The sequence below is a fragment of the Xanthomonas sp. DAR 80977 genome, assembly GCF_041240605.1.
Classification (GTDB): Bacteria; Pseudomonadota; Gammaproteobacteria; order Xanthomonadales; family Xanthomonadaceae; genus Xanthomonas_A; species Xanthomonas_A bundabergensis.
In genome coordinates this window covers 2225695-2281237 of sequence record NZ_CP162487.1, presented here as the reverse complement: position 1 = coordinate 2281237, position 55543 = coordinate 2225695, and the positions used below count along the sequence as shown (strand labels likewise).

47 protein-coding genes (1 of these 47 cut by a window edge) are annotated in these 55543 nt (G+C 71.0%); 21 read left to right on the top strand and 26 right to left on the bottom strand.

Annotation, left to right across the window (positions count from 1 at the left end):
- Positions 1-112: 112 nt before the first annotated feature.
- Together AB3X10_RS09690 and AB3X10_RS09685 are read right to left on the bottom strand one after the other, a co-directional pair.
- Positions 113-604, bottom strand: coding sequence for a glutathione peroxidase (locus AB3X10_RS09690; protein ID WP_369981098.1), 492 nt, complete (start codon positions 602-604; stop codon positions 113-115).
- Entirely contained in the window at positions 605-2647 is a 2043-nt protein-coding gene (locus AB3X10_RS09685; protein WP_369981096.1) for an amidohydrolase family protein, read from the bottom strand. It abuts the gene before it with no gap.
- A 209-nt stretch (positions 2648-2856) separates the two neighbouring features.
- On the opposite strand from AB3X10_RS09685, the gene AB3X10_RS09680 reads away from it, so the two are divergent.
- Complete coding sequence (locus AB3X10_RS09680; protein WP_369981094.1) at positions 2857-5034, top strand: M3 family metallopeptidase; 2178 nt, start codon at positions 2857-2859, stop codon at positions 5032-5034.
- Positions 5035-5255: 221 nt separating this feature from the next.
- On the opposite strand, the gene AB3X10_RS09675 is transcribed toward AB3X10_RS09680, so the two are convergent.
- Entirely contained in the window at positions 5256-6014 is a 759-nt protein-coding gene (locus tag AB3X10_RS09675; protein WP_369981092.1) for a hypothetical protein, read from the bottom strand.
- A gap of 104 nt (positions 6015-6118) precedes the next feature.
- Positions 6119-7381 (bottom strand): S8 family serine peptidase, encoded by a 1263-nt coding sequence (locus tag AB3X10_RS09670; protein ID WP_369981090.1) that lies wholly within the window; start codon positions 7379-7381, stop codon positions 6119-6121.
- Between the two features lie 154 nt (positions 7382-7535).
- Between AB3X10_RS09670 and AB3X10_RS09665 the strand changes: the two genes are divergently transcribed.
- Together AB3X10_RS09665 and AB3X10_RS09660 are read left to right on the top strand one after the other, a co-directional pair.
- Positions 7536-8033 (top strand): RNA polymerase sigma factor, encoded by a 498-nt coding sequence (locus tag AB3X10_RS09665; RefSeq protein WP_369981753.1) that lies wholly within the window; start codon positions 7536-7538, stop codon positions 8031-8033.
- Complete coding sequence (locus AB3X10_RS09660; protein WP_369981088.1) at positions 8030-8806, top strand: anti-sigma factor family protein; 777 nt, start codon at positions 8030-8032, stop codon at positions 8804-8806. The genes AB3X10_RS09665 and AB3X10_RS09660 overlap by 4 nt, the downstream gene beginning before the upstream one ends.
- Before the next feature lie 98 nt (positions 8807-8904).
- Here AB3X10_RS09660 and AB3X10_RS09655 read toward each other — a convergent pair whose 3' ends face one another.
- The 4 genes from AB3X10_RS09655 to AB3X10_RS09640 form a co-directional block, all read right to left on the bottom strand.
- The gene (locus AB3X10_RS09655; RefSeq protein ID WP_369981086.1) at positions 8905-9402 is read right to left on the bottom strand and encodes a MarR family winged helix-turn-helix transcriptional regulator; all 498 of its coding nucleotides are present in this window, start codon (positions 9400-9402) and stop codon (positions 8905-8907) included.
- Between the two features lie 79 nt (positions 9403-9481).
- Positions 9482-10600, bottom strand: a complete 1119-nt coding sequence (gene cfa / locus AB3X10_RS09650) for a cyclopropane fatty acyl phospholipid synthase (protein ID WP_369981084.1) — start codon at positions 10598-10600, stop codon at positions 9482-9484.
- Positions 10601-10611: 11 nt separating this feature from the next.
- Positions 10612-11490 (bottom strand): DUF3298 and DUF4163 domain-containing protein, encoded by an 879-nt coding sequence (locus AB3X10_RS09645; RefSeq protein ID WP_369981082.1) that lies wholly within the window; start codon positions 11488-11490, stop codon positions 10612-10614.
- 48 nt (positions 11491-11538) lie between these two features.
- Entirely contained in the window at positions 11539-11826 is a 288-nt protein-coding gene (locus AB3X10_RS09640; RefSeq protein ID WP_369981080.1) for a GNAT family N-acetyltransferase, read from the bottom strand.
- Between the two features lie 301 nt (positions 11827-12127).
- Between AB3X10_RS09640 and AB3X10_RS09635 the strand changes: the two genes are divergently transcribed.
- On the top strand, positions 12128-12328 hold the full coding sequence (locus AB3X10_RS09635; protein ID WP_369981079.1) for a hypothetical protein: 201 nt from the start codon (positions 12128-12130) through the stop codon (positions 12326-12328).
- 199 nt (positions 12329-12527) lie between these two features.
- On the opposite strand, the gene AB3X10_RS09630 is transcribed toward AB3X10_RS09635, so the two are convergent.
- The gene (locus AB3X10_RS09630; protein WP_369981077.1) at positions 12528-13163 is read right to left on the bottom strand and encodes a rhomboid family intramembrane serine protease; all 636 of its coding nucleotides are present in this window, start codon (positions 13161-13163) and stop codon (positions 12528-12530) included.
- 9 nt (positions 13164-13172) lie between these two features.
- Complete coding sequence (locus AB3X10_RS09625; RefSeq protein ID WP_369981075.1) at positions 13173-14729, bottom strand: oligopeptide:H+ symporter; 1557 nt, start codon at positions 14727-14729, stop codon at positions 13173-13175.
- A 179-nt stretch (positions 14730-14908) separates the two neighbouring features.
- Here AB3X10_RS09625 and AB3X10_RS09620 point away from each other — a divergent pair, with 179 nt between their 5' ends.
- The 3 genes from AB3X10_RS09620 to AB3X10_RS09610 all read left to right on the top strand — a co-directional run bounded on the left by AB3X10_RS09620 (position 14909) and on the right by AB3X10_RS09610 (position 20719).
- Positions 14909-16681: a M14 family metallopeptidase gene (locus AB3X10_RS09620; RefSeq protein ID WP_369981073.1), complete on the top strand. Its 1773-nt coding sequence runs from the start codon at positions 14909-14911 to the stop codon at positions 16679-16681.
- A gap of 80 nt (positions 16682-16761) precedes the next feature.
- Positions 16762-19743 (top strand): glycoside hydrolase family 3 C-terminal domain-containing protein, encoded by a 2982-nt coding sequence (locus AB3X10_RS09615; protein ID WP_369981071.1) that lies wholly within the window; start codon positions 16762-16764, stop codon positions 19741-19743.
- A 64-nt stretch (positions 19744-19807) separates the two neighbouring features.
- Positions 19808-20719, top strand: a complete 912-nt coding sequence (locus AB3X10_RS09610; protein WP_369981069.1) for an endonuclease/exonuclease/phosphatase family protein — start codon at positions 19808-19810, stop codon at positions 20717-20719.
- A gap of 36 nt (positions 20720-20755) precedes the next feature.
- Here the strand turns inward: AB3X10_RS09610 and AB3X10_RS09605 are convergent, their stop codons facing one another.
- Both AB3X10_RS09605 and AB3X10_RS09600 read right to left on the bottom strand, forming a co-directional pair.
- Positions 20756-21322, bottom strand: a complete 567-nt coding sequence (locus tag AB3X10_RS09605) for a response regulator (RefSeq protein ID WP_369981751.1) — start codon at positions 21320-21322, stop codon at positions 20756-20758.
- Between the two features lie 84 nt (positions 21323-21406).
- Positions 21407-24421: a sensor histidine kinase gene (locus tag AB3X10_RS09600; RefSeq protein WP_369981067.1), complete on the bottom strand. Its 3015-nt coding sequence runs from the start codon at positions 24419-24421 to the stop codon at positions 21407-21409.
- Between the two features lie 168 nt (positions 24422-24589).
- On the opposite strand from AB3X10_RS09600, the gene AB3X10_RS09595 reads away from it, so the two are divergent.
- Both AB3X10_RS09595 and AB3X10_RS09590 read left to right on the top strand, forming a co-directional pair.
- Complete coding sequence (locus tag AB3X10_RS09595) at positions 24590-24988, top strand: hypothetical protein (protein ID WP_369981065.1); 399 nt, start codon at positions 24590-24592, stop codon at positions 24986-24988.
- 144 nt (positions 24989-25132) lie between these two features.
- Positions 25133-25630 (top strand): helix-turn-helix domain-containing protein, encoded by a 498-nt coding sequence (locus tag AB3X10_RS09590; protein WP_369981063.1) that lies wholly within the window; start codon positions 25133-25135, stop codon positions 25628-25630.
- 59 nt (positions 25631-25689) lie between these two features.
- Here the strand turns inward: AB3X10_RS09590 and AB3X10_RS09585 are convergent, their stop codons facing one another.
- The gene (locus AB3X10_RS09585; RefSeq protein WP_369981061.1) at positions 25690-26301 is read right to left on the bottom strand and encodes a superoxide dismutase; all 612 of its coding nucleotides are present in this window, start codon (positions 26299-26301) and stop codon (positions 25690-25692) included.
- A 327-nt stretch (positions 26302-26628) separates the two neighbouring features.
- Here AB3X10_RS09585 and AB3X10_RS09580 point away from each other — a divergent pair, with 327 nt between their 5' ends.
- Both AB3X10_RS09580 and AB3X10_RS09575 read left to right on the top strand, forming a co-directional pair.
- Positions 26629-27105: a ribonuclease domain-containing protein gene (locus AB3X10_RS09580; protein ID WP_369981059.1), complete on the top strand. Its 477-nt coding sequence runs from the start codon at positions 26629-26631 to the stop codon at positions 27103-27105.
- The gene (locus AB3X10_RS09575; RefSeq protein WP_369981057.1) at positions 27102-27605 is read left to right on the top strand and encodes a barstar family protein; all 504 of its coding nucleotides are present in this window, start codon (positions 27102-27104) and stop codon (positions 27603-27605) included. The genes AB3X10_RS09580 and AB3X10_RS09575 overlap by 4 nt, the downstream gene beginning before the upstream one ends.
- A 577-nt stretch (positions 27606-28182) precedes the next feature.
- Here AB3X10_RS09575 and AB3X10_RS09570 read toward each other — a convergent pair.
- Entirely contained in the window at positions 28183-30069 is a 1887-nt protein-coding gene (locus AB3X10_RS09570; RefSeq protein ID WP_369981055.1) for an ATP-binding cassette domain-containing protein, read from the bottom strand.
- A gap of 131 nt (positions 30070-30200) precedes the next feature.
- Between AB3X10_RS09570 and dbpA the strand changes: the two genes are divergently transcribed.
- Both dbpA and AB3X10_RS09560 read left to right on the top strand, forming a co-directional pair.
- Positions 30201-31577 (top strand): ATP-dependent RNA helicase DbpA, encoded by a 1377-nt coding sequence (gene dbpA / locus AB3X10_RS09565; RefSeq protein ID WP_369981053.1) that lies wholly within the window; start codon positions 30201-30203, stop codon positions 31575-31577.
- The gene (locus tag AB3X10_RS09560; RefSeq protein WP_369981051.1) at positions 31574-32092 is read left to right on the top strand and encodes a DUF6985 domain-containing protein; all 519 of its coding nucleotides are present in this window, start codon (positions 31574-31576) and stop codon (positions 32090-32092) included. The genes dbpA and AB3X10_RS09560 overlap by 4 nt, the downstream gene beginning before the upstream one ends.
- 149 nt (positions 32093-32241) lie before the next feature.
- Here the strand turns inward: AB3X10_RS09560 and AB3X10_RS09555 are convergent, their stop codons facing one another.
- From AB3X10_RS09555 to AB3X10_RS09540, 4 genes are all read right to left on the bottom strand, one after another.
- Positions 32242-32589 carry a hypothetical protein gene (locus AB3X10_RS09555; RefSeq protein WP_228318907.1) on the bottom strand — a complete coding sequence of 116 codons (348 nt, stop codon included), beginning with the start codon at positions 32587-32589 and terminating at the stop codon, positions 32242-32244.
- A gap of 216 nt (positions 32590-32805) precedes the next feature.
- Complete coding sequence (locus AB3X10_RS09550) at positions 32806-33363, bottom strand: adenine phosphoribosyltransferase (RefSeq protein WP_369981048.1); 558 nt, start codon at positions 33361-33363, stop codon at positions 32806-32808.
- A gap of 85 nt (positions 33364-33448) precedes the next feature.
- On the bottom strand, positions 33449-36571 hold the full coding sequence (locus tag AB3X10_RS09545; protein WP_369981046.1) for an efflux RND transporter permease subunit: 3123 nt from the start codon (positions 36569-36571) through the stop codon (positions 33449-33451).
- Positions 36572-36577: 6 nt separating this feature from the next.
- A complete protein-coding gene (locus AB3X10_RS09540) occupies positions 36578-37732 on the bottom strand; it encodes an efflux RND transporter periplasmic adaptor subunit (RefSeq protein WP_369981044.1) in 1155 nt (384 codons plus the stop codon).
- A 62-nt stretch (positions 37733-37794) separates the two neighbouring features.
- Here AB3X10_RS09540 and AB3X10_RS09535 point away from each other — a divergent pair, with 62 nt between their 5' ends.
- The gene (locus AB3X10_RS09535; protein ID WP_369981042.1) at positions 37795-38499 is read left to right on the top strand and encodes a TetR/AcrR family transcriptional regulator C-terminal domain-containing protein; all 705 of its coding nucleotides are present in this window, start codon (positions 37795-37797) and stop codon (positions 38497-38499) included.
- 140 nt (positions 38500-38639) lie between these two features.
- On the opposite strand, the gene AB3X10_RS09530 is transcribed toward AB3X10_RS09535, so the two are convergent.
- Positions 38640-40193: a protein adenylyltransferase SelO gene (locus AB3X10_RS09530; RefSeq protein ID WP_369981040.1), complete on the bottom strand. Its 1554-nt coding sequence runs from the start codon at positions 40191-40193 to the stop codon at positions 38640-38642.
- Between the two features lie 648 nt (positions 40194-40841).
- On the opposite strand from AB3X10_RS09530, the gene AB3X10_RS09525 reads away from it, so the two are divergent.
- Positions 40842-41738 (top strand): alpha/beta hydrolase, encoded by an 897-nt coding sequence (locus tag AB3X10_RS09525; protein ID WP_369981038.1) that lies wholly within the window; start codon positions 40842-40844, stop codon positions 41736-41738.
- Positions 41739-41775: 37 nt separating this feature from the next.
- On the opposite strand, the gene AB3X10_RS09520 is transcribed toward AB3X10_RS09525, so the two are convergent.
- From AB3X10_RS09520 to AB3X10_RS09510, 3 genes are all read right to left on the bottom strand, one after another.
- On the bottom strand, positions 41776-42471 hold the full coding sequence (locus tag AB3X10_RS09520; protein ID WP_369981036.1) for a glutathione S-transferase family protein: 696 nt from the start codon (positions 42469-42471) through the stop codon (positions 41776-41778).
- Positions 42472-42816: 345 nt separating this feature from the next.
- On the bottom strand, positions 42817-43026 hold the full coding sequence (locus AB3X10_RS09515) for a cold-shock protein (RefSeq protein WP_006451993.1): 210 nt from the start codon (positions 43024-43026) through the stop codon (positions 42817-42819).
- Positions 43027-43620: 594 nt separating this feature from the next.
- Positions 43621-44532: a pseudouridine synthase gene (locus tag AB3X10_RS09510; protein ID WP_369981033.1), complete on the bottom strand. Its 912-nt coding sequence runs from the start codon at positions 44530-44532 to the stop codon at positions 43621-43623.
- 42 nt (positions 44533-44574) lie between these two features.
- Here AB3X10_RS09510 and AB3X10_RS09505 point away from each other — a divergent pair, with 42 nt between their 5' ends.
- The 3 genes from AB3X10_RS09505 to AB3X10_RS09495 all read left to right on the top strand — a co-directional run bounded on the left by AB3X10_RS09505 (position 44575) and on the right by AB3X10_RS09495 (position 48582).
- Positions 44575-45120, top strand: a complete 546-nt coding sequence (locus AB3X10_RS09505) for a YaeQ family protein (protein ID WP_369981032.1) — start codon at positions 44575-44577, stop codon at positions 45118-45120.
- Positions 45117-46313 carry an NAD(P)/FAD-dependent oxidoreductase gene (locus tag AB3X10_RS09500; protein WP_369981030.1) on the top strand — a complete coding sequence of 399 codons (1197 nt, stop codon included), beginning with the start codon at positions 45117-45119 and terminating at the stop codon, positions 46311-46313. Before AB3X10_RS09505 ends, AB3X10_RS09500 begins: the two co-directional genes overlap by 4 nt.
- A gap of 196 nt (positions 46314-46509) precedes the next feature.
- Complete coding sequence (locus AB3X10_RS09495) at positions 46510-48582, top strand: EAL domain-containing protein (protein WP_369981028.1); 2073 nt, start codon at positions 46510-46512, stop codon at positions 48580-48582.
- 204 nt (positions 48583-48786) lie between these two features.
- Here AB3X10_RS09495 and htpX read toward each other — a convergent pair whose 3' ends face one another.
- Complete coding sequence (htpX, locus tag AB3X10_RS09490; RefSeq protein WP_369981026.1) at positions 48787-49671, bottom strand: protease HtpX; 885 nt, start codon at positions 49669-49671, stop codon at positions 48787-48789.
- A 101-nt stretch (positions 49672-49772) separates the two neighbouring features.
- On the opposite strand from htpX, the gene gluQRS reads away from it, so the two are divergent.
- The 3 genes from gluQRS to phaR all read left to right on the top strand — a co-directional run bounded on the left by gluQRS (position 49773) and on the right by phaR (position 52198).
- The gene (gene gluQRS / locus AB3X10_RS09485; RefSeq protein ID WP_369981025.1) at positions 49773-50681 is read left to right on the top strand and encodes a tRNA glutamyl-Q(34) synthetase GluQRS; all 909 of its coding nucleotides are present in this window, start codon (positions 49773-49775) and stop codon (positions 50679-50681) included.
- Positions 50682-50737: 56 nt separating this feature from the next.
- Positions 50738-51478 (top strand): acetoacetyl-CoA reductase, encoded by a 741-nt coding sequence (gene phbB, locus AB3X10_RS09480; RefSeq protein ID WP_369981023.1) that lies wholly within the window; start codon positions 50738-50740, stop codon positions 51476-51478.
- A 204-nt stretch (positions 51479-51682) separates the two neighbouring features.
- Complete coding sequence (gene phaR / locus AB3X10_RS09475) at positions 51683-52198, top strand: polyhydroxyalkanoate synthesis repressor PhaR (RefSeq protein ID WP_369981022.1); 516 nt, start codon at positions 51683-51685, stop codon at positions 52196-52198.
- 136 nt (positions 52199-52334) lie between these two features.
- Here phaR and AB3X10_RS09470 read toward each other — a convergent pair whose 3' ends face one another.
- The 3 genes in view from AB3X10_RS09470 to mutL are tightly spaced (at most 13 nt apart) and all read right to left on the bottom strand, a layout consistent with a single transcriptional unit that may run on beyond the window.
- Complete coding sequence (locus AB3X10_RS09470; protein WP_369981020.1) at positions 52335-53303, bottom strand: TraB/GumN family protein; 969 nt, start codon at positions 53301-53303, stop codon at positions 52335-52337.
- Between the two features lie 13 nt (positions 53304-53316).
- Positions 53317-54243 carry a DUF1684 domain-containing protein gene (locus AB3X10_RS09465; protein ID WP_369981019.1) on the bottom strand — a complete coding sequence of 309 codons (927 nt, stop codon included), beginning with the start codon at positions 54241-54243 and terminating at the stop codon, positions 53317-53319.
- Positions 54243-55543, bottom strand: partial view of a DNA mismatch repair endonuclease MutL gene (gene mutL, locus AB3X10_RS09460; RefSeq protein ID WP_369981017.1) — the 3' portion only. Its footprint extends 565 nt past the window's final position; only the last 1301 of its 1866 coding nucleotides appear in the window; its start codon lies off the right edge, out of view — the gene reads right to left on this strand; it ends in the stop codon at positions 54243-54245. The genes AB3X10_RS09465 and mutL overlap by 1 nt, the downstream gene beginning before the upstream one ends.

The window sequence follows — 55543 nt, the reverse complement described above, 5'->3', positions numbered from 1 at the left end:
GCGACGCGTCACTGCAGGAGCGGCTTCAGCCGCGACAGGCTCTACGGATAGCAGCTGTCGCGGCTGAAGCCGCTCCTGCAGAAAAGCGCGCCGCATCGCGCGCCGCTTCCGCTCAGCCCAGCGCGCGCTCGATGTCGGCGGCCAGCGCTTCCGGCTTGTCGGTCGGCGCATAGCGCGCCAGCACCCGGCCGTCGCGGCCGACCAGGAACTTGCTGAAGTTCCACTTGATCGCGGCGATGCCGAGCAACCCGGATTTCTGCTGCTTGAGCCATTGCCACAGCGGATGCGCGGCCTCGCCGTTGACCTGCACCTTGGCGAACATCGGGAAATCGACCTCGTAGGTCAGCGCGCAGAACCGCTTGATCTCGTCCGCATCGCCGGGTTCCTGGTGGCCGAACTGGTCGCAGGGGAAGCCGAGCACCACCAGCCCGCGCTCGCGGTACTGCCGCCACAGCGCCTGCAGCCCGGCGTACTGCGGGGTGAAGCCGCACTTGGAGGCGACGTTGACGATCAGCAGCACCTTGCCCGCGTAGTCGGCCAGCGGCTGCGGACGGCCGTCGATGTCGTCGGCGCTGAAGGCGTAGGCGGTGGTCGGGATGTCCATTCAATCCTCCATGGTGGCGATGCGCGCGGGCGCGGCGAACGGCGCGATGCCCAGCGCGGTGTAGACCTCGCTCGGGTAGTACGCGGTGCCCTGCTTGACCACCAGCGCGACCTTGCGCAGGTCGGCGATGTCGCGGGTCGGGTCGCCGTCGACCAGGATCAGGTCGGCGCGCTTGCCCGGGGTGATCGAGCCGCGGCTGTCCAGCGTGCGCGAATACTTGGCGCCGTTCCAGGTCGCCACCTGCAACGCCTGCGCCGGGGTCAGCCCGGCCTGCACGTACAGCTCGATCTCGCGCTGCAGGGTGAAGCCGGGGGTGGCGTCGGTGCCGGCCACCAGCGGCACGCCGGCCTGGTACAGGCGGCCGACGAAGGCCACCATCTTCTCGTAGGAACGTTCGTACAGCGCGGCGGTGGCGTCGTCGGGAATGTCGAACTCCGCGCTGCGCAGCCCGCGCTGCACGTCCGGCGGCAGGTGCTCGGCCACGGCGGCGTAGGCCTGCGACAGCTCGCCCGGGCGCTGGCGGATGAAGTCGAAGGTGGCCACGGTCGAGTCGATCGCGATCTGCCGCCTGGCCAGGTCCTGCACGAAGGCCTGCACCGGCGCCGAGTCGAAGTCCAGGTCGGCGGTGCGCTTGGCCGGCAGGTAGAAGCGTTCCAGCGTGCGCGTATCGGTGTCGTGGGTGGCGTAGAAATTCAGCAGCACCTGGTTGATGTGCTGGATCTCGTCGTAGCCCTGCTCCACCGCCTCGTGCGCGAGCATGTGCACCGGAATGTGCCCGCTGACGCGCAGGCCCTTGGCATGCGCGTAGGCGGCGGTGTCGCGCACCAGCGCCTGCGGGAACGAGTTGTAGATCTTGATGCCGACATAGCCGTGCGCCGCATACCAGTCCACCGCCTCGTTGGCCTGCGCCTGGGTGCTGACCACGAAGCCGTTGCGCGCCGACATCGGGCTCTCGCCCTCCAGGAACCCGCAGGCGACCAGGCTCGGCATCAGCAGCTGGCCGTCGCGTTCTTCCTGCATCACCTGCTGCAGCGTGGCATTGTCGTTGCCCATGTCGCGCACGGTGGTGACGCCGGCGGCCAGGTGCAGGCCGCCGTCCCAGCGGCCGACATGGCCATGCATGTCGAACAGGCCGGGCAGCAGCACCCGCCCCTGCGCATCGACCACCTGCTGCGCCGGTGCCGGCGCGCCGCCGGTGGCGTTCACCGAGACGATCTTGCCGTCGCGCAGCAGCACGTCGGACGCGGCGCCGAGGGTGGCGTGCTCGCTGTCGAACACGCGCGCGTTGCGGATCAGCGTGGTGCCGGGCAAGGGATGCGCCAGGCGCTGCTGCAGCTCGACCAGGGCGGTGACCTCGGCCTGTTTCTGCGCCGCTTCCAGCGCAGCGGCATCCTTTTCGTAGCCGGTCTCGATCAGCTGCATCCAGCCCGGTGCGATGAACGCGAACAGGCGCGGCGCGGCGCCGGTGGTGAGCCAGGCGAAGGTGGGGGTGAAGCCGACCCCGGTCAGCGCCACCAACTGCACCTCGCGCGCGCTGTTGCCCTGGCCGACCTGCGCCTGCTGCAGCTTGCGCAGGGTCAGCGTGCCGCTGGGGATCAGCGGCAACTTGCCGTCGGCGCGGCGGCTCAGCGCGGTCACCGCCGCCGAGGCCGCGGCCGGGGTGCCGCCGAGCGGCCAGTACTGGGCGCCGCCAGGCACGCGCCGCTCGCCCTGGTCGGACGTGGACTTCCACCGCACGCGATCGCCGTCGCGGCTGAAGCGCTCGTCCACCGGCGCGCCGAAGGTGGAGCTGCCCTGCACCTGGTAGGTCTTGAAGGTGCCGTCGGCGGCCAGCGTGTACTGCTCCTTCAGTTCCGGGCCGCGGCCGTTGTCCTTGAACACGTAGTCGACCCGGGTGACGCCGTCGTCGCCGACGCTGACGCTCTGCTGCCCGGCCTGCTTGCCGCCGTCCACCAGCACCACGTAGCGCAGCGTCTGCGCCGACCACGCCGGCGCCGCCCATGCCGCGCACGCGGCCACGCACAAGCCGAAGATCGCTTTCATCGGTTCTCCCTGCGGCCGTCGGCCGTCTTCACGCAATGGCAGTGGTCTGCATCGGTCAGGCGCTATATGACGCCGCGGCGGCAGCGAAGGCAAGCGCACCTGCAGCATGCTCCCGGCCCATCGCCGGGCGCCCATGGCTTTAGTCACGGGTCGCATGCGCCGCGCTGCGGTAGCCTGCATGGTCAGACCCGATCCATGGATACCGCTTGATGACCACCCGCCTCGCCCTCGCGCTCGCCGCCACGCTCGGACTCGCCATGCCTGCCTACGCCAACGCCGCCACGCCCGCCGCCACGCAAGCGGCCACGCAGGCCAACCCGTTCTTCGCCGAAAGCCCGCTGCCGCTGCACTACCCGCAGTTCGACCGGATCAAGGACAGCGATTTCGCGCCGGCCTTCGACGCCGGCATGGCGCAGCAGCTGAAGGAAGTGGAGGCGATCGCCAACCAGAAGGCCAAGCCGAGCTTCGACAACACCATCGTGGCGATGGAGAAGAGCGGCCAGGTGCTGGATCGCGCCACCACGGTGTTCTTCAACCTGGTCGGCGCCGACACCAACGACGCGCGCAAGCAGCTGCAGGCCGAGTACTCCGCCAAGTTCGCCGCGCACCGCGACACCATCTCGCTCAACCCCAAGCTGTTCGCGCGCATCCAGGCGCTGTACGCCACCCGCGACCAGCTCGGCCTGGACGCGCAGGGCGTGCGCCTGGTCGAGAAGTACTACAGCGATTTCGTGCGCGACGGCGCCAAGCTCGGCGATGCCGACAAGACCAGGCTCAAGGCGATGAACGCCGAGCTGGCCAAGCTGGGCACCCAGTTCAGCCAGAACGTGCTGGCCGAGGTGAATGCCGCGGCGGTGGTGGTGGACGACGTCAAGCAGCTCGACGGCCTGTCCGACGAACAGATCGCCTCGGCGGCCGAAGCGGCCAAGGCGCGCAAGCTCGACGGCAAGTACGTGATCGCGCTGCTCAACACCACCGGCCAGCCGCCGCTGACCCAGCTCAAGGACCGCGCGTTGCGCGAGAGGATCTACCAGGCCTCGGTGTCGCGCGGCAGCCACGGCGGCCAGTACGACAACACCGCGCTGGTGTCGCGGATCATGAGCCTGCGCGCCGAGCGCGCCAAGCTGCTGGGCTACCCGAACCACGCCGCCTATTCGCTGGAAGACCAGACCGCCAAGACCCCCGAAGCGGTCAACGCGATGCTCGGCAAGCTGGCCCCGGCCGCGGTCGCCAACGCCAAGCGCGAGGCCGCCGACCTGCAGGTGATGATCGACAAGGAACAGAAGGCCGCCGGCAAGCCGAGCTTCAAGCTGGAGGCCTGGGACTGGGCCTACTACACCGAGAAGGTGCGCCAGGCCAAGTACGACTTCGACGAGGCCCAGCTCAAGCCCTACTTCGAACTGAAGAACGTGCTGGAGAACGGCGTGTTCTACGCCGCCAACCAGGAGTACGGGCTGACCTTCAAGCAGCGCACCGACCTGCCGACCTACCGCGGCGACCTGCTGGTCTACGACGTGTTCGACGCCGACGGCAAGCAGTTGGCGATCTTCATCGCCGACATGTACGCGCGCGAATCCAAGCGCGGCGGCGCCTGGATGAACTCCTACGTGTCGCAGTCGGCGCTGACCGGCTACAAGCCGGTGGTCGCCAACCACCTCAACATCCCCAAGCCGCCGGCCGGCCAGCCGACCCTGCTGACCTGGGACGAGGTCACCACCGCGTTCCACGAGTTCGGCCATGCGCTGCACGGCATGTTCTCCGACGTGAAGTACCCGTACTTCTCCGGCACCAGCGTGCCGCGCGACTTCGTCGAGTTCCCGTCGCAGGTCAACGAGATGTGGGCGGACGATCCGGCGATCCTCAAGCACTACGCCAAGCACTACCAGAGCGGCGCGCCGATGCCGCAGGCCTTGCTGGACAAGGTCGTGGCCGCGGCCAAGTTCAACCAGGGCTTCGCCACCACCGAATACCTGGGCGCGGCGATGCTCGACCAGCGCTGGCACCAGCTCGGCGCCGGCCAGGTGCCGCCGGCATCGGGCGTGATGGAGTTCGAGGCCAAGGCGCTGGCCGCCGACGGCATCGCCTACGCGCCGGTGCCGCCGCGCTACCGCACGCCCTACTTCAGCCACATCATGGGCGGCTACGCGGCCGGCTACTACGCCTACATCTGGTCCGAAGTGCTGGACGCCAACACCCAGCAGTGGTTCAAGCAGCACGGCGGGCTCAGCCGCGCCAACGGCGACCGCTTTCGCCAGACCCTGCTCTCGCGCGGCGGCAGCGTCGATGCGATGCAGCTGTTCCAGGACTTCGCCGGGCATGCGCCGAAGATCGAGCCGTTGCTGGAAAAGCGCGGCCTGAGCGAAGCGCCCGCCGCAGCGCCACGCTGAGGGCCGCACCGCGCCTGATCACGCCCGGCACTGCCGGGCGTTTTTTATGCGGGCAAGCGCCGTTTCCGACTGCGTCAGGCCTTGAACATGGCGACGTTGCGCTCGCCACAGACAAGCCACGGCGCCCGACATGGTCGGGCGCCGTGGCGCGATGGCCGGTGCGCTCGCGCTTGCGCCGAGGCTGGCCGTCCAGCGCATCGAACACACCCCAGCGCTGGCGCTTACTCGACCTCCCCCGAGGCGCTGGCACCCAGCGAAGCCGAACCGCCGACCGTGCCCTGGCCAGCGCCCGCCTGCGCGCCGCCGCCGGCGGAGGTGCGCGCCGCGCCCGGCGCGACGTTGGCGCTGTGCGAGGCGCTGCCGCTGGCCGCGCCGCTGGCACCGCTCGTGCCGGACAGCGACGGCAGCGCGACCGTGCCATTGCCGCCACCGGCGCTCGCTGCATCGACCGCACTCGTGCCGGCGCTGCCGGCCGCACTCCCCGTACTGGACAGGGCGGCGGCATTGTTCGCCGCGGCGGCAGCGCCGTTGGCGAGACTGCCAGCATTGCTTTGCGCGACGTCGGCGATCCCGCCGGCCTGGGCCTGCGCGGCGCTGGCCACATTGCGCGCGGTCGCCGTGCCGCTGGCGGCGGCAGTGCCGGCAAGGGTGCGTGCGTTGGCAGCCGCGCCGTCGGCGGCTTGCGTGGCGCTGCCCGCAGCCGCCGAAGCGCGGTCGGCGCCACGCTGCGCAGCCGCTCGCGCGCGCTGCGATCGCGTCTCGACGCGGTCGCGCACGCTGTCGAGCTGGGATCCGGCGCTCAAGCTGCCCGCACCCATCGCGTTGCCGCCGAGCGTGCTGCCGCCCAGTCCGCCGACCGTACCGTTCAGCGTGCCGCCCAGGTTGCCCGCACCGCCCAGCACCTGCGCACCGGCCGCCCCTGGGGCCGATGCCAACAGCGCGGCCAGCATCGCACCGGAGATCAGGGTCTTGTTGTTCATCGCGTTCTCCTCGCTATGCCACAGGCGATCTGCGGCTCTCACCAGGAACTACGCATCGCGCGGCGCGGTCCTTCCCTGCGCGCACGCGCGCAGACAGCGCGGATTCACCTGCCCGGCGCCCGCTGCAGCGCCAGGTCGGCGCCCAGCAGTCCATGGCCATACACCGGATCCACCCCGGGCGCGCCGAGATCGCGCGCCTGCGCCTGCAGCTGCGCACGCACCGCGGCCGCCGCCTGCGGATCCGGCCGCGCCAGGTGCCATGCCGCCAGCCGCGCCACCAGCGGCGCGGCGAACGAGGTGCCGCGCTGCTTCTGCCAACGCCCCTGCGGCGCGGCGGCGAACACGTCGCCGACCGCCACGAAGGCAACCTGCGCACCCCTGCCGACTTCGGGCAGCACGCGCAGGCGCGCATCCACCGCACTGACCCCGATCACGCCCGGATACGCCGCCGGATACAGCGGCGGCGCCGCCGGACCGTCATTGCCGACCGCCGCCACCAGCAGGTGTCCGCGCGCTAGCAGTGCCTGTACCGCGCGTTCCAGCAGCCGGTTCGGCGCGCCGATCAGGCTGATGTTGACCACCGGCACCTGGCGCTGCGCCATCCATGCCAGGGCCGCGACCAGCTCCACCACCGCTCCACCGCTGGGCTTGCCGCAATAGATGTCGGCCGCATACAAGGTGCGTGCGGCAGGGCCTTGCGCCACCGCGCTGCCGGCCAGCAGCGAGGCCACCGCGGTGCCATGCGCCTGCGCCTGCACCTGGCCGTCGCAGCCCCAGCGCTGCACGTCCACCCCGGCCAGCGCCGGGTGGGTCGCATCGACCCCGCTGTCGACCAGGCCCACGTCGAATCCGGCGATCGCGTCCGCCGCCGGGGCGGCAGCGGATGCCTGCGCCTCGGCTGCCGCAACATCGGCGCCGGAGCCGCTGTAGACATGGTTGTAGTCGTACTCGCCTTGCGGATCGAGCTGACGCAGGCGCTGCACCGCGCGCTGCGTCGACATGCCCTGCGGCGCGCGCAGCACCACCAGGCGCACGCCCAGCTCGCCGAAGCTGCGCCGCTGCACGATGGCGAAGCCCGCCGTCTGCGCGGCCTGCAGCGCCGTCTCGCTCGGTTCCAGCGCCACGACCTGGCTGCGCACCACGATGGCGCCATCGGCATCGCGATCCAGCCCGCGTGGATCGCGGCGCAGCAGCGCGTCCAGGCGCAAGCGGCGCAAGTTTTGCAGCCCGCCCTGCGCCTGTTGCAGCGACTGGTCGAGCCGGCCTGAGCCGCCCTGGACGGTCTGCAACGCGTCCTGCACCACGCCGCCGGCCGAGGGCACCGCCAGCTGCGCGGCCGCCGGCATCGCCACTGCCAGCAGCGCCATCCCCATCCAGCGCCTGTGTTTCGCTGCCGCCATCGTCCCCCCGCCTTCGTTCGCCGTGCCTGCCCGTGCCACACTAATCACGCCGCCGCGACGCACCGTGAACGCCGCGCCGGGGCGATGGAAGAAAACCACCCTGCCAAGCGTATCCCTGAGCATGCAACCCGATCCTGTGGCGGCCGTCGGCGACGGCATCTGCGAACTGCTGCCGCGGCTGCGGCGCTTCGCCCGTGCCATTGCCGGCCATCCCGCCGACGCCGACGATCTGCTGCAGGTGGCGATCGAACGCGCGCTGCGCCATGCCGAACAATGGCGGCCACAGACGCCGTTGCGGCACTGGCTGTTCGGCATCATCCGCAATGCCTGGATCGACGAGGTCCGCGCGCAGCGGCGGCGCCGGCAGATCTTCGTCGACGCGGCGGAAGGCGAGCAGGTCGGCGACAGCCCGCTGGAACGGCAGCAGGAGTGGATGGCGGTGCAGGCGGCGATGGCCAGGTTGCCCGACGAGCAGCGCTGGGCCATCGCCCTGGTCCTGATCGAAGGGCTGGCGTACAAGGACGCGGCTGCGCTGCTGGAGATCCCGATCGGCACCCTCACCAGCCGCCTGGCGCGCGGGCGCGAGGCGTTGCAGGCGTTACTGGAGGTCACGACATGAGCGACATCGACGCATCCACCCTGCAGGCCTATGCCGATGGCGAACTCGACGCGCTGCAGGCCGCGCGGGTCGAGGCGGCGCTGCGCGCCGATCCGCAGTTGGCGGCGGCGCTGCAGCGGCTGCAGCGATTGCAGGCGCGCCTGCGCGCAGGCTTCGCGCCGGTGCTCGACGAAGCGGTCCCGCCGCGCCTGCTGGCCGCGGCGCGGTCGCGGCCGGCGCCGCGCGCCGATCCGCCGGCGGACGCCACGGCCGAACCCGCCGTCGCGTCCTTGCCCTTGCCGGTGACATCGCGCGCCCACCGTGCCAGGCAGCGCCCGACGCGACGCTGGGGCTGGCCGGCCGCAGTCGCCGCCGCGCTGCTGCTCGGGGTGTGGATCACGCAGCGCCAGATGCCGCAGCCGGCCGCGCCGGCCGCCGCCCGCGGCAGCGCGGCCAGCGGCGAGCTCGCCCACGCATTGGACCAGCAGTTGTCCGGCGGCGCAGACACCGGCGTGCGCATCGGCCTGAGCTTCCGCGATCGCGACGGCCGCTACTGCCGGACGTTCGCGTTGCGCGCTGGCAGTGCCGGGCTGGCCTGCCAGCGCGATGGACGCTGGCAGGTGCAAATGCAGGTGCCAGCGCCTGCGCCGGACGGCGCAGCCGTCGATGCCGGCCTGCGCATGGCCGCCAGCGCGATGCCGGCCGCCGTGCTGCAGGCGGTGGATGCGCGCATCGAGGGCCAGGCCCTGGACGCGGACGGCGAGCGGCGCGCGCGCGCGCGCGGCTGGCGCTAGCGCGGTTTTTGCGGCGACCGGTTGCGGATCGGACCGGGCGGCGTCGACACCTGCCGCAAGCGGCTGCGCCTGCATCGGCATTGCCGCACAAGGCGAACTCAGCCGGCGCTGTCGATCCCGGCCAGCATCTTCTTGAGCAGGGTCTCCAGCTGCCCCTGCTCGGCCTCGTCCAGGCCGGCGGTCTCCTCGTCCAGAAACGTGCACACCGCCGGCAGCATGCGTTCGATCAGCGCGATCCCGGCCGGCTGCAGGGTCAAGGTGATCTTGCGCCGGTCCTCGGGGCTGGCCGAGCGCAGGATCAGGTCCTTGCCGCACAGGCTGTCGGTGAGGCGGGTGATGTTGGCCGGCTTCTCGCTCGCCGCCTCGGCCACTTCGGTCGGGGTGATGCATTGCCCGGGCGTGCCGTACAGCATCATCAGGATCTCGTATTCCGGCGGACTGATGCCGTACGCCTTGAGCAGCCCGCAGGCATTGGCGTGGATGCGCTTGTACAGATGCTTGACGAGCCTGACCAGCACGGCCGGCTCGCGCGGGAAGGCGGGATAGCGCTCGCAGGTGAAGGCGACGCGCCGCTCGGTCTGATCAAAACTTCCCATGGAGGATGGAATCGCACGTCGGGGGGTCGAGGCCGCCCATGCTACCGACTGTTGTGCGATGGCAACCAGCCGCCCCGGCTCAACGCGGTGCGCGGTATCCTCCCCGTACACCTTCGGGCGACAGCAGCAATTGCCACAGCTGCGCGCGGCGGCAGCGGAAGGTCGCCATCGACCCGGCCAGATAGAAGCGCCACATGCGCCGGAAACGCAGGTCGTAGCGCTGCGCATCCAGGCGTGGCCAGGCCGCCTCGATGTTGTCGCGCCAGGCCTGCAGGGTGCGCGCGTAGTCGGCGCCGAAGTTGTGCCAGTCCTCGCACACGAAGCGGCCTTCCAGCGCCGCGGCGATCTGCGCGGCCGACGGCAGCATCGAATTGGGAAAGATGTAGCGCGCGATCCACGGATCGGTACGGTGCCGCGAGACGTTGCTGCCGATGCTGTGCAGCAGGAACAGCCCATCGGGATGCAGGCAACGCCGCACCTGCGCGAAATAGCCGCGGTAGTTCTTGTCGCCGACGTGCTCGAACATGCCGATCGAGAAGATCGCATCGAAGCGTTCGTCCAGGGCGCGGTAGTCCTGCAGGCGGATCTCGATCGGCAGGCCGCGGCACAGTTGCCGCGCGTAGTCGGCCTGCGCCTGCGACACGGTGATGCCGACGCCGGCCACGCCGTAGCGCTCGGCGGCGAACTTCAGCGCCTCGCCCCAGCCGCAGCCGATGTCCAGCACGCGCATGCCCGGGCGCAAGCGCAGCTTGCGGCAGACCAGGTCCAGCTTGGCCTCCTGCGCCGCGTCCAGGTCGTCGGCCGCGGCCCAGTAGCCGCAGCTGTAGACCAGGCGCCGGCCGAGCATCGCCTGGTACAGGTCGTTGCCCAGGTCGTAGTGGCGGCGCCCGACCTCGTAGCTGCGTTGCCCGCGCTGCAGGTTGAACAGGCGTGCGCGCACCGCATGGGCCAGGTCGGCGATGCCGTGCACGCGTTGCTCGAGCCGGGCCTCGATCAGCCGCGCCAGCGTCGCGTCCAGCGCCGGCGCATCCCACCAGCCGTCCATGTAGCTCTCGCCCAGGCCCAGCGAGCCCTGCGCCAGCACCCGCGCGTAGAAGCGAGGGTCGTGCACCGCGATGTCGTGGGCACGCGCGCCGCCGACGCGCACGTCGGCACTGGCGAGCAGCTCGACGACACGGCGCTGCAGCGGCCCGGCCATGCCCGCACCCGCTACGCCGCGAACAGCTCCGCGTATTCCGGCGCCACCAGGCCGCGCAGCACGCTGGCCGGCACGTCCACCGACTGCGTGCCATCGGAATACGGTCCCACCTGGTATGGCGGGAACACGAAGCGCAACGCCACGATCTTGCCGGCGGCGTCGACCAGGGGTTGGAACTGGCTGAAGTTCTCCGCTTGCGGCTCGGTTCCTTCGGCGATCATCTTGTCGGCGCTGCGCACCTGTTCGTCGTGGTCCTCCGGCGGCAGCTGCTCGGCATCCACCCGCGCCTGCACCGCCTGGCGCAGTTGCGTGGCGACGTAGTCGGCCACCTGCGCCCAGCCCTTGGGATCGGGAATCAGCGTGTCGGCAGTGAGCATGCGCTGCTGCTGCGGCAGCCACACGAAGCGCGCCACCAGCGGCTCGCCGTGGGCGCCACCGGTATAGCGGCTGCCGTCGGCGGCCACCGCCACCAGTCCCGGCCGTTCCAGCAGCATCTCGAACTGCAGCGACAGCTCGTAGGGCGCGCTGGGACGGTCGTTGCCGAGGCCGCCGACCGCTTCCATCAACTCGCCGCGCGCGGCCTGGGCGTAGCGGCCGACCGCCTCGGCCAGGCCCGGGTAGCGGTTGAGCGCCGGCGGGAAGGTGATGCCGACCACGTAGCTGGGGCTGTGCTCGATCACGTCCTTCAGTTCCAGCGGCGCCGGGGCGGCCGGCACGGCCGCGGCGGCGGGGGCCGCGGCCGGCGCCGGCGCGGCGGCGGGCACGGCGGCCTCGCGCTTGCACCCTGCCACGGCCAACGTCGCCGCCAACGCCAGCGCCGTGCACCGCCATGGATTGTTCTGCCCCGCCTGTGCCCTGTCCCTCACGTCCGCTTCCCCTGTGTCCTGCATGCATGTATGTGATGACGAATTATCGCGCCGCCGCCGCGCCGTGCGCACTCAGCCGAGCAAGTCGGCGTAATCGGGATGGCGCTGGACGAACACCGCCGCATACGAGCAGGCCGGTGTCACCTTCAGGCCCTGCGAGCGCGCATGCTCCAGCGCTGCGGCCACCAGCCGCGCCGCCAGCCCGCGGCCGCCGATCGCGCCCGGCACGCCGGTGTGGGTGATGACCAGGCGCCCGTCCTGCAGCAGGTAATCCAGCTCGGCCTCGTGGCCGTCCAGTTGCAGGGTGAAGCGATGCCGCTGCGGATCGTGTTCGATCGGCGGGAGGGACGCTGCGCTCATGGCCTGGCTCGTGCGACGGAATGCGCAGTTTGGTCGCGCTTGCGCCGCGGCGATGTGAAGCCACGCGCCGCGCTGCGTCACCCGCAGCCGACGCGCTGCGTCACTTCCGGCCTGGCGGCAGGCCGGCGCAGCTCGGCAGCCCCGCCCTGGCCAAGCGCCCGAACCGCGCGACCTGTTCCGGAAATGGTGGCGCCGCCTAAAGTCGCGCCGGGAGCGGCCGCTACCGACCGTGGACAACCGTGCGAACTTGGCACGGGATTTGCGCAGTCCATCACGATGTCATCGAACAGGGGCGATACGCATGAGCGACAACGAACACATCCACGGCGACCACGATGCATCGCTGCTGGAGGGGCTGTACCAACTGGTGGTCAGCGGCCACACCCAGGGCTGGGAATTCGACCAGCTCAACAGCGAGGTCTACGACCGGCTGAAGCAGACCTACGAACACGCCGCCATCGGCAGCGCCCAGGTGCAGCTGCGCGGCCAGCAGGCCGCCTGAGCCGCCTGAACCGCCAAGCGTCACGCCCCGGCCGGGCCGCGACGCGGTCCGCAGGACAGCCTCCGCCGGGCCAGTTCGACTCAGCCGCCGCCGCGCGCACCCCGCGCCGGCGGCTGGATTTCCCGCAGCCGCCGCGACCTCGCCGCGCGGCGATCCGGATCGCCGGTACGACAGCGCCGATCGCGAAACCGCGCAGCCGCTAGTCGCGACCGAAGCGCGGCTGCGCCAGCTGGTCGAGGAAGTGCTGCAGCACCGACGGCTCCATGATCAGCAGGAACATCACCCCGAACGCGGCGCCGGCCAGGTGCGCGCTGTGGTTGATGTTGTCGCCGCCGCGGCGGTCCATCCAGATGCTGTAGCCCACGTAGAACAGCGCGTAGAGGATCGCCGGGATCGGGATCGGGATGAAGAAGAAATAGATCCCGGTCCACGGCGCCAGCAGGATGTAGGCGAACAGCACCGCCGAGACCGCGCCGGACGCGCCCAGGCTGAAGTAGTTCGGGTTCTTCTGGTTCTTCAGGTAGCTGGGCAGGATCGCCACCACCAGCGCCGCCAGGTAGAACAGCGGATAGGTCAGCACGCTGCCGGTCAGCCGCTCCATCAGCCGCTCGATCGGGCCGCCGAAGAAGTACAGCGTGATCATGTTGAACAGCAGGTGCGGGAAATCGGCATGGATGAAGCCGTGGGTCACCAGCCGGTCGTACTGCCTGTGCCGGTCGATCGCCGGCGGCCACAGGATCAACCGGTCGAGCAGCTTGCGGTTGTTGAACGCCGCCCACGACACCAGCACGGTGAGGACGATCAGGATCAGGTTGACGGGGGTGACGGACGGCATGCGGGGGCCTCAGGCGGTGCGGTAGTGGTCGACCATGCGGTAGCGGCGCGCGTACAGCCCGAACAGCAGCGCGGCGACGCAGGCGAAGGCGGCGAAGAAGAACATCAGGAACGCGGTTTCGCTGAGCCCGGTACTGCCGATGTGCGCGGTGACGGTGTCGTTGCGCACCGCCGCGTTGGACAGCAGCACCCACAGGTTGCCGACCGTGGTGGTCAGGTTCCAGAAGCTCATCACCACGCCCTTCATCGACTGCGGCGCCTGGCTGTAGGCGAATTCCAGCCCGGTCGCCGACACCAGCACCTCGCCGAAGGTCAGCAGCGCGTACGGCAGGATCTGCCAGGCGATGGACAGCGCGTCGCCGCCGTCCATGGCCACCTGCAGCGTACCGACCACGATCCAGGCCAGGCCGCTGAAGGCGATGCCGGCGGTCATCCGCCGCAGCGCGGTCGGCTCGTAGCCGCCGCGGCGCAGCAGCGGGTACAGCACCAGGTTGTTGAACGGGATCAGCAGCATCACCAGCGCCGGATTCAGCGCCTGCATCTGCGAGGCGCTGAACCAGTCGGGCATCTGCATCTGCTGGCCCTGCAGCACCCAGGTCGAGGCCTTCTGGTCGAACAGCGAGAAGAACGGGGTCGCCAGCGCGAACACCACCAGCACCCGCAGCACCGCGCGCACGCCGTCCACCGCCGCGTCCGGATGCAGCGCGCGGGCGCGCTCCAGCTGCCACCAGGTGCCGCCGCCGACACCGGCCAGCAGCAGCACCAGCGCCAGGCACAGGCAGATCACGATGCCCAGCGTCGGCAGCAGCGCGAAGCTGGCCAGCGCCAGCGCCACCGCGACGGCGGCCAGCACCAGGCCCGGACGCCGCTGCCCCGGCGCGCGCGCCAGCAGCGCGCTGCGCACCACCTGGGCGAAACCGTGCGGATCCTTCGGCGGCAGCGGCACGCGCACGTAACGGTGGCGCCCGGCCCAGAACACCAGCGTGGCCACGAACATCAGGATCCCGGGAATGCCGAACGCCCAGGCCGGGCCGAGGTTCTTCAGCGCCAGCGGGATCAGCAGCGAGGCGAACAGCGAACCGAAGTTGATGATCCAGTAGAAGGCGTCGAACACCACCTTGGCCAGGTGCTTGTTGGACTGGTCGAACTGGTCGCCCATGAACGAGGCCACCAGCGGCTTGATCCCGCCCGCGCCCAGCGCGATCAGGCCCAGACCGAGGAAGAAGCCGCCGCGGCTGCCCTCGAACAGCGCCAGGCAGGCATGGCCGGCGCAATAGACCAGGCTGAACCACAGGATGGTGGTGTACTTGCCGAAGAAGCGGTCGGCCAGCCAGCCGCCGAGCAGCGGGAAGAAATACACGCCGACCATGAAGCTGTGCATGACGTGCTTGGCCTCGGCCTCGCGGCCGGGCGCGGTCACTTCCTGCAGCAACAGCGAGGTGATCAGGAACTGCACCAGGATGTTGCGCATGCCGTAGAAGCTGAAACGCTCGCAGGCCTCGTTGCCGATGATGTACGGGATCTGCCGCGGCATCCGCGCGCCGGCCGCTGCGCTGGCCGCGCTCATCCAGGAGTCCTCGTCGATCGTTCGCTCGTCACAGGCAGTGGTCCAGGCAAAATTTTCAGAAGGTTACCCGATCGTTCCGGGCGAATCGAACCGTCCGCGACGGCCGCGCCGGCGTGCGGGTGCTTTCGCAATCGGCGCGCTGCACGCATCATGGGGGCCTCTCCCGAGACGGTGCCGCAATGATCCGACCCTGGCTGGTCCCCTTCCTGCTGCCGATGCTGCTGTGCAGCATGCCATTGCTGGCCAGCGATGCGGGCCTGTCCACCGAGGCCGAACGCAGCGGCTACGCGCGCACCGGCCGCTACGCCGAGACCATCGCGTTGTGCGCTGCGTTCGCGCAGCGCTATCCGCAGGCGGTGCGCTGCTTCGATTTCGGCACCACGCCCGAAGGCCGGCCGATGAAGGCGCTGGCGGTGTCCACCTCCGGCGCGCTGGACGCGGCCGCGGCGCAGGCGCGCAAGCTGCCGGTGGTGCTGATCCAGGGCGGCATCCACGCCGGCGAGATCGACGGCAAGGACGCCGGCTTCCTGGCCCTGCGCCAGCTGCTCGACGGCCAGGCCGCGCGCGGCGCGCTGGACCGGCAGGTGTGGCTGTTCGTGCCGGTGTTCAACGTGGACGGCCACGAGCGCTTCGGGGCCTGGAACCGGCCCAACCAGCGCGGCCCGGAGCAGATGGGCTGGCGCACCACCGCGCAGAACCTCAACCTCAACCGCGACTACGTCAAGGCCGACGCGCCGGAGATGCAGGCGATGCTGCGCCTGGTCGAGCAGTGGGACCCGCTGCTGTACGTGGACCTGCACGTCACCGACGGCGCGCAGTTCGAGCACGACGTGTCGGTGCAGGTGGAACCGCTGCACGCCGGCGACGCCGCGCTGCGCGGCGACGGCCTGCGCCTGCGCGACGGCGTGCTCGCCGACCTCAAGCGCCAGGGCTCGCTGCCGCTGCCCTACTACCCCTCGTTCGTGGTCAACGACGATCCGGCCTCCGGCTTCGAGGACGGCGTGGCCACGCCGCGCTTCTCGCACGGCTATTTCCAGCTGCGCAACCGCTTCGGCATGCTGGTGGAAACGCATTCGTGGAAGCCGTATCCGCAGCGCGTGCGCATCACCCGCAACACCATCGTCTCGGTGCTGCAGCAGGTGGCGCGCAACGGCGGCCGCTGGCGCGCCGACGCGCTGGCCGCCGACGCGCGCGCGCAGCAGCTCGGCGGCAAGACGGTGGCGCTGGACTACCGCACCACCGAACAGTCGCGGCTGGTGGATTTCCGCGGCTACGCCTATACCCGCACGCTGTCGCCGGTGTCCGGCGCGCTGATGACCCGCTACGACGAGCGCACCCCGCAGATCTGGCGGGTGCCGCTGCGCGACCGGATCGTGCCCAGCGTGGAAGTGGCCGCGCCGCGCGGCGGCTATCTGGTGCCGGCCGCGCAGGCGGCGCTGGTCGAGGCCAAGCTGCGCCAGCACGGCATCGCCTTCCGCACCCTGGACGCGGACGCCACCCTGCCGGTGCAGAGCTTCCGCGCCGACGACGCCACCTTCGCCGCGCGTTCGTCCGAAGGCCACCAGCGGCTGGCGGTCAAGGGCGCCTGGCAGGCGGAAACGCGCGCCGTCGGCGCCGGCAGCCTGTTCGTGCCGATCGCCCAGCCCAAGGCGCGGCTGCTGATGGCGCTGCTGGAACCGCAGGCGCCGGACTCGCTGCTGCAATGGGGCGAGTTCAACAGCGCCTTCGAACGCACCGAATACATGGAAGACTACGTCGCCGAGGACGTGGCGCGGCAGATGCTGGCCAGCGACCCGGCTCTGAAGGCCGAATTCGAGGCCAAGCTCGAGCACGACGCCGACTTCGCCAAGGATCCGCACGCGCGGCTGGAATTCTTCCACCGCCGCCATTCCTCCTGGGACGCGCAATACCGGCTGTATCCGGTGATGCGTAGCGACGAAGCGCCGTCCTAGCGCCGCACCCCGGCTCTTCCCTCCCCCACTCCCCCGATGCGACTTTCCCTTCTGCTGCTGGAGAGGCTTCACGCCCTGCTATGAAAACGTTTTCAGGACTCTTTTGCCTGGCGCTCGCGCTGGCCTGGCCGGCCTTCGCCGCGCCTGCGCCCGCAACCGCCAAGGACACCCCGACGCTCAGCGTGGTCACGCTGAACCTGTATCACGACAAGCTCGACTGGCCGGCGCGGCGCACCCAGATCGTGCAGACCCTGCGCGCGCTGAACCCCGACGCGATCGCGCTGGAGGAAGTGCTGCAGCACGACACCCTGCCCAACCAGGCGCAATGGCTGGCCGAGCAGCTCGGCTACCAGTGGTACTTCACCAGCGTCGACCCGCCCGGCGCCGCGCAGCGCTACGGCAACGCGCTGCTGACCCGGCGCCCGATCCTGGCGCGCGAGCAGATCCGCCTGAACCCGCTCGACGACAGCCGCAGCGCCGGGCGCCTGCGCCTGGACGTGGACGGCCACGCGGTCAATCTCTACGTCACCCACCTGCACTGGACCGAGGCCGGCGGCGCGCTGCGCGAGCGCCAGCTGCAGGACCTGCTGGCCTGGGTCGACAGGACCGCCGACGGCGCGCCGTCGCTGCTGGCCGGCGACTTCAACGCCAGCGCCGACGCGCCGGAACTGGCCGCGCTGCGCGACGGGTTCGACGACAGCTACGGCCGCCTGCACGGCGCCAGGGACGGCCGCGCCGACAGCACCTTGAACCCGAAGTTCAACCCGCCCAGGCGCATCGACCATGTGTTCTTCCAGCGCGAGCGCTTCGTGCCGGTGAGCAGCCGCATCCTGTTCCAGAAGCCGGACGCCAACGGCGTGTGGGCCTCGGATCACTTCGGCCTGCTCAGCACCTTGCGCCTGGAGCCCAGCGCCGCGGCCGATGCGCAGCGCCCGTGGACCGATCGCGCGCTGGCGCCGGACCGCCGCGCCGCGCTGCTGGTGCAGGCGATGACCCAGGACGAGAAGTTCCAGATGCTGCGCAGCTACTTCGGCCTGGGCAAGGACGGCGGCCCGCTGCCGCCGGGCGCGCTCGGTTCGGCCGGCTACGTGCCGGCGATCGAGCGCCTGGGCATCGCCGCGCAACAGCTGGCCGACGCCGGCGTCGGCGTGACCAACCCGGGCAACGTGCGTCCCGGCGACCACGCCACCGCACTGCCGTCCGGCCCGGCCACCGCCGCCACCTGGAACCGCGAACTGGCCTACGCCGGCGGCGCGACCATGGGCCGCGAGGCCTGGCAGCAGGGCTTCAACGTGCTGCTGGCCGGCAGCGTCAACCTGCAGCGCGATCCGCGCAACGGCCGCAACTTCGAGTACGCCGGCGAAGATCCGCTGCTGGCCGGCGTCATGGTCGGCGAATCGATCCGCGGCGTGCAGAGCCAGCGCGTGGTGTCGACGATGAAGCACTTCGCAATGAACGACCTGGAGACCGGGCGCAACACCCACAGCGCCGACATCGGCGAGCAGGCCATGCACGAGTCGGACCTGCTGGCCTTCGAGCTGGCGCTGCAGATCGGCGAGCCCGGCTCGGTGATGTGTTCGTACAACCGCATCAACGGCATCTACGGCTGCGAGCACGACTACCTGCTCAACAAGGTGCTGAAGCAGGAATGGAAGTTCCCCGGCTACGTGATGTCCGACTGGGGCGGCGTGCACAGCGGCTCCAAGGCGGCGCTGGCCGGGCTGGACCAGCAATCGGCCGGCGAAGTGTTCGACAAGGCGGTGTACTTCGATGCGCCGCTGCGCCTGGCGGTGGCCGGCGGCACGGTGCCGCAGGCGCGCCTGGACGACATGGTGCGGCGCATCCTGCGCGCCTTCATCGCCACCGGCAGCTTCGACCATCCGCCGCAGCGGCAGCCGATCGACGACGTCGCCGGCGGCGCGGCGGTGCAGAAGGTGGTCGAGGAAGGCACGGTGCTGCTGCGCAACGAGCGCGACACGCTGCCGTTGCCGCGCACCCTGCGACGCATCGCGGTGATCGGCGGGCATGCCGACAAGGGCGTGATCGGCGGCGGCGGCTCGTCGATGGTCGGCTTCACCGTCAACGGCGCCAACGCGGTGCCGGGGCTGGCCCCGACCACCTGGCCGGGCCCGGTGATGTTCCATCCGTCCTCGCCGCTGCAGGCATTGCGCAAGGCCCTGCCGGAGGCGCAGATCGACTACGCCAGCGGCGACGACGTGGCCGCGGCGGCCAGGCTCGCGCGCGGCGCCGAGGCGGTGATCGTGTTCGCCACGCAGTGGTCGGCCGAATCGGTGGACCTGCCCGACATCAAACTGCCCGGCAAGCAGGACGCGCTGATCGCGGCGATGGCCAAGGCCAATCCGCGCACGGTGGTGGTGCTGGAAACCAACGGCCCGGTGGCGATGCCGTGGCTGCAGCAGGTGCCGGCGGTGCTGGAAGCCTGGTACCCGGGCATCCGCGGCGGCGAAGCGCTGGCGCGGCTGCTGCTGGGCGAGGTCAATCCGTCCGGGCGCCTGCCGGTGACCTGGCTGCGCGACGTGGCGCAACTGCCGCGGCCGTCGATCCCGGGGCTGGGCTTCAAGCCGGCGCAACCGGCCGGCAGCAACGTCGACTACGCCATCGAAGGCGCCAACGTCGGCTACCGCTGGTTCGCCGCGCGCGGCCTGGAGCCGCTGTACGCGTTCGGCCACGGCCTGTCCTACACGCGCTTCGACTACGCCAACCTGAGCGTGCAGGTGGACGGCAGCAACGTGGTCGCCAGCTTCGACGTGCGCAACAGCGGCGAGCGCGAAGGCGCCGACGTGCCGCAGCTGTACCTGCGCCTGCCGCAGGGCCACCACACGCCGATCCGCCTGGTCGGCTGGGACAAGCTCACGCTCAAGCCCGGCGAAACCCGCCGCGTCAGCATCGTCGCCGAGCCCAAGACCCTGGCCGACTACGACCCGGTGCAGCGCCAGTGGCGCATCGCCGCCGGCGACTACGAGCTGGTGCTGGGCCGCTCGGCGACGCAGGCCGCGGCCAGCGTGCCGTTGCGTCTACCGGAAAGCGTGCTGCCGCGCTAGGAACTGCAGCGCCGCGTGTCTGCGTACACGCGGCGCTGAAGCCGCAGGTCCTAGCATCCAGCGCATGACGCGCACGACCGGGACCCCACGACGACCGCATCGCCTCGGCTGGCTGCTGCTGGCCCTGGTCGCGCACGCGGGCGCGCAAGCGTTGCCCGCGGGCCTGCCGCTGCCGCTGCCGCCCGTCCCCACCGCCACGCTCAGCGTGGTCAGCCTCAACCTCGAGCAGGACCGCAACGACTGGCCCGCGCGCCGCGTGCGCCTGGTCGATGCGTTGCAACGCCTGCAACCCGATGCCATCGCGCTGCAGGAAGTGCTGCAGACCGCGCAGCTGCCGAACCAGGCACAATGGCTGGCCGCGCAACTCGGCTACCACTGCCATTTCATCAGCGCCGACCCGCCGAGCCGGCCGCAACGCCGCGGCAATGCGCTGCTGACCCGCTTGCCGGTGCTGGAGGAAGCGGAAACCTTATTGCACCCGTTCGAGGACTACAGCGTGGCCGGCCTGGTCCGCGTGGACCTGCACGGGCAGCCGGTGAACCTGTACTTCACCCGCCTGCATGCCGATCGCGACGGCGGCGCCAGCCGCCGCGAGCAGGCCGACGACCTGATGGCCTGGATCGATGCCACCGCCGAGGGCGTGCCGTCGCTGCTGGCCGGCGGTTTCTTCGCCGCCGCCGACGCGCCGGAGCTGGCGCCGTTGTCCGCGCGCTTCGGCGACAGCGCCGCGCGCCTGCGCGGCGCCCGCGGCGACGCGGCGCGCACCGGCCTGGATCCGCGCGTGTTCGCGCTCGCCGCGCAGGCCGACCATGTGTTCTTCGAACGCAACCGCTTCCGTCCGCTGCGCAGCGCGCGCGTGCTGGAGCGCACGCCGGGCGCGACCCGCGGCACTGCCGACCCGCGCGGCCTGCTGGTGGCGCTGCAGCCGCTGGATCCGCCGCCGGCCGACGCCATGCCGCCGCTGCCGGTGCCCTGACGCCGCGGCGCGCGGCTGCGGCGCGGCTTGCGCCCGCTACAGCTCGATGATGCCGCGCTTGACCGCGATCGCCACCGCGTGGGTGCGGTCGCGCGCGCCGAGCTTGCACAGGATGTTCTTCATGTGCGCCTTGACCGTCTCCTCGGCGATCGACAGCAGCGCGGCGATGGCCTTGTTGGAGTTGCCCGCGGCCACGCTCTGCAGCACCTGGATCTCGCGCGCGGACAGGCTGTCGCCGAGCAGGTGTTCGGCGATCCCCGCCGCCACCTCGGCCTGCACCTGGCGCCGGCCCTGGTGCACCGCGCGCACGGTCTCGACCAGGTCGCGGCGCAGCCCGCTCTTGAGCAGGTAGCCGCTGGCGCCGGCCTCCAGCGCGCGCACCGCCTGCACGTCGCCGCGCGAGGCGGTGACCACCACGATCCGCGCCTGCGGGAATTCCTTGCGCAGGGCGACGATCACCTCGATCCCGCCCATGCCGGGCAACTGCAGGTCCAGCAGCACCAGGTCCGGGCGCAGCGTGCGGTAGGCCTGCAGCGCCTGCGGGCCGTCGCCGGCCTCGCCGACCAGCTGCAGGTCCGGCTGCGCGGCCAGCACCGCGGCCATGCCCTCGCGCAGCAGCGGATGGTCGTCGACGACGAGGATGCGGATCGGCACCGGCGGCGTGTCGCTCACGTCAGGTCGCTCACTTCAGTTGGTTCCCGGCAGCCATCGGCGCAGGCGGCACCATAGCCGGTTTCGCGCCGGTTCGCGGTAGGCGCGGCGCGCCGGCAGGCGCAGATTGAGTTCGGTGCCCATGCCCGGCCGCGACCATACGTCCAGCCGCGCCTCGATGCGCCGCGCGCGCTCCTGCATGCCGGTCAGGCCCCAGTGCCCGCTGCGGCCGCCGGCGGCCAGCACCTGCGGTTCGATGCCGCGGCCATCGTCGCGCAGGCGCAGCCGCAGCGCATCGCGGCCGTAGGCGATCTCGACCTCGATGTTGCTCGCCTGCGCGTGGCGGAACGCGTTGAGCAGCGCCTCGCGGCCGAGTTGGTACAGCTCGTCGGCGACCAGCGGCTGCAGCGGCCGCGGCGTGCCTTCGACCAGCACCCGCCGCTGCACCTGCGAATCGGCGCCCAGTTCCTCGAGCATGGCGGCGAAGGCGGCCGGCAGCGAGGTCGTGCCGCCGGCGCTGGCGCGCAAGCCCTCGACCCGGTCGCGGCCCTGCTCCAGCGCCTGTTCGGCACGATCGAGCGTGCCCTCCAGTTCGCGCCGCAGCGGCGCGTCGGCCGGCAGCGTGCCCAGCGCCGCATGGGTGCGCAGGATCAGGCCCTGATAGCCCTGCAGCAAGGTGTCGTGCAGCTCGCGGGCGATGCGCTCGCGCTCCTGGTAGCGCTCCTCCAGCCGCAGCCGCAGCCGCGTGGCCAGCTGGCGCATGCGCAGCAGGTACAGCGCCGACAACGCCAGCAGCAGCGCCAGCAGGCACAGCACCCAGAACGCCGGGGTCTGCACGAAGCGCGGCGCGATGCCGAAGCGCAGCGTGGCGCCGTGCGTGTTCCAGACCCCGTCGTGGTTGGCGGCGATCACCTGGAAGCGGTACTGCCCCGGGCGCAGGTTGGTGTAGAAGGCCTCGCGGCGCGCGCCGGCATCGCGCCAGGTCTCGTCGACCCCGTCCAGGCGGAAGCGGAAGCGCATGCGTTCGGGCGAGGTCAGGCTGGTCGCGGTGTAGCCGATCTGCACGCGCGTGGTGCCCTTGGGCAGCCGCAGCGGCGCGTCCAGCGGCAACGGCTGCTCGTTGGCGTAGAGGGCGCGCACGAACACCTGCGGCGGCCACGGATTGCGCTGCAGGCGCCGGGTGTCGATCCAGGCCAGGCCCTGGCTGGTGGCCAGCCACACCAGGCCATCGCCGTCGCGCGCCGCGGTGCCGCTGCGGTTGGCCTGCACCGCCAGGCCGGGCAAGCCGTCGGCGGCGCCGTAGTAGGCCGCCTGCAGCGTGGTGTCGGCAGCGCCGAGCGCCGCATCGAGCTGGCGCCGGCCGATCCGCGACACGCCGACGGCGCCGTTGAGCCACAGTTCGCCGTCCTCGCTCTCGGCGATGCCGGTGATGCCGCGCAGGCCCGGCGCGCGCGACGGCGGCAACGTGGCGAAGCGCGCGCCGCGCCATTGCGCGATGCCCAGTTCGCCGGCCACCAGCAGCGTGCCGGCAGCGGCGTGGAGGGTGTTGACCCGGCCGACCTGCAAGCCGTCGTCGGCCGCGAACACGCGGACCTGCTCGCCGTGCAGCTGCCGCACCTGGCCGGACGCGTAGCCGAACCAGTAGCGGCCCTGCGCGTCCTCGGCGATCGCGGTGCAGGTGGCCTGCGGCAGCCGCGTCTGCCGCGTCCATTGCCCGTCGCGATAGCGAAACACGCCGTGCTCGGCGACCGCGGCCCAGGCGTCGCCGGCGCGGTCGGACAGGAACGCGCGCACCTGCCGCGGCGCGAACCCGGCCGGCAGCGCGACCTCGATCCGGCGCCCCTGGCGCAGGCGCACGATGCCGCCGGCGCCGAGCACCCAGCCGCTGTCGCGCAGCCGCGCGTACTCCTGCGCCAGCGGCGCACCGCGCAGCAGCCGCTCGGCCGCGGCGCGGTCGGCGCGGAACATGCCCTGCGGATCGCTCACCAGCACGCTGCCGTCGGGCTGCGCATGCACCTCGACCTCGCCGGCCTCGGCGCCGGGCTGCCCGGGCAGCGCCATCACGTTGCGCTGCCGGTAGCGGTTGAGGCCGAGCGTGCTGCCGATCCAGACATTGCCCTCCTTGTCCTCCAGCACCGGCGCGGCGTAGTCGGAGGCCAGTCCGTCGCTGCGCCGGTAATGCTCCAGCCGCGGCGCGCGCGGATCCTCCAGCACCACCCGCACCGCGCCGCGCGCCTGGAACTCGGACAGCCACAGGCTGCCGTCGCGGGCGAAGCCCATGCGCCGCGCCGCCAAGGTGCGCAGCGCCGGCAGGGCCAGTTGCGCGGCCGGCTGCAGCAGCCTGCCGCCGGTGTCGGTGATGGCGCGGGTGCCGCCGTGCCGGTCCGACAGCCAGATGCGGCCGTCCGGGCTTTCGGCCAGCACCGCGTACAGCATGGTGGCGATGCCGGTGGGCTCGAAGCGGCGCGCGCCCGGGCGCAGGCGCAGCACGCTGTCGCCGCTGCTGACCCACAGCACGCCGCGGCGGTCGCGCAGCAGCCAGTCGGCGCGCGCGGCGGGATAGCCCCAGTCGGCGCCGATGCGCTGCCAGCGGCGGCCGTCGAAGCGGGCCAGCCCGGCCCAGGTCGCCGCCCACATCGTGCCCTGCGCGTCGGCCTCCATGCGCGCCACCGGGCCGGCCGGGAAGCCCTCGGCCGGGCCGTACTGCAGCAACCGGTCGCCCTGCAGCAGGCTGGCGCCGCCGTCGAAATAGCCCAGCCACATGCGCCCGTCCGGCAATACCGTCAACGCGGTCACGTTCTGCGACAGCAGGCGCGCGCCGTGCGCCGGCTCGCGGCGTTCGAAGCGTTCGCCATCGAAGCGGTACAGGCCGAAGCCGGTGGCCATCCACAGATAGCCGTCGCCGGACTGCGCCAGCGCCCACACGTCCGCCGGCGCGCCCTGCTCCACCCGCCAGGCGGTGTTGTGCAACGGCGACGGCCGCAACGGCGGCGGCGTGGCAGCGGCAAGCGACGCCGCGACGGTCAGGCCGAGCACCAGTGCGGCGCACACCCAAAGCCGTCTTCGCAGACTTCGCACTGCGCTTCCTTCAGCTCGCAAAAAGTGGAAAGACCGGATTCTCGGCGGCGGCGACGGCATCGCCAACGCCCCGATCGAGGGATGTTCCGCTGCCCCGAATACGGCTAGGCCGGCGTATCGCGCCGGTCTTAGCCTGGGTGCATGCAACGACTTTACTCCATGTTTCCCGGCGGCAGCGCGGGGCTGGGGCTGTTGGCCCTGCGCCTGTTCCTGGCGCTGAGCCTGTGGCCGTCCACCGCCGCCGGTCCGTGGGCACTGCCGCCGCCATGGCGGTGGGCAGCACTGGCGCTGGCGCTGTTGTCGGCCGCCGGCGCGCTCACCCCGCTGGCCGCGGCGCTGGCCTGCGCGGTGCCGGCGCTGGCGCTGTGGCATGGCACGGCCGCAACGGGCGCTGCGCTGCTGGCGGCGCTGCCGGCGCTGGCGCTGGCGCTGCTCGGGCCTGGTGCCTATTCGCTCGACGCGCGGTGCTTCGGCCGGCGCCTGCTGGTGTTGCCGCGCGCACCGGCGCGGACGCCGCCGCGGAATCCCCCGAACGGGTGAGCATTCGCTCTGCCGGAATGGGGTGGCCGCGAGACGGCGCCGGCAGCAACATGGACAGGTCCCGGAAACGCTGTCCACGCGCATGCCGCAGGCGCCAGCGCGGATCCCGCGCGGGCGTTTCCGGCGCTTCCCAGGAGACACGCCATGCCCCGCCCCCACGCTCCCGCTTCCGCTTCCGCTTCCGTTTCCGATCGAGCCGGCAGCGCCGCCGGCAAGGGCCTGCGCCCATCCGCGCTGGCCCGCGCCCAGCACTACATCGACCACCATCTGGCCGAGCGCATCGGCCTGGCCGACATCGCCAACGCGGCCTGCGTCAGCCGCTACCACTTCGCGCGCATGTTCCGCCTGAGCACCGGCCACAGCCCGATGCAATACCTGCTGCAACGGCGCATCGAACGCGCGCGGCAACTGCTGCTGAGCGGACGCCATTCGGTCGGCACCGTGGCCTACGAACTCGGTTTCTTCGACCAGAGCCACTTCGTCAACAGCTTCCGCCGGGTCACCGGCGCCACCCCGGGCTGGTATGCGCGGCACAACCGCGACAGGGCCGGCACCGTTGCGCCGGATACGTCGCCCGCCGCGCCGGACGACATGGCCGAGCGCGCGACAGGCGCCGCCAGGCGCTGCCGGCCGACCGCCTAGGCCGGCAAAGAAAAGGCCGGGCGAACCCGGCCTTCGGTACGACGGCGATGCCGACGCGATCAGCCGATCGCGGCGTGATAGCGGCGCTCGACTTCGTTCCAGTCCACCACGTTGAAGAACGCGCCGATGTAGTCCGGACGGCGGTTCTGGTACTTCAGGTAATAGGCGTGTTCCCACACGTCCAGGCCCAGGATCGGGGTGTTGCCCTCGAACAGCGGGCTGTCCTGGTTGGCGGTGCTTTCGACCACGATCTTCTTGTCCGGGGTGACGCTCAGCCACGCCCAACCGCTGCCGAAACGGGTCAGCGCGGCCTTGGTAAAGGCTTCCTTGAACTTGTCGAAGCCGCCCAGTTCGCTGTCGATCGCCTTGGCGACGTCGCCGACCGGGGTGCCGCCGGCGTTGGGCGCCATCACCGTCCAGAACAGCGAATGGTTGGCGTGGCCGCCGCCGTTGTTGCGCACCGGGCCCTGCAGGTTTTCCGGCAGCGACTTCAGCTTGGACACCAGCGCCTCGACCGACAGGTCGGCGTACTCGGTGCCTTCCAGCGCGGCGTTGACGTTGTTGATGTAGGTCTGGTGATGCTTGGTGTGATGGATTTCCATCGTCTGCGCATCGATATGCGGTTCCAGCGCGTCGTAGGCGTAGGGCAGTTTGGGGAGGGTGTAGGCCATGCGGTTCTCCTGGACTTTCGCCCGCCGGAAGGACGGACGTTGCGTGATGAATGGTAGGGACGACCTGCGACCTTACCAAGACCGGCGTTGGGGAAACATCGTCCCATCGCGCGGCGGCGGCGCCGGCCGCTGCCGCGGATCGGCGGCTACGATGCGCCAGCACCCGGTTAGTCGAATGTGAATCGCGCGCCGGCGCCGGCGCCGCGCACGCGACGCGACCGGCCACGCCGCGGGCCGGTTAAGAGCACGAACAGCCGCACTCGCCCATACTGTGCCGCCGCCGCGCCCACACCCGTGGCGCCTCGCCGTTCTCGCTGGAGCCGCCCCATGCGCAAGCCCGTGTTACTGATCGCCGCGATCGTGCTGCTCGCCGCCGGCCTGTGGGGCATCCGCGCATTGCAGCAACCGCCGCATCCGCAGTTCGCGCCCTCGCTCAGCGACCCCGCCGCGCTGCGGGCGCCGGCGCCTGCAGCGGCGCCAGCGTCTGCCCCGCCGGCGGCGAACGCGGACGCGCTGCCGCCGTTCCTGCCGCCGGAGGCGCGCGCCACCATCGCCCTGATCCAGCGCGGGGGCCCGTTCCCGCACCGCCAGGACGGCAGCGTGTTCGGCAACCGCGAAAACCGGCTGCCGTCACGCCCGCGCGGCTACTATCGCGAATACACCGTCGACACGCCGGGGCTGGAGCACCGCGGGACGCGGCGCATCGTCACCGGCGGCGACCCGCCGGACGTCTGGTACTACAGCGACGACCACTACGCCAGTTTCCGCAGTTTCAGCATCGCCTCCGGGAGGCCGTCGCCATGAACACTTTCAATTTTTCCCTGAACCTCGCCGAGCCGGCCGCCTCGGGCGTCTACCGCGTCGCCAACAGCGACCTGGACAGCATCGCCGCGCTCGGCCGCGACGCCGGCCTGCGGCTGTGCCGGATCGACCTGCGCGGCTGCAGCAGCAAGCCGATGCTGCTGATGCGGCTGGCCGCGCAGCTGGACTTCCCGATCGGCTTCGGCCGCAACTGGGATGCGTTGATGGACGGCCTGCGCGACCTCTCGTGGCTGCCGGCCAAGGGCGGCTACGCGCTGCTGCTGGAAGACGCGGCCGAACTGCAATCGGTGGCGAAGAAGGATTTCGACGTGCTGCTGGAACTGCTCGACGACGTGGCCAAGGAATGGGCGCAGGACGGCATCGCCTTCGTCGCCTTCGTCGGCCTGCTGGCCGGCGACGAGGCCGACGACGACGAGCGCGGCAGCCAGGCCGACGACCTGGATGAAGACGACGACGACGAAGAGGAAGCCGCCTCGCGCTGAGCGAACGCCGGCTCCGCAGTCGCACGCCTGGCGCCTCTTCGATACCGAAGCCCCTCTCACAGCGCACCCGGCACGCCGGCCGTAGGACCTTTGCAGGAGCGGCTTCAGCCGCGACGGACGAAGCGATCGAGTCGCGGCAACCGAATCGCGTCGGGACTGAAGTCCCGCCCACGGCGCATCCAGCCAACTGGGCGCAAGCTCCCTGTGGGAGCGACTTCGGTCGCGACGAGCGAAGCGGTGGACGTTCCGGCTTCGGATGCTGTCGGGACTGAAATCCCTCGCACAGCGCACCCGGCACACCGGCCGCAGGACCTTTGCAGGAGCGGCTTCAGCCGCGACGAACGAAGCGGCGGCGTCGCCGCAACAGAATCGCGTCGGGACTGAAGTCCCGCCCACGGCGCATCCAGCCAACTGAGCGCAAGCTCCCTGTGGGAGCGACTTCGGTCGCGACGAGCGAAGCGGTTGACGTTCCGGCTTCGGATGCTGTCGGGACCGAAGCCCCCTCCTACAACCTGCAATGCGCCTGGCCAGCTGACGGCGAGCGCCTGCAGCAAAGACGCCACACCAACCAGCGCCGCTACGCGTCCAGCTCGCTCCAGCGCGCATAGGCCGCATCCAGTTCGGCCTGGGCCTGGGTCAGCGCCTGGGTATGCGCGCCCACCGCCGCCGCATCGCGCTGGTAGAACGCCGGTTCGGTCATCGCCGCGGTCAATGCCGCGACCTGCTGCTCCAGCGTCTCGATCCGCGCCGGCAACTGCTCCAGCTCGCGCGCATCCTTGTAGCTGAGCTTGCGCTTGGCCGCCGGCGCAGCGGCCGCCGCCACAGGCGCGGTCGCCGCCGCGGTGGCCGAGGCCTTGGCCACCGCCATCGCGCTGGCCGGCGGCGCGGCGCGCTGGCGCACCCAGTCGCTGTAGCCGCCGACGTATTCGCCGATGCGGCCGTCGCCTTCCATCACCATGGTCGAGGTCACCACGTTGTCGATGAAGTCGCGGTCGTGGCTGACCAGCAGCAAGGTGCCGGTGTAGTCGCCGAGCAGCTCTTCCAGCAGCTCCAGCGTCTCCACGTCCAGGTCGTTGGTCGGTTCGTCCATCACCAGCAGGTTCGACGGCTGCGCGAACAGCCGCGCCAGCAGCAGGCGGTTGCGCTCGCCGCCGGACAGGCGGGTGATCGGCGCGCGCGCGCGTTCCGGGGTGAACAGGAAATCCTGCAGGTAGCCGTGCACGTGCTTGCGCTTGCCGTTGACCTCGATGAAGTCGCGGCCCTCGGCGACGTTCTCGATCGCGCTCCAGTCCTCGCGCAAGGTGGCGCGGTACTGGTCGAAATACGCCACCTGCAGGTTGGTGCCGGTGCGCACCTCGCCGCTGGCCGGGGCCAGTTCGCCGAGCAGCAGCTTCAGCAGCGTGGTCTTGCCGCTGCCGTTGGGGCCGATCAGGCCGATACGGTCGCCGCGCAGGATGGTGCTGGAGAAATCGCGCACCATGGTCCGCGCGCCGAACGCGAAGCTCAGCTCCTTGGCCTCGATCACCTTCTTGCCCGAGGCCTCGCCCTGCGCCGCCTCCATGCGCACGTTGCCGCCGAGTTCGCGGCGCTGGGTGCGCTCGTTGCGCATCGACTCCAGGCGCCGCACGCGGCCTTCGTCGCGGGTGCGGCGCGCCTTGATGCCCTGGCGGATCCACACTTCTTCCTGCGCCAGCATCTTGTCGAAGCGCGCGTTCTCCTGCGCCTGCGCGTTGAGCCGCTCCTCGCGGCGGCGCTCGTAGTTGGCCCAGTCGCCGGGCCAGCTGGTGACCTGGCCGCGGTCGATCTCGACGATGCGCGTGGCCAGCGCACGCAGGAAGCGGCGGTCGTGGGTGACGAACACCACGCTGCCGTTCCAGCCCTTCAGGAACAGTTCCAGCCAGTCGATCGCCTCGATGTCCAGGTGGTTGGTCGGCTCGTCCAGCAGCAGCAGGTCCGGCGCCGACACCAGCGCGCGCGCCAGCAGCACGCGCCGCTTCATGCCGCCGGACAGCCGCGCGAACTCGGCGTCGCCGTCCAGGTCGAGCCGGGTCAGGGTCTCGTTGACCCGCTGGTCCAGTGCCCAGCCGTTGGCGCCGTCGATCTTGGACTGCACCGCGCCCAGCGCATCGCCGTCGAACTCGGCGGCATGGCTGAGCCGGTGGAACTCGGCCAGCCAGTGGCCGAGCTCGCCCAGGCCGTCGGCGACCACGTCGAACACGCTGCCGGCGGCGCCGTGCGGCACCTCCTGCTCCAGCCGCGCGATGCGCACGCCCTGCTGGACGCGGATCTCGCCGTCGTCGGGCTTGAGCTCGCCGGCGATCAGTTTCATCAAGGTCGATTTGCCGGCGCCATTGCGGCCGATCAGGGCGATACGCTCGCCCGGCTCGATCGACAGTTCGGTCTTTTCCAGCAACAAGGGGCCGCCGACGCTGTAGTCGACGTTCTGCAGAGTGATAAGAGGCATGACGCAATTGTACGGGACTCGGGACTCGGGACTCGGGACCAAGAGCGAAGGCGGCATCGCCTGGCATCGCGCATTGCCCTGGATTTGCCGAGTCCCCGGTCCAGAGTCCCCAGTCCCGGCTAAAATGCGCCATGAACGATTTCGCCACCCTGTCCCTCTCCCCGGCGCTTGCGCCCGGCATCGACGCGCTCGGCTACACCACGATGACCCCGGTGCAGGCGCAGAGCCTGCCGCCGATCCTGGCCGGCCGCGACGTCATCGTGCAGGCGCCCACCGGCAGCGGCAAGACCGCCGCGTTCGGCCTGGGCCTGCTGCACAGGCTGGATCCGGCGCTGACCCGCGCGCAGGCGCTGGTGCTGTGCCCGACCCGCGAACTGGCCGACCAGGTCGGCAAGCAGCTGCGCAAGCTGGCCACCGGCATTCCCAACATGAAGCTGGTGGTGCTGACCGGCGGCATGCCGCTCGGCCCGCAGCTGGCCTCGCTGGAGGCGCACGACCCGCAGGTGGTGGTCGGCACGCCCGGCCGCATCCAGGAGCTGGCGCGCAAGCGCGCGCTGCACCTGGGCGGGGTGCGCACGCTGGTGCTGGACGAGGCCGACCGCATGCTCGACATGGGCTTCGAGGAGCCGATCCGCGAGATCGCCAGCCGCTGTGACAAGCACCGCCAGAGCCTGCTGTTCTCGGCCACCTTCCCCGACGCGATCCGCGCGCTGGCGCGCGAGCTGCTGCAGGAGCCGGCCGAGGTGACCATCGAAGGCGCCGACAGCGCGCCGGAGATCGAGCAGCAGTTCTTCGAGGTCGACCCGACCTACCGGCAGAAGGCGGTGGCCGGGCTGCTGCTGCGCTTCACCCCCGAGTCCAGCGTGGTGTTCTGCAACACCCGCAAGGAGGTCGACGAGGTGGCCGGCTCGCTGCAGCAGTTCGGCTTCTCGGCGCTGGCGCTGCACGGCGACATGGAGCAGCGCGACCGCGACGAGGTGCTGGTGCGCTTCGTCAACCGCAGCTGCAACGTGCTGGTCGCCAGCGACGTGGCCGCGCGCGGGCTGGACGTGGAGGACCTGGCGGCGGTGCTCAACTACGAACTGCCGACCGACACCGAGACCTACCGCCACCGCATCGGCCGCACCGCGCGCGCCGGCAAGCGCGGCCTGGCGCTGAGCCTGGTGGCGCCGCGCGAGCTGGCGCGCGCGCAGGCGCTGGAGGCCGAACAGGGCCAGCCGTTGCGCTGGTCGCGCGCGCCGCTGGCCACCGCGCGCCCGGCGCAGCTGCCGCAGGCGGCGATGACCACGCTGCGCATCGACGGCGGCAAGACCGACAAGCTGCGCGCCGGCGACATCCTCGGCGCGCTGACCGGCGACGCCGGCCTGTCCGGCGCGGCGATCGGCAAGATCGCGATCTACCCAACCCGCTCCTATGTCGCCATTGCCCGCGACCACGCCGGCCGCGCGCTGGGGCAGCTGCAGGCGGGCAAGATCAAGGGCCGCCGGTTCCGGGTCAGCAAGCTGTGAGCCTGCTGGCGCAGATATTTGCGTCGCTGGACGAGGACGAGGACGGCACCGCCTGGAGCGATGCGGTGCCGGTGCGCTGGATGCGCGAGGACTGCAATTTCGTCCTCGAAGACTACGCCGCCGATGCGGCGCAAGCCGACTTCGGCGCCGCCATCGAAGCGTTCCTGCGCATCGATGACGCGACGTTCGCCGCCGCCGCTGCGGACGTGTTCGCCTATTACCGGCGCATGCACGCCTTGCACGAAAAACACGGCCTACCCTCGCCGCGCATCGACGACCCGGCGCAGGTGTGGCAGCACGTCCAGTTCGGCAGCGAGGCCTATGCCAGCCGCTATCGCGACGGCCGCGTGCGCATCAGCCTGGAGTGCAACTGCGATTGGGAACAGGAACACGGACTGCAACTGGTGTTCACCCACGAAGGACGGATCTGCAAGGTCGGACCGTTCGATGGGCATCTGAGCCACGCCGACGCCTACGCCGACCCCAGCCTGGAAACGGTCGTCTATCCGCACTGATGCAGCGGCGCGCGGCGGCCACGACCACAATACCAGCAGCACCAGCGCCAACGGGAAAGCTGCCGCCGATGGTCGGCAGCTCGTCGACGATCGGCCCCAAAAAAAGCGCACCCCACTTCGGCGCGTCGACCTCGACGCGCTCAGCACATTCAGCGCAGCCGCACGATCCGCGACCACTGCCGCGGCGGATGCGCCCCGCCCACGCCGCGCCGGCTGCGGCGCAGGTGGAGCGGCAGCGCCAGCGCCGCGCCCAGCAGCAGCGCCAGCGCCAACCAGGCGCGTAGTTGCGCCGGCGGTTCGAACAACACTGCGTACAGCAACAGGCTCAGCGCCAGCAGCACCGGCGTGACCTTGCCAATGGCGTAGACGCAGCGGCCGATGCGCGAAGCGGCGATCGCCGCCGCACCGCCCGGCCAGATCGCCACGAGCAGTGCCGAGACCAGCTTGGCCAACGCGAACGCGGCCGCCGAGGCCAGCAAGAGCGTTTGTCCGTTCATCGTGCCACCACCCGTCGCATGCCGATCGCATGCGGGAAACGGTAAGCCGCGAAGTTCGCCGGCGAATGCGCGGCGTTGACACATTCAGCCGCGGATCGACATCGACCGCCGTCGAGCGGTCACCCGGCTCGATCGTCGCTGCCGCGGTGGCCGGTCGGCATCGTCGCACCCGATGCGCTGGCCCCGCGCACGACGGCTACCCGCACCGGTTCGCGCTCAATACGTCAGCGTCGCCAGCAGCGGCACTTCCTCGCTCCAGCGTTCGCGTCCCTGCAGCGCCTGCAGTTCGACCAGCACCGCCGCGCCGACGATCTCCAGTTGCAGCTGCCGCGCCAGCGACAGCGCCGCGCGCAGGGTACCGCCGGTGGCCAGCACGTCGTCGACGATCAGCACCCGCGCGCCGGCCGGCAGCGCGTCGGCGTGCATCTCGATGCGGTCGCTGCCGTATTCCAGCGCGTAGTCCTGGGTCACCGTCCTGCCCGGCAGCTTGCCCGGCTTGCGGATCGGCACGAAACCGGTGCGCAGCTCGTGCGCCAGCGCCGCGCCCAAGATGAAGCCGCGCGACTCGATGCCCAGCACCGCATCCAGCGGCGTGGTGCGCCAGGGACGCGCCATCTCGTCCAGCGCCGAGGCGAAATCCGGGCCGTCGGCCAGCAGCGGGGTGATGTCCTTGAACACGATGCCCGGCTTCGGGAAATCGGCGATATCGCGGATGTGGCCGGACCAGTGGGCCGGCACGTCGCCGGGCGCGCCGCAGCAGGAAGACTCGTTCATCGGGACATCGAAGCGTGGGGAGGCGCCCATTTTAAGGCGCAAGGCGGCGCCGCGCAGCGCCACCGCCTTACCCGTTCACCGCCACTCAGCCGGCCGGGGCGGCCTGGCCATCCCCTGCCCGGCCATGCAGCAGGCCGCGCACCAGCACGAAGAACAGCGGCACCAGCAGCACCGCCAGCAAGGTGCCCGAGACCATGCCGCCGATCACGCTGACCCCGATCTCGCGGCGGCTGGACGCGCCCGCGCCGGTGGACAGCGCCAGCGGCAGCACGCCGGCGACGAACGCCAGCGAGGTCATCACGATCGGCCGCAGGCGCAGCCGCGCGCCTTCCAGCGCCGCGTCCAGCAGCGGCCGCCCGGCGCGCTGCTCGGCCTCGGCGAACTCCACGATCAGGATCGCGTTCTTCGCCGACAGGCCGATCGTGGTCAGCAGGCCGACCTGGAAATAGATGTCGTTGACGAAACCGGCCAGGGTGGTCGCGGTGACCGTGCCGAGCACGCCCAGCGGAATCACCAGCAGCACCGCCACCGGGATCGACCAGCTCTCGTACAACGCCGCCAGGCACAGGAAAATGAACAGGATCGAGGCGGTGTACAGCCACAGGGTCTGGTTGCTGGACAGTTGCTCCTGGTAGGACAGGCCGCTCCACTGCAGGTCGAAGCCCTGCTGCTTGGCGACCAGCGCCTGCATCCGCTGCATCGCCTCGCCGGAACTGCTGTCGGCCGCGGCGCCGCCCTGGATCTGCGCCGCCGGCAGGCCGTTGAAGCGCTGCTGCAGCTGCGGCCCGCGGGTCCAGTGGGTGCTGGCGAAGCTGGCGAACGGCGCCATCTGCCCGTCCTTGCCGCGTACGTACCACTGGCCGATGTCTTCCGGCAGCGAGCGGTACGGCGCATCGCCCTGCACGTAGACACGCTTGACCCGGCCGCGGTCGAGGAAGTCGTTGACGTAGCTGCCGCCCCAGGCGGTGGACAGGGTGGCGTTGATGTCGCCCTGCGCCAGGCCCAGCGCGCTGGCCTGGGCCTGGTCGATGTCCACCTGCAGCTGCGCCTTGTCGCCCAGGCCGTTGAGCCGCACCGCGGTCAGCTGCGGATCGTCGCCGGCCTCCTTCAACACCTGCTGCTGCGCCTTCAGCAAGGCCGGACGGCCGGCACCGTCGCTGTCGCGGATCCACAGCTCGAAGCCGCTGGACTGGCCCAGGCCGCGCACCGCCGGCGGCGACAGCACGCTGATCTTGGCGTCGGCGGTGCCGCGGAAATACGCATTGGCGCGGTCGATGATCGCCTGCGCGGTGTTGTCGCGGTTGCGCTCGCCCCAGGGCCGCAGCGCGACGAAGGCCTGGCCGGCGTTCTGCCCGGTGCCGGCGTTGTTGCGCCCGATCACCATGAAGACCGCGGTGATGTTGTTCTTCTCGTGGGCCATGAAGTAATCGTTGATGCGCCGGCCCAGCGCCTCGGTCCTGGCCAGCGGCGTGCCCTCGGGCGTGGTGAACTGGATCTGCACCTGGCCCTGGTCCTCCACCGGCAGGAAACCGGTCGGCATGCGCACGTACAGCGCCGCCATCGCCAGCACGATCACCGCGTACAGCGCCATCCAGCGCCGCGGCTGCCGCAGCAGCGTGCCGAGCCGGCGCTGGTAGGCGTGCTGGCTGCGCTCCACGCCGCGGTTGAACCAGCGGAAGAAGCGTCCGAGCTGGCGCTCCTTTTCCACCGGCTTGAGCAGGGTCGCGCACAGCGCCGGGGTCAGGGTCAGCGCGACCAGCGCCGACAGCGCCATCGCCGAGGCGATGGTGATCGAGAACTGGCGGTAGATGATGCCGGTGGAGCCGCCGAAGAACGCCATCGGCAGGAACACCGCCCCCAGCACCACGGTGATGCCGATCAGCGCGCCGGTGATCTCGCCCATCGATTGCTCGGTCGCCTCGCGCGGCGGCAGATGCTGCTCGTGCATGATCCGCTCGACGTTCTCCACCACCACGATGGCGTCGTCCACCAGCAGGCCGATCGCCAGCACCATCGCGAACAGGGTCAGCGTGTTGATGGTGAAGCCGGCCGCGGCGAGGATGCCGAACGTGCCCAGCAGCACCACCGGCACGGTGATCGCCGGGATCAGCGTGGCGCGGCCGTTCTGCAGGAACAGGAACATCACCACCACCACCAGCACGATCGCCTCGACCAGGGTGTGCACCACGCCCTCGATCGAGATCCGCACGAACGGCGTGCTGTCGCGCGGATAGGCCACTTCCATGCCCGGCGGGAAGGTCGGCTTGAGCCGCTCGATGGTGGCGCGCACCGCGTCGGACGTGGCCACCGCATTGGCGCCGGAGGACAGCGTCACCGAGAAGCCGGACGCCGGATGGCCGTTGAGCGTGGCGCTGTTCTGGTAGTTCTCGGCGCCGATCTCCACCCGCGCCACGTCGCCCAGGTGCACGCTGGAGCCGTCGGGCTGGGTGGCCAGGATGATGGCGCGGAACTGCTCCGGGGTCTGCAGCCGCGACTGCGCGGTCACCGTGGCGTTGAGCTGCTGGTCGGCGCCGGTGGGCAGCGCGCCGAGTTCGCCGGCGGTGACCTGCGTGTTCTGCGCCTCGATCGCGCTGCGCACGTCGCCGGGCATCAGCTTGTAGGCGTTGAGCTTGTGCGGGTCCATCCAGATGCGCATCGCGTACTGCGCGCCGAACACGTTGATCTCGCCGACGCCGTTGATGCGGCTGATCGGGTCCTGCAGGGTGCTGATCAGGTAGTCGGAGATGTCGACGTTGTCCAGCCGGTCGGTGCTGTCGTACAGCGCCACCGCCATCAGGCTGTCGCCCTGCGACTTGGCCACGGTCACGCCCTGCTGCTGCACTTCCTGCGGCAGGCGGTTGAGCGCCTGGTTGACCGCGTTCTGCACCTGCACCTGGGCGATGTCGGGATTGGCGGCCTGGTCGAAGGTGATGCTGATCCGCGCCTGCCCGGACGAGGAACTGGTCGAGGAGAAGTACAGCAGGTGGTCGATGCCCTTGATCTGCTGCTCGATCACCTGGGTGACGCTGTCCTCCACCGTCTGCGCCGAGGCGCCGTTGTAGGTCGCGGTGACGTTGACCCCGGGCGGGGCGATGTCCGGATACTGCTCCACCGGCAGGGTGAACACGGCGATGGCGCCGGCGGCCATGATGCAGATCGCCAGCACCCAGGCGAAGATCGGGCGGGCGATGAAGAAGCGCGCGAGCATGCCGGATCAGCCCTGGCCGGCGGCAGCGGCGGCCGGCTTGACCGTCACCTTGGCGCCGTCGCTGAGCCCCTGCCGGCCTTCCACCACCACCCGCTCGCCGGGCTTGAGCCCGTCGCCGACCAGCCAGCGGTCGCCGACCGCGCGCAGCGTGGTGAACTGGCGCTGGCGCACGATGTTGTCCGCGCCCACCACCCAGGCCTGGGCGTCGCCGCGCGGGGTACGGTCCACCGCCGCCTGCGGCACCAGCAGCGCCTGCTGGCGGATGCCCTGGCCGACGATCGCGCGCACGTACATGCCCGGCAGCAGCTGCGCGTCGGGATTGGGGAAGCGCGCGCGCAGGGTCACGCTGCCGGTGGTCTCCTCGACATCGATGTCGGCGAACTGCAGCGTGCCCGGCAGCGGGTAGTCGCTGCCGTCGGACAGTTTCAGGCGCACTTCGGCGGTGGCCGGCTGCACCCCGCCGTCGGCGATCGCGCGGCGCAGCGCCAGGAACTGGCTGCCGGACTGGGTGATGTCCACGTTCATCGGGTCCAGCTGCTGGATCTTGGCGATGGCATCGGCCTGGCTGGCGGTGACCAGCGCGCCCGGGGTCACCCGCGCGCGGCCGATGCGCCCGCTGATCGGCGCCTCCACCGTGGCGAAGCGCAGTTGGGTGCGCGCGGTGTCCAGCGCGGCGCGGTTGGCGTCGCGGCTGGCCAGCGCCTCCTGGTAGGTGGCCTGGGCGTCGTCCACGTCCTGCTGCGCGGCCAGCCGGGTCTTGCCCAGTTCGCGATAGCGCTCGGCACGCAGCTTGGCGGTGGTCAGCGTGGCCTCGGCGGTGGCCAGGTTGGCCTGCGCCTCGTTGGCGGCGGCCTGGTACAGGGTCGGCTCGATCTGGAACAGCGGCTGCCCGGCGCGCACCATCGCGCCCTCCTCGAACAGCCGCTTGCGCAGCACCCCGCCGACCTGCGGGCGCACCTCGGATTCCTCGGAGGCGGCGGTACGCCCAGCCAGTTCGGCGCTGAGCGGCACGCTTTGCGGCTGCAGCGTCACCACCCCCACGGTCCTGGCCTGCGCCGGCGGCGCAGTGCGCTCGCCCTTGCAACCGGCGAGCGTGACGAGAGCGAGGGACAGCAGCAGCGACAGCGTGCGGCGAGAACGCTGGGCGAAAGGCGCGGGCATGCGCTTGATCCTGGAAGCTGGGGGGAGGATTATTTAATTTACTTAAAGACAAATAAATAAGCATGAAGGATCGCACAATCGCCCGCACCACGGTGTCTAGCGCCGCCCCGGCGACGCCGGAAGCGCGCGCGATTGCGCCGGCCGGGCGCCAGCGCGGGCGCCCGGCGCTGGCGCGGCCGCGCTTGTTGCGCGCCGCCCGCGAACTGCTGCTGGAGCACGGCCTGGAGGTCTCGCTGGAGCAGATCGCGCTGCACGCCGGGCTGACCCGGCAGAGCCTGTACAACCATTTCTCCAGCAAGGCCGAGCTGCTGATGCAGGTGTTCGAGGCGCTGAACGAGGAACTGCAGGCGCAGCTGGAGAACATCGGCGATGCGGCCTCGCAGGACCTGCCGCGTGCGCTGCAGCAGATCGCGCTGACCGTGCAGGCGCACCTGTACGCGCCGTCCTCGCTGCGCCTGCACCGGCTGCTGGTGCAGGCCAGCGCGCAGATGCCGGACCTGCTGCAGTCGATGCACCAGCGCCGTACCGGGCGCCTGCGCCAGCGCCTGAGCGAGCTGCTGCAGAGGCTGGATGCGCGCGGCGACGTGCGCGTGGCCTCGCCCGCGCTGGCCGCCAGCGCCTTCATCGGCGCGGCGATCGGCTACGCCTACCCCGGCGCGATGCTCAACGGGCAGGCCCCCGACCAGGACAGCCAGCAGGCGCTGGCCGCGGAAGTGGTGACCAGCTTCCTCGCCGCCTGGGGCTACCGCGCCGCGGCGACGCGCTGACGCCGCGCCAGGGGCTGTCGCGGCGATTGCGGCAGGCCTGCCGCAACGGACCGCTCGCTACTGCAGGAGGGGCTTCAGCCCCGACGCCTTACCGGCAAGGCGTCGGGGCTGAAGCCCCTGCTACGGCATGTCGCGCATCGTCAGGAACTGCACGACAGCATCGAACACCCGGCGCGCTCGCGCGCCCAGTCCGGGCGCCGCGCCGCGAACGCCTCGCGCCCCGGCTGCTCCTCGTAGGGCCGGCGCATCACCTCCAGCAGGTCGGCGATCCCCTCGGCATCGCCCTGCTCGGCGCGATCGATCGCCTGCTGCGCCAGATAGTTGCGCAGTACGTAGCGTGGATTGGCTGCACGCATCTTCGCCGCGCGCGCGGCCGCCGGCAGCGGATCGGCCTGCAGCCGCCGCGCATAGCGCGCCAGCCAGGCCTCGAACGCCGGCGCCTGCGCGGCCAGCCTGGCCGGGTCGTAGAAGGCATCGGCCAAGCCCGCCAGCGCCGGCACCTGCTCTGCGCTCAGCCCGCGGAACCACAGGGTCATGTCCACCTCGCCCTGTTGCAGCAGTTGCAGCAGGTCCTGCATCAGCGCCACATCGGCCTCGCCGCAGTCGGCCAGGCCGAGCTTGGCGGCGGTGGTGTCGCGCTCGGCCTGCGCGTACGCCTGGCGAAAGCGCTCGAGCCCGGCCTGCAGCGGCGCGACCTCGGCGAACAGCGGCGCCAGCGCCTGCGCCAGCCGGGTCAGGTTCCAGGACGCGATCTGCGGCTGGGTGCCGAAGCGGTAGCGGCGGCCCTGCGCATCGGTGGTGTTCGGCGTCCAGTCCGGGTCGTAGTCGTCGATCCAGCCGTACGGCCCGTAGTCGATGGTCAAACCCAGGATCGACATGTTGTCGGTGTTCATCACCCCATGCACGAAGCCGACCCGCATCCAGTGCGCCACCATCGTCGCGGTACGCGTGCAGACCTCGCCGAACCAGTCGGCGTAGCGGTTGGCGCCGCGCGTGCGCAGTTCGGGGAAATCGCGGTCGATGACGAAGTCGGCCAGTTGCCGCAGCAAGACCGTGTCGCCGCGCGCGGCCGGCAGTTCGAAACTGCCGAAGCGCACGAACGACGGCGCCACCCGGCATACCACCGCGCCCGGCTCGGCGCGCGGATGGCCGTCGTAGAACATGTCGCGCACCACGCGCTCGCCGGTGGCGACCAGGCTCAGCGCGCGCGTGGTGGGGACGCCGAGATGGTGCATCGCCTCGCTGCACAGGAATTCGCGGATCGACGAGCGCAGCACCGCGCGGCCATCGGCGCCGCGCGAATACGGGGTACGGCCGGCGCCCTTGAGCTGCAGTTCCCAGCGCCGCCCGTCCGCGCCCAGCGCCTCGCCCAGCGCGATCGCGCGGCCGTCGCCGAGCTGCCCGGCCCAGTGCCCGAACTGGTGGCCTCCGTAGTTCGCCGCGTAGGGCCGCATGCCCGGGTAGAGCGCGTTGCCGGCGAAGACCTCGGCGAACTGCGGCGTCAGGACGTCCTGTTCGGGGAAGCCGAGCATCGCCGCCACCTCGCGCGAATGCGCCAGCAGCTGCGGCGCGGCCACCGGCGTCGGTGCGACCTCCGACCACAGCGCGCCCAACACCTCGCGCAGGCGCGGGCCGCGCTCGGGATCGGCGGGCAGTTCGGCGGTGAAACGGTTGTCGAAGCGCAATGGAGACATACGCGCCAGCTTACAGCCCCTCTCCCCTCGGCGAGCGCAGGGAGTCCCTGTGGGAGAAAGCGGTTGTGGTGAAAGTAAGGCGCGACGCGACTCGCTGGGTCTGGGCGCACGAAGCTGCGTCAGTACCCTCATCCGGCCCTTCGGGCCACCTTTCCCCGAAAAGGGGGCCATGGTCCAGATGGGAGAAGGAACAGCCGCGCGTGCATAGCCCCTCTCCCCCCGGGAGAGGGGTTGGGGTGAGGGTACGGCGCGAAGCGACTCGCAAAGTTGGGTGCACGAGGCTGCGCCCGTACCCTCATCCGGCCCTGCGGGCCACCTTCCCCCGAAAAGGGGCCCTGGTCCCGATGGGAGAAGGAACAGCCGCGGTGCATAGCCCCTCTCCCCCCGGGAGAGGGGTTGGGGTGAGGGTACGGCGCGAAGCGACTCGCAAAGTTGGGTGCACGAAGCTGCGCCCGCACCCTTCACCACATACCCAGGCACGCCCACAGCTCTCGCGACAGCGTCAGCAGGCGCAGCGAACCGCAGCGCCGGACACGCATCCGCGGCAGCGCCTGCTGCGTAGTTGCCAACAACGCCGCCGACGCCATGCACCCGCCAGCGACATGCGCATGCGGCATGCTTCCCGCTCTTTTCCCACAGGTACCGCCCATGTCCGAACGTTCGCCGCCGCCGCCGCGCTGGCCCCGCCACCTGCTGGTCGCGCTGTCCTCGCTGCTGGTCTCGGCCTGCAGCAGCGTGTTCTTCGGCGGCCTCAACGCCGGCTCCGCGCGCCATGGGCTGAGCGAGCAACGCGGCATCGTGTTCGATGCGGAGCATGGTCTGAAGCTGGACGTCTATCGCCCGGCGACGGCGCACGAGGCCCCGGTGGTGGTGTTCTTCCACGGCGGCACCTGGAAGACCGGCAACCGCCAGCAATACCGCTGGGCCGGCGAGGCGCTGGCGCGCCACGGCGTGGTCGCGATCGTGCCCGACTACCGCAAATACCCGCAGGTGACCCTGGACGGCTTCATGCACGACGCCGCCGCCGCGGTGGCCTGGAGCCAGCGCCATGCCGCCGAGCATGGCGGCGACCCGCGCCGGATGGTGCTGATGGGGCACTCCGCCGGTGCGCACATGGCCGCGCTGCTGGCCAGCGACGGCCGCTGGCTGCAGGCGCAGGGCCTGTCGCCGCGGCAGCTGTGCGGCCTGGTCGGCCTGGCCGGTCCCTACGACTTCCTGCCGCTGACCGATCCCGACCTGATCGGCATGTTCGGCCGCGATCCGGCGCAGCAGCGGCGCTCGCAGCCGGTGGCCTTCGTCGATGGCGACGAACCCCCGGCCCTGCTGCTGCACGGCGATGCCGACCGCGTGGTGGAACCGCGCGACAGCCGCTCGCTGCAGGCCGCGCTGCAACGCGTCGGCGTACCCACCGAACTGAAGACCTACCCCGGCGTCGGCCATCTGCGCCTGGCGCTGGCGCTGCGCAAGGACGATCCGGCGTTGCCGGTCATGGCCGACAGCATCGCCTTCGTGCGCCAGTGCCAACCGCGCGCGCCGCTGCCATGACCGGCCGCGGCATGGCCCAAGGGCGCGCCATCCGGTCCTAGCCGGCCTTGCCGCCGCCGAGCAGCTCGAACGGCCCGCCCTGCTGCAGCGCGCGCTGGTAGGCCGGGCGCTGCTCGATGCGCTGCACGAAGCCGGCCAGGTTCGGATAGGCCTGCAGGCCGGCGCGCGCGGCCGCGGCCTGCACCGGGAAGCTCATCTGCACGTCGGCCGCCGTGAAGCGGTCGCCGGCGAACCAGCCGCTGGCCGCCAACTCGCGCTCCATCCAGTCCAGGTGCAGCTTCAGTTGCGGGCCGACGAAGCTGTTCACCGCCTTGTCGACGATGGCGCGGGCGATCGGCCGCGCGAAGAACGGCATCTTCGCCGAACGGATGCGCCCGAACACCAGGCTCATCAGCAGCGGCGGCATCGCCGAGCCCTCGGCATAGTGCATCCAGTAGCGGTAGCGCAGGCGCTCGGGCGCCTCCAGCGGCTGCGGCGACGGCGACAGCGCGCGTTCGGTGTCGTAGCGCTCCACCAGGTAATCGAGGATCGCGCCGGATTCGGCCAGCACGTGGCCATCGTCGACCAGCACCGGCGACTTGCCCAGCGGATGGATCGCGCGCAGTTCCGGCGGCGCCAGCATGGTCTGCTTGTCGCGCTGGTACTTGACCACCTGGTAGGGCAGCGCCAGTTCCTCCAGCAGCCACAGCACGCGCTGGGAACGGGACTGGTTGAGGTGATGCACGGTGATCATGGCAGCGGCTCCGAGAACGCGGGGCCGGCCATGGTAGCCGGGCCTGTGCATGGATCGCGACTGCGGCCGGCGCGCATCGCGGTCCAGGCGCCGACGATGCCGGGCAGACGCTTGCGGCCGGCCTTGAATCCGTTCCGCCCACGCGCGCATGCCTGAAGCGGTCGGCCATGCAGGTCGCGGTGCACATGCGCAGACCGGCCTGGAGCGGCTTCCTGCGTTGGCGCGGCGATCGGCCGGCCGGGGATAGCGTGGCCACTGCGCGGCCCGCCACGCGCGGACAAATAAAAAACGCCGGAAGCTTGCGCTTCCGGCGTTCTGGCGACCTTGCGGTAGCTGGCGTCTAAATTAGACGGCCTGCACCTGGTCAGCCTGCATGCCCTTCTGGCCCTGGACGGCGACGAAGGTCACCTTCTGGCCTTCCTGCAGCGACTTGAAGCCGGTGCCCTGGATGGCACGGAAGTGCACGAACAGGTCCGGGCCGCTTTCCGGGGTGATGAAGCCGAAGCCCTTGGCATCGTTGAACCACTTCACGGTACCGCTCTGACGATCAGACATTACTAACTCCTGAAACATTGAATTGAAGAAAATCGCAGCCACCGGGTATCGGGGCCGAGACTGAGTTGCAGGCGTTGGTAAAGCGGAACGATGAAGCGGATCGCGAGATCAACTGCACCAGGCCACGATTCACGGTGACCCTAGCAAACACAGTGGGATGCACCATACGCGGGTCGTCCGCAAAAAGCGACAAGTTTGTGTAGACAAACCGAGATCGCCCACAAAGAAGCTGAACCCAGGCATAAAGTTCCGACTGGCACGGCCGATACGGCTGCCGTTCTGCGCCGATTGCGCAGACCCCCTCCCCTGGCAGCGCATTCAGCCGCCCAGGGCGCTGGCGTACTTAACCGTTGCCCAGTGCCGCCGCCTCGCCACGGGCACGAAGCCCCTCTCCCACCGGGAGAGGGGTTAGGGTGAGGGTCCGGCGCGAAGCGCCTCGCTGACTCAGGCCCACGAGGCTCCGCCGTACCCTCATCCGGCCCTGCGGGCCACCTTCTAGAAGGGAAACAGCCGCGCTGGCATTAGCCCCTCTCCCGTCGGGAGAGGGGTTGGGGTGAGGGTCCGGCGCGGAGCGATTCGAAGGAATAAGACAGATCACGACGCCCAAGCCGCCGGCCAAGCCAGGGTCTGCGAGCTGGCGAAGCGGCGCGCCTGGCCGCTGAGCGGATCGTCGAACGCCAGCCCGCAGGCCAGCAAGTGCAGCGTGCCGTCGGCTGCGCCCTCCTCCGTGCGCAGCCGCGGATACAGCGCGTCGCCCAGGATCGGCGCGCCCAGCGCGGCCATGTGCACGCGCAGCTGGTGCTTGCGCCCGGTCACCGGCGTCAGCGCATAGCGCCACAGCGGTCCGTCGGGCGCGTCCAGCACCTCGATCCGGGTCAGGCTGTTGGCCTCGCCGTCCGCCTCGGCCATGCGGAAGAACGGCTCGCCGCGCACCAGCCGGCTCGCGCGCAGCAGCGGAAACGCCTGTCCCGGCAAGGCCGGGGCCAGCGCCTGGTAGGCCTTGGCGATGCGCCGCTCGCGAAACAGCGCCTGGTAGGCGGCGCGGCTGCCCGGATCGGCCGAGAACAGCACCAGCCCGGCGGTGGCGCGGTCCAGGCGGTGCAGCGGCACCAGCGCCGGGTTGCCCAGCCGCGCCACCAGCCGCGCCAGCAAGGTCTCGCGCACGTAGCGCCCGGACGGAGTCACCGGCAGCCCGTGCGGCTTGTCGACCACCACCAGGTGCGCGTCGGCATGGACGATCCGCTCCACCCCGGCGATCGGCGCCTCGTCGGCGACCTCGCGGAAATAGCGCACTTCCAGCCCGACCCGGTACGGCAGCGACGCCGGCAACGACAGGCCATGCCCGTCCTGCACCCGCCCGCGCGCGAAGCGGTCCTGCCACTGCGCTCGCGATATCTGCGGAAAGCGCGCGCACAGGCCGTCCAGCAGCGTCGGCCATGGCCCCGGCGGCAGCTGCCAGCGGCTCGGGGCCGGAATCAATGCGGACGGCGGACGGGGATCGGACATCGCCACGCATTATCATGGCCGCCCTTTGATCCCGGTAGCCGCATGGCCCTCACCGCCACCCTCCGCAAGGCCGACCTGCAGATTTCCGACATGGACCGCGGCTACTACGCGGCGCATGCGCTGACCCTGGCCCAGCACCCGTCCGAGACCGACCAGCGGCTGATGGCGCGGCTGCTGACCTTCGCCCTGTTCGCCGAGGAACGCCTGCTGTTCGGCAAGGGCCTGAGCAGCGACGACGAGCCGGACCTGTGGCGGATGGACTACACCGGCGCGATCGAGCAGTGGATCGAGGTCGGCCAGCCCGACGAATCGCGCATCCGCAAGGCCTGCGGCCGCGCCCGCGACGTGGTGGTGGTCAACTACGGCGGCCGCGTCGCCGACATCTGGTGGGAGAAGAACGCCTCCGGCCTGCTCAAGCTCAAGCCGCTGCAGGTGCTCGACCTGCCCGGCGAGGCGGTCGCGGCGGCGGCCGAACTGATCCAGCGCAGCATGCGCTTCGACGTGGTGATCCAGGACGGCGAAGTGCAGCTGCTCGGCGACGACGGCAGCGTCACCTTCACCCCGACGGTGCGCAAAGCCGCGGCATGAGCGCGCGCGCCGAGCCGATCCGGGTCGACGTCGCGGTCATCGGCGCCGGCGCCGCCGGGCTGATGTGCGCGCTGACCGCCGGCCGCCGCGGGCGCCGCGTGCGGGTGATCGAGCACGCCAACAAGGTCGGCAAGAAGATCCTGATGTCCGGCGGCGGGCGCTGCAACTTCACCAATACCGGCACCGGCCCGGGCAATTTCCTGTCCGCCAACCCGCACTTCTGCAAGTCGGCGCTGGCGCGCTACCGCCCGGCCGATTTCGTCGGGATGGTCGAGCGCCACGCCATCGCCTACCACGAGAAGGAACTGGGCCAGCTGTTCTGCGACATCTCCTCCAAGCAGATCGTGCGCATGCTGGTGGACGAATGCGAGGCGGCCGGGGTCGACATCCGGACCCAGTGCGGCGTGCACGGCGTGGAGCGCGGCAGCGAGGGCTTCCGCATCGACAGCGACGAGGGCCCGGTGCACGCCGCCTCGCTGGTCGTGGCCAGCGGCGGGCTGTCCATTCCAAGCCTGGGCGCCAGCGGCTTCGGCTACGAACTGGCCCGCCAGTTCGGCCACGCGGTGCTGCCGACCCGCGCCGGGCTGGTGCCGCTGACCCTCAGCGGCAAGCACCAGGAACGGCTGCAGGACCTGTCCGGACTGGCGCTGCCGGTCGAGGCCAGCTGCAACGGCGCCAGCTTCCGCAACTCCATGCTGATCACCCACCGCGGCATCAGCGGCCCGGCGATCCTGCAGATCTCCTCGTACTGGCAGCCCGGCGACGACCTGCGCCTGGACCTGCTGCCCGGGCAGGACGCGGCCGCGTGGCTGCGCGAACAGAAGCGCCTGCGCGGCGCCGCCGAGCTGCGCACGGTGCTGGGCGAGGCGCTGCCGCGCCGCTTCGCGCAGCGGCTGTGCGAGGTGTGGCTGCCGGACAAGCCGGTCCGCCAGCTCGACGAACCGCAGCTGCGCGCCGCCGCGGCGCTGCTCGGCAGCTGGCCGCTGGTGGCCAGCGGCACCGAGGGCTACCGCACCGCCGAGGTCACCCTGGGCGGCGTGGACACCGGCGAGGTGTCGTCGTCGACGATGGAGTCGCGCAAGGTGCCCGGCCTGTACTTCGTCGGCGAGGTGCTGGACGTGACCGGCTGGCTGGGCGGCTACAACTTCCAGTGGGCCTGGGCCTCGGGCCATGCCGCCGGCGGGGTGGCCTGAGGGCCGGGATTGGGGATTCGGGATTGGGGATTGGCAAGGGCGGGACCGCCTTGCCTGAACGTTCGCGGGCTGCCCGAGGCGGAGCACAAACATCGAAGCGCGCCGCTGCGAATCCCCAATCCCGACTCCCCAATCCCGGCCACACATGGACGCCGCTGCGGGCATCGTGTATTAAACCCCGTCTCCGGGAGGCTTCATGCAAACAGGCAAAGACATCACCCTGCGCCTGATGATCGTCGACGACAGCGGTGAAAACGCCGAAGCGATCGTCAGCAGCCTGCGCAACAGCGGCATCGCGGTACGGCCGTCGCGGCCGCAGCACGCGGAAGAACTCGGCGCCATGCTCGCCGCGCAGCCGATCGACCTGGTGCTGAGCGCGCCGTCGCAGGCCATCCCGCTGTCGCAGGTGCTGCAGCGCGTCGGCGCCAGCGGCAAGGACATCCCGGTGATCCTGCTCGCCGACCGCATCGACGAGAACGAATGGGTCGAGGCGGTGGCCGGCGGCGCGCGCGCGATCGCGCTGCGCCAGCGCCCCGAGCACCTGCTGTCGGTGGTGCGCAACACCTGGGCCGACCTGCACGCGCGCCGCGGCCTGCGCCGGATCGAGGCGCAGATGCGCGAGACCGAGCGCCGCTGCGATGCGCTGATCGCCTCCTCGCGCGACCCGATCGCCTACATCCACGAAGGCATGCACATCCGCGCCAACGACGCCTACCTGGAGATGTTCGGGTTCGACTCGTTCGACGACGTCGAGGGCGTCTCGCTGCTGGACATGGTCGCGCCGCAGCACGTGGAGGAATTCAAGCAGCTGCTGAAGTCGCTGGGCAAGGGCGAACCGCCGCCGGCGCAGTACCAGGTCGACGCGCGCACCATGGAGGGCGAGAGCTTCCCGGCGACGATGGAGTTCGCCACCGCCAGCTACGAAGGCGAGGCCTGCGTGCAGGTGGTGTTCCGCCGCCGCGAGGAATTCGATCCGGAACTGGCGCGCGAGGTCGAGGACCTGCGCCAGCGCGACCAGGTCACCGGCCTGCTCAACCGCCCGACCTTCATGCTGGCGCTGGAGAACGCCGTGGCCCAGGTCGGCCGCGGCGCCGGCCACTACGGCTTCCTGCTGGTCGAGCCCGACCACTACACGCGGCTGCTGGCCGACATCGGCCTGGACTCGGCCGACGCGCTGGTGGCGGCGCTGGCCCAGCACCTGGCCGCGGCGATCGACGGCGACGTGCAGGCCGCGCGCTTCGGCGAGCACAACTTCGCGCTGCTGCTGCAGGGCGACTACGCGCGCACCTCGGCGCAGGCCGAGCGCCTGCTCAACGCCTACGCCGCGCACGTGTTCAGCGTGGGCGAGCGTTCGGCCACGGTCACCGTCAGCATCGGCGGCGTGCAGATCGGCGAGAAGATCGCCAGCGTCGGCCAGGTCCTGGCCCGCGCCAGCGAAAACGTGCAGGCCACGATCGAACTGGGCGGCAACGCCTGCAAGATCTTCGATCCCGGCGCCGCCGACCGGGTCGAGGAAGAACGCATCCAGCGCTGGGTCCAGCACCTGCGCGAGGCGCTGGCCGGCGACGGTTTCCTGCTGCACTACCAGCCGGTGCTGAACCTGCAGGGCGAGACGCACGAACTGTACGAGGCCTACCTGCGCCTGGAGCGCAACGACGAGATCATCGGCCCGACCACCTTCCTCGGCATCGCCGCCGATCACGGGCTGATGGCCGAGATCGACCGCTGGGTGGTGTCGCGCGCGATCGCGGTGATCGGCGAGCGCCAGCGCGCCGGCCACGCCACCAGCCTGATGGTCAAGATCAGCCCCGACGCCTTCGCCGATCAGCAGATGGTGGAGCTGATCCGGCGCGAACTGGCCGCGCACGGCGTTCCCGGCGAGCGCCTGTGGATGCAGACGCCCGAGGCCAAGGTGTTCACCCACCTGCGCAACGCGCAGCAGTTCCTGGCCGATGCCACCGCGCTGGGGTGCAAGGTCGGGCTGGAGCAGTTCGGTTCGGGCCTGGACTCGTTCCAGCTGCTGGCGCACTTCCAGCCCTCGTTCCTGAAACTGGACCGCGGCTTCACCCAGGACCTGGCGCAGACCCGCGAGCACCAGGAAAAGATCCGCGAGATCACCGAGCGCGCGCAATCGGCCGGCATCCGCTCCATCGCCGAGTTCGTCGCCGACGCCACCTCGATGAGCCTGCTGTTCAGCGCCGGCGTCGACTATGTGCAGGGCGAGTTCGTCGGCCTGGCCGGGCCGGGGATGACGTTCGATTTTGCTTGAAGGCCGGGATTCGGGATTGGGGATGGGGATTCGCAACGGCAGCGGCCAGGCCGTTCCACGCGATCCTGCAAATCCACGCGATCCTGCAAAAAGCAACGCCAGGCGGGGTGACCTGCCTGGCGTTGTCTGAGCCGACTGGTGGCTGCAGGCGGCGATTCGGGTTCGGCGACGCGCAATCCCGGGAGGGGCGCCAGCCGGCGGCGGTCAGCTCACCGTCGCGTTTGTGTGCGAGGCGCGCAGCGTGGCGATGCGCTCGGACAGCGGCGGATGGCTCATGAACAGCTTGCGCAGGCCCTGACCCAGGCCGCCGGCGATGCCGAACGCCTGCACCTGCGACGGCAGCGTGCTCTGCCCGTGGTTGAGTTCCAGCCGCTGCAGCGCCGCGATCATCTTGCCGCGCCCGGCCAGGCTGGCGCCGCCGGCGTCGGCGCGGAACTCGCGGTAGCGCGAGAACCACATCGCGATCATCGTCGCGAACAGGCCGAACACCAGCTCCAGCACCATCACGATCGCGTAGTAGGCCAGGCCGCGGCGGCCGTCGCGGTTGCCGGACAGATAGCCGTCCACCACCCCGCCGACCACCCGCGCCAGCACGATCACGAAGGTGTTCAGCACGCCCTGCAGCAGCGCCATCGTCACCATGTCGCCGTTGGCGACATGGCTGATCTCGTGGCCGAGCACCGCCTCGGCCTCGTCCTCGGTCATGTTCTGCAGCAGGCCGGTGGAGACGGCGACCAGCGCGTTGTTGCGGTTGGCGCCGGTGGCGAAGGCATTGATCTCCGGACCGTCGTAGACCGCGACCTCGGGCATGCCGATGCCGGCGGCCTGCGCCTGGCGCCGCACCGTCTCCAGCAGCCAGCGCTCGGTGTGGTTGCGCGGCTCGGTGATCACCTGCGCACCGGTGGCGCGCTTGGCCATGAACTTGGACAGCAGCAGCGACACCAGCGAGCCGCCGAAGCCGAACAGCGCGGCCATCACCAGCAGGCCGCCCATCTGGTTGGGGTTGATCCCGAACACGGACATGACAATGCCGGCCAGCACCAGCACCGCCAGATTGGTGATGAGGAACAGGGCGATTCGATTGAACATGGAACGTGGACTCCGCACCGGAAGAAGGAAGGACTGGCTCGAATCTGCGGCGCGTACAGCTTGAATTCAAGCACGTACCTGACCGACGATTCAGCTTGCCCATGCCCTCGCCTCCCTACCGCGGCCGTTTCGCGCCCTCGCCCACCGGCCCGCTGCACCTGGGCTCGCTGCTCGCCGCCTTCGGCAGCTGGCTGCTGGCGCGGCATGCCGGCGGCGAGTGGCTGCTGCGCATGGAGGACGTGGACCGGCCGCGCAGCGTGCCCGGCGCGGCCGCGCGCCAGCTCGCCAGCCTGCGCGCCTGCGGCCTGGAGGCGGACGGTCCGATCCTGTATCAGAGCGAGCGCGGCGCGATCTACCAGGCCGCGGCGCAGCGCCTGCTGCAGGCCGGCCTCGCGTTCGCGTGCAGTTGCAGCCGCAGCGAACTGGCCGCGCAGGGCGGGATCCACCACCGCTGCGTGGCCGCGCAGGCCCGGCCGCAGCCGGCACTGCGCCTGCGGGTCGCGCCGGGCAGCACGATCGCGTTTCGCGACGGCGTGCGCGGCGACATCGCCCAGGACGTCCATGCCGAGGTCGGCGATTTCGTGCTGCTGCGCGCCGACGGCTGCTGGGCCTATCAGCTGGCGGTGGTGGTGGACGATGCCGCGCAAGGCATCAGCGACGTGGTCCGCGGCGCCGACCTGCTCGATTCCACGCCGCGGCAGATCCTGCTGCAGCGCGCGCTGGGCCTGCCGACGCCGCACTACCTGCACCTGCCGCTGCTGCTCGGCGGCGACGGCCGCAAGCTGTCCAAATCGCATGCCGCGCTGCCGCTGGACGACGCCGATCCATTGCCCGCGCTGCGCCTGGCCTGGGCGCTGCTGGGCCAGGCCCCGGCGGCGCTGGCCGGTGCCGGTTCGGTGCCCGCGTTGCTGGCCGCGGCGCTGCGCGCATTCGAGCCGGCGCGGCTGCCGGCGCAGGATCGGACGCTGCGCAACGCGGCCGGTATCCCCAGCGACACCAAGGCTGACTAGAATCGGGGTTTCGGCCGCGGCGCGGCCCACTCCCTTTCCCTATCCGGAGCGAATCCATGACATCACGCGTTGCGCTGGTCACCGGCGGTACCGGCGGCATCGGCACCGCCATCTGCGAACGGCTGGCCGCGCAGGGCCACCGCGTGGCCAGCAACTACCGCGACGAGGCCAAGGCGCGCGCCTGGCAGCAGCGCATGCGCGAACGCGGCCACGAGATCGCCATCGTCGCCGGCGACGTCGCCTCGCCCGACCACGCGCAGGCGCTGGTGCAGGACGTGGAGCGGCAGCTGGGCCCGATCGAGGTGCTGATCAACAACGCCGGCATCACCCGCGACACCACCTTCCACAAGATGACCGCCGAGCAGTGGCACGAGGTCATCAACACCAATCTCAACTCGGTGTTCAACGTCACCCGACCGGTGATCGAAGCCATGCGCAGGCAGCGCTGGGGCCGGGTCATCCAGATCAGCTCGATCAACGGCCTGAAGGGCCAGTACGGCCAGGCCAACTACGCCGCGGCCAAGGCCGGCATGCACGGCTTCACCATTTCCCTGGCGCGCGAGAACGCCGGCTACGGCATCACCGTCAACACCGTGTCGCCGGGCTACGTGGCCACCGACATGGTGATGTCGGTACCGGAAGAGGTGCGCGCCAAGATCATCGCCGACATCCCGACCGGGCGCCTGGGCAAGCCGGAAGAGATCGCCTACGCGGTGGCCTTCCTGGTCGCCGAGGAGGCGGCCTGGATCACCGGCTCCAACCTGGACATCAACGGCGGCCACCACATGGGCTGGTAGCGGCAGGCGACTGAACCGCTCAGGTCGGCGGCGGCGCAGTCGAGGTAACGCTACCGAAAATGCTGCAGCCGGCATTGCGCGCTCCGCGTCCATGCTGCGCAGCATTTTTTTTGCGCCCAGGCCCGAGTTCAGTGACTTGCAGCGGTTGCAAGCCCTGCTGCGCTGCGCCATGCTGCGCGCCTACCGTCACAGAGCGAACGCTTCATGGCTGAGATCCGCATCATCAAGAAGTATCCCAATCGCCGCCTCTACGACACCGAGATTTCCAGCTACATCACCATCGAAGACGTCCGCCAGCTGATCATCGACGGCGAGGAATTCGAGGTCCGCGACGCCAAGACCGGCGAAGACCTGAGCCGCGCGGTGCTGCTGCAGATCATCGCCGACCAGGAGCAGGACGGCGAGCCGATGCTGTCCACCCAGCTGCTCAGCCAGATCATCCGGTTCTACGGCGATTCGCTGCAGGGCTTCATGGGCAACTACCTGGAGCGCAGCATGCAGGTGTTCCTGGACCAGCAGCAGCAGTTCCGCCAGCAGATGGGCAACCTGCTCGGCCAGACCCCGTGGACCATGATGAACCAGCTGACCGAGCGCAACATGGAGCTGTGGCAGGAGTTCCAGCGCAACCTCGGCACCGGTTTTGGCCGCCCCGCCGCCGGCGCCAGCAAGCCGAGCGAGCCGCCGGCCGCCGGCGCCGCACCGAAGTCGCGGGCGCGCTGAGCGCGCCGCGGCAGGCGCCTTCAGGCGCCTGCCTCTTTGTAGGAGCGGCTTCAGCCGCGACCTAGGCTTTCTCGGGAACGCCCGTCGCGGCTGAAGCCGCTCCTACATATGCCACCTACACGACCGCGCCGCGGGCTCAGCGCGAACGCGGCGACTGCGATGTGCGGCAGCCCGAACAGATCCGCTCGACCTTGTAGCCACGCGCGCGCAGCGCCTCGACCACGCCGTCGGGGCCGAGCAGGTGCAAGGCGCCGACCACCACCAGCGTGTCGCCCTGGCCGTCGCGCAGGCGCTGCTCCAGGCGCGGCACCCAGGCCTGGTTGCGATCGACGTTGATGCGCTGGTACAGGCGCGGGTAGTCGCGCTTCATCTCCATCCCCATGTCCTGCCACAGCAGGCGCTCGTCGCCGCGGCGCCAGGCAACGTACAGGCGCTGGGTCTGCGCCGCGCCCTGCTCGGCATCGTCCAGCGCCTCGACGAGCATCTGCTTCTGCTCCACCGGCTCCATGCCGTCGAGCATCGCGATCTGCGCCTGCGCCGTTTCCAGTCCCTCGACCGCCTTGCCGGCCTGGACCGCCATGCCCATGAAATGCCGGTCCAGGCCGGCGTCCGCCTGCAGCCCCTGCGCCTTCATCTCGGCGATGCTGATGCTCAGGCCGACGAACCACGGCTCGAACCCGCCCATCTGCTCCAACGGCAGGCCGTGGCTGGCGGCATAGCGGCGCAGGCGTTGCCAGGTGGCCGCGTCCAGGTCGTCCTGCAGGCGCTTGCCGTCCTGGCGCTGCGCCGCCTGCAGCATCTGCGCGCCCAGCTGCGGCGAGTCCACGTCCTGCGGCGACAGTTCGAACAGCAGCCGCGGCGACGCCGCGTACGCCGCATCCACCTCGTGCGCCAGCGGGTAGTCCTCCGGCTTGAGCAGGTGGAACGAACCGAGCAGGTACAGCGCGCCGCGCGGCCCGCTGACCTTCCACAGCAGCGGCGTCGGCGGCGCGGGCGTCGCGCTGGGCGCGGCGGCGGGAAGCGGCGCGCGCGCCGGCGCCGGCGCGGCGGCGAACAGGGTCAGGCACAACAGCAGGCTGCGCAGCAGGCGCGGGATCGGCGTCATCGGGAGTCTCGGTTCAATGTGCGGCGGCGTAGGTCTTCTCGCCGGCCTCCACCGCCAGGTCCAGCCGGTTCTCCGGCGGCGGCAGCGGACAGGTCGCGAACGGGGTGAACGCGCACGGCGGGTTGTAGGCGCGGTTGAAGTCCAGCACCACGCTGCCGTCGGCGTTCGGCGCCGGCACGTCCAGGAAACGCCCGGCCGGATAGCTGCCGCGGCCGCTGGTGCGGTCGGCGAACACCACGAACAGCGGGCGCCCGGGTTCGCCGATCGCTTCCAGGCGGAAATGCTTGCCGTCGCGCTCGAATTCCAGCGCGCCGGCGTTGGGCGACTCGGTGGTGACGCCGATGATGTCGACGATCGGCAGGGTCTTGCCCAGCGGGTTGGGCACGAAGCGGCCGCGGATGCGCCAGGATTCGGCCGCCGGCCAATCGCTCAGCCCGGCGAAGCCGAGCCGGGTCGGCGCATCGGCGTGCTTGACCCGCAGCGCATGGCGGCCGCCGCGTTCGATCAGGCTCAGCTTGCCCTTGCCGCCGTCGAAGTCGATCACGCTCGGCGTCGCGTCGTGGTCGCTGTACAGGCGCGTGCGCCGCAGCAGCGGCTTGCCGTCCACGCTCAGCCCCGCGCCGGGTTCGGGGGTCAGGAACACCTGTCCGTCCACCCGCGACACCAGCGCCATCCGCGCCGGCCCGACCGCCAGGCGGATGCCGCTGCCGGGGCCGCTGCCGATGTAGTGCTCCTTCAATTCCAGCCAGTGCAGGCCGACCAGGCTGGTCCAGCCGTCGGCGGCCTGCAGTTCGTGCTTGCGCTGCTCGCGCCAGCGCTGCTCATCGGCCAGGAACGCCTTGTCGGCGACCGCCGGCGCGGCCGGCGCCGGCGCCTGCTTGCCGCATGCGGCCAACCCGAACAGCGCTGCCAGCGCCGCCGCTCTTCCCCACTTGCCCATCAGCGCCCCCGTAAGAACCAACGATCGATCTCGCCCAGCGTGAAGCGCGCCCAGGTCGGACGCCCATGATTGCACTGCCCGGAGCGCTCGGTGGCTTCCATGTCGCGCAGCAGCGCGTTCATTTCCGGCACGGTGAGGCGCCGGTTGGCGCGCACCGCGCCGTGGCAGGCCATCGTCGACAGCAGTTCGTCGCGCGCGCCGGCGACGCGGCGGCTGTGGCCGTGCTCGCGCAGGTCGGTCAGCACGTCGCGCAGCAGGGCTTCGGGTTCGGCCTGGGCCAGCAGCGCCGGGATGCTGCGCACGTGCAGCGACTGCGGACCGCTGCGGGTGATCTCGAAGCCGAGCGCGGCCAGCGTCTCCGCCTCGCGCTCGGCGGTATCGGCGTCGCGCTCGCCCACCGCCAGGGTGATCGGCACCAGCAGCGGCTGCGCATGCAGGCCGATGCCGTCGTGCGCGCTCTTCAGCCGTTCGTAGCCGATGCGCTCGTGCGCGGCGTGCATGTCCACCACGATCAGGCCTTCGGCGTTCTCGGCGAGGATGTAGATGCCGTGCAGTTGCGCGATCGCGTAGCCCAGCGGCGGCACCCCGCTGTCGGCCGAGGTCGGCGGCAGGCCGCCGGCCGCATCCTGGGCCTGCAGCGGCATGTGCGCTGCGGCGTCGGCGGCGCCCGCAGGCGCGGCGTACAGCGCCGCATAGGCGGCCGGCGCTTCGTTGACGCGCAGGCCGAGCGGCGATTGCGCCGGGCGCCATTGCGCGCCGTAGCCGCCGCCGCCGCTGTTGCCGGCGGCGCCGGGCATCGGCGGCGAGCCACCGCCGGCATAGGCCAGCGGCGGCGCCTGCACGGCCTCGCCGGCCGCGGTCGGCGTGCTGCCGGCACGGGTCTGCGCCAGCGCGTCCTGCAGCGTGCGATAGACGAAGTCGTGGATCAGCCGCGCATCGCGGAAGCGCACCTCGTGCTTGGCCGGGTGCACGTTGACGTCGACCCGCGCCGGCTCCAGTTCCAGGAACAGCACGTAGGCCGGCTGCCGGCCATGGAACAGCACGTCGCCGTAGGCCATCTTCACCGCATGCGCGACGCTGCGGTCGCGCACCGAGCGGCCGTTGACGTACAGGTACTGCTGGTCGGCGCTGGCGCGCGAATAGTGCGGCTGCGCGATCCAGCCGTGCAGGCGCAGCCCGGCGCCGCTATGGTCCACGCGCAGCGCCTGGCGCGCGAAGTCCTCGCCCAGGGTCTCGCCCAGCCGCGCATCCGAGTACAGGTCGCCGGGCTTGTAGCGCCGCGACGGCTTGCCGTTGTGCG

Excerpts from the sequence above, each read along its gene's own strand:
- AB3X10_RS09690 (WP_369981098.1), bottom strand. The coding sequence starts at position 604 with ATGGACATCCCGACCACCGCCTACGCCTTCAGCGCCGACGACATCGAC.
- AB3X10_RS09685 (WP_369981096.1), bottom strand. The coding sequence starts at position 2,647 with ATGAAAGCGATCTTCGGCTTGTGCGTGGCCGCGTGCGCGGCATGGGCG.
- AB3X10_RS09680 (WP_369981094.1), top strand. The coding sequence starts at position 2,857 with ATGACCACCCGCCTCGCCCTCGCGCTCGCCGCCACGCTCGGACTCGCC.
- AB3X10_RS09675 (WP_369981092.1), bottom strand. The coding sequence starts at position 6,014 with ATGAACAACAAGACCCTGATCTCCGGTGCGATGCTGGCCGCGCTGTTG.
- AB3X10_RS09670 (WP_369981090.1), bottom strand. The coding sequence starts at position 7,381 with ATGGCGCTGCTGGCAGTGGCGATGCCGGCGGCCGCGCAGCTGGCGGTG.
- AB3X10_RS09665 (WP_369981753.1), top strand. The coding sequence starts at position 7,536 with ATGCAACCCGATCCTGTGGCGGCCGTCGGCGACGGCATCTGCGAACTG.
- AB3X10_RS09660 (WP_369981088.1), top strand. The coding sequence starts at position 8,030 with ATGAGCGACATCGACGCATCCACCCTGCAGGCCTATGCCGATGGCGAA.
- AB3X10_RS09655 (WP_369981086.1), bottom strand. The coding sequence starts at position 9,402 with ATGGGAAGTTTTGATCAGACCGAGCGGCGCGTCGCCTTCACCTGCGAG.
- cfa (WP_369981084.1), bottom strand. The coding sequence starts at position 10,600 with ATGGCCGGGCCGCTGCAGCGCCGTGTCGTCGAGCTGCTCGCCAGTGCC.
- AB3X10_RS09645 (WP_369981082.1), bottom strand. The coding sequence starts at position 11,490 with ATGCAGGACACAGGGGAAGCGGACGTGAGGGACAGGGCACAGGCGGGG.
- AB3X10_RS09640 (WP_369981080.1), bottom strand. The coding sequence starts at position 11,826 with ATGAGCGCAGCGTCCCTCCCGCCGATCGAACACGATCCGCAGCGGCAT.
- AB3X10_RS09635 (WP_369981079.1), top strand. The coding sequence starts at position 12,128 with ATGAGCGACAACGAACACATCCACGGCGACCACGATGCATCGCTGCTG.
- AB3X10_RS09630 (WP_369981077.1), bottom strand. The coding sequence starts at position 13,163 with ATGCCGTCCGTCACCCCCGTCAACCTGATCCTGATCGTCCTCACCGTG.
- AB3X10_RS09625 (WP_369981075.1), bottom strand. The coding sequence starts at position 14,729 with ATGAGCGCGGCCAGCGCAGCGGCCGGCGCGCGGATGCCGCGGCAGATC.
- AB3X10_RS09620 (WP_369981073.1), top strand. The coding sequence starts at position 14,909 with ATGATCCGACCCTGGCTGGTCCCCTTCCTGCTGCCGATGCTGCTGTGC.
- AB3X10_RS09615 (WP_369981071.1), top strand. The coding sequence starts at position 16,762 with ATGAAAACGTTTTCAGGACTCTTTTGCCTGGCGCTCGCGCTGGCCTGG.
- AB3X10_RS09610 (WP_369981069.1), top strand. The coding sequence starts at position 19,808 with ATGACGCGCACGACCGGGACCCCACGACGACCGCATCGCCTCGGCTGG.
- AB3X10_RS09605 (WP_369981751.1), bottom strand. The coding sequence starts at position 21,322 with ATGGCCGCGGTGCTGGCCGCGCAGCCGGACCTGCAGCTGGTCGGCGAG.
- AB3X10_RS09595 (WP_369981065.1), top strand. The coding sequence starts at position 24,590 with ATGCAACGACTTTACTCCATGTTTCCCGGCGGCAGCGCGGGGCTGGGG.
- AB3X10_RS09590 (WP_369981063.1), top strand. The coding sequence starts at position 25,133 with ATGCCCCGCCCCCACGCTCCCGCTTCCGCTTCCGCTTCCGTTTCCGAT.
- AB3X10_RS09585 (WP_369981061.1), bottom strand. The coding sequence starts at position 26,301 with ATGGCCTACACCCTCCCCAAACTGCCCTACGCCTACGACGCGCTGGAA.
- AB3X10_RS09580 (WP_369981059.1), top strand. The coding sequence starts at position 26,629 with ATGCGCAAGCCCGTGTTACTGATCGCCGCGATCGTGCTGCTCGCCGCC.
- AB3X10_RS09575 (WP_369981057.1), top strand. The coding sequence starts at position 27,102 with ATGAACACTTTCAATTTTTCCCTGAACCTCGCCGAGCCGGCCGCCTCG.
- AB3X10_RS09570 (WP_369981055.1), bottom strand. The coding sequence starts at position 30,069 with ATGCCTCTTATCACTCTGCAGAACGTCGACTACAGCGTCGGCGGCCCC.
- dbpA (WP_369981053.1), top strand. The coding sequence starts at position 30,201 with ATGAACGATTTCGCCACCCTGTCCCTCTCCCCGGCGCTTGCGCCCGGC.
- AB3X10_RS09555 (WP_228318907.1), bottom strand. The coding sequence starts at position 32,589 with ATGAACGGACAAACGCTCTTGCTGGCCTCGGCGGCCGCGTTCGCGTTG.
- AB3X10_RS09550 (WP_369981048.1), bottom strand. The coding sequence starts at position 33,363 with ATGAACGAGTCTTCCTGCTGCGGCGCGCCCGGCGACGTGCCGGCCCAC.
- AB3X10_RS09545 (WP_369981046.1), bottom strand. The coding sequence starts at position 36,571 with ATGCTCGCGCGCTTCTTCATCGCCCGCCCGATCTTCGCCTGGGTGCTG.
- AB3X10_RS09540 (WP_369981044.1), bottom strand. The coding sequence starts at position 37,732 with ATGCCCGCGCCTTTCGCCCAGCGTTCTCGCCGCACGCTGTCGCTGCTG.
- AB3X10_RS09535 (WP_369981042.1), top strand. The coding sequence starts at position 37,795 with ATGAAGGATCGCACAATCGCCCGCACCACGGTGTCTAGCGCCGCCCCG.
- AB3X10_RS09530 (WP_369981040.1), bottom strand. The coding sequence starts at position 40,193 with ATGTCTCCATTGCGCTTCGACAACCGTTTCACCGCCGAACTGCCCGCC.
- AB3X10_RS09525 (WP_369981038.1), top strand. The coding sequence starts at position 40,842 with ATGTCCGAACGTTCGCCGCCGCCGCCGCGCTGGCCCCGCCACCTGCTG.
- AB3X10_RS09520 (WP_369981036.1), bottom strand. The coding sequence starts at position 42,471 with ATGATCACCGTGCATCACCTCAACCAGTCCCGTTCCCAGCGCGTGCTG.
- AB3X10_RS09515 (WP_006451993.1), bottom strand. The coding sequence starts at position 43,026 with ATGTCTGATCGTCAGAGCGGTACCGTGAAGTGGTTCAACGATGCCAAG.
- AB3X10_RS09510 (WP_369981033.1), bottom strand. The coding sequence starts at position 44,532 with ATGTCCGATCCCCGTCCGCCGTCCGCATTGATTCCGGCCCCGAGCCGC.
- AB3X10_RS09505 (WP_369981032.1), top strand. The coding sequence starts at position 44,575 with ATGGCCCTCACCGCCACCCTCCGCAAGGCCGACCTGCAGATTTCCGAC.
- AB3X10_RS09500 (WP_369981030.1), top strand. The coding sequence starts at position 45,117 with ATGAGCGCGCGCGCCGAGCCGATCCGGGTCGACGTCGCGGTCATCGGC.
- AB3X10_RS09495 (WP_369981028.1), top strand. The coding sequence starts at position 46,510 with ATGCAAACAGGCAAAGACATCACCCTGCGCCTGATGATCGTCGACGAC.
- htpX (WP_369981026.1), bottom strand. The coding sequence starts at position 49,671 with ATGTTCAATCGAATCGCCCTGTTCCTCATCACCAATCTGGCGGTGCTG.
- gluQRS (WP_369981025.1), top strand. The coding sequence starts at position 49,773 with ATGCCCTCGCCTCCCTACCGCGGCCGTTTCGCGCCCTCGCCCACCGGC.
- phbB (WP_369981023.1), top strand. The coding sequence starts at position 50,738 with ATGACATCACGCGTTGCGCTGGTCACCGGCGGTACCGGCGGCATCGGC.
- phaR (WP_369981022.1), top strand. The coding sequence starts at position 51,683 with ATGGCTGAGATCCGCATCATCAAGAAGTATCCCAATCGCCGCCTCTAC.
- AB3X10_RS09470 (WP_369981020.1), bottom strand. The coding sequence starts at position 53,303 with ATGACGCCGATCCCGCGCCTGCTGCGCAGCCTGCTGTTGTGCCTGACC.
- AB3X10_RS09465 (WP_369981019.1), bottom strand. The coding sequence starts at position 54,243 with ATGGGCAAGTGGGGAAGAGCGGCGGCGCTGGCAGCGCTGTTCGGGTTG.